Genomic DNA, 54576 nt, shown 5'->3' with positions numbered 1-54576 from the left:
AGCAGCAGCGCGCGGTACGCCGACATCGTCGCCTCGCGCAGCCAGGCATGACCGCGCCGTCCGGGCACATGCCCCGCGGCCAGCAGCACGGTCAGCGCCGCGTCGGCGAGCGGATCGACGGCGGCGCGGCCATGGGCCAGTCGCTCGCGGTCGGTCGGCGCATCGTCGTCCAGCACCAGGCAACCGGCCACCGCGCCGATCGCCCGGCACAGCCCCTCGACGAAGCGCGCCAGCGGCTCCGTCGCTGCGGTCGCCGCCACCGGCGTTTCCCCCTTCACGGGTCGTGCGACAAGATCGATGCCCAGCATCGCCACCTCCCGTTGTGCGCCCCCGCACCTGTATTCAGCACTTATCGGCCCGCCGACAGCTCAACATTAATCTGGATCAAAGTAAATGCCACGTGATTGAAATGACAACGATTGATGTGCCGTTCGGCGCCGCTTTCCTGTACTTCGCGGAGAGAGCTGTCCCGGATCGATACGGGCGGATTTGCATAATAGTCCGGTAGCCTGCTGTTTTTCGGCACGTGTCACCACTTTCCCGATCGTGGCGCCGGTCGTACACCGGCGACATGACCAGCAGGGACGCACACCGCGGCATCATCCGCACCGGCATCGGCGGCTGGACGTACGAGCCGTGGCGCGGCACCTTCTATCCCGCCGGCCTGCCACACAAGCGCGAGCTGGAACACGCGGCGGCCCAGCTGACCGCGATCGAGGTCAATGGCACCTATTATTCAGGCTTCAAGCCTGCGACCTTTGCCGGCTGGGCGGCGCAGGTGCCCGACAATTTCGTCTTCACGCTGAAGGCGTCGCGATACTGCACCAACCGCAAGGTGCTCGCCGAGGCAGGCGAGTCGGTCGCGCGCTTCGTCGGGCAGGGCATCGTCGAGCTGGGCGACCGGCTCGGCCCGATCCTGTGGCAGTTCATGGCGACCAAGAAGTTCGAGCCGGACGACTTCGCCGCCTTCCTGCAACTCCTGCCCTCGTCGCACGACGGCGTCACCCTCCGCCACGCCGTCCAGGTTCGCCACGACAGCTTCGCCGACCCGCGCTTCGTCGACCTGTGTCGTCGGGCAGGGGTGGCGATCGTGTTCGCCGACTCGGCCGACTATCCGGCGATCGCCGACGTGTCCGGCGACTTCGTCTATGCCCGTCTGGAAGCCGCGGTGGAGGAGGAACCCACCGGCTACACGCCCGCCGCTTTGGACCAGTGGACTGCCCGCGCCCGCGAATGGGCCAGCGGCGGCTCGCCCCAGGGCCTGCCCTATGCGGCCAACCCCGCGCCCGTGACCCCACGCGACACCTTCGTCTTCTTCATCAACGGTGCCAAGGTCCGCGCGCCCCACGGCGCCATGGCGATGATCGAGCGGTTGCGGGGCTGACGACCGTACCGGCGGTCAGCGTGCTGTCCTGACCCCCTCTGCGACGATCGCGCCGTTCTCCCGTACCGTTATCGTCCCTGGCCCGCCATCGGGTCCGGCGAACTCGAACAGGAGAGGGCGGTCCCGCGCACGAAACACTGTCGTGGCAACCGGCACGAGGTCCGTCGCCAGGTCGCCCGACGCCAGATGCAACCGGTCGTCGACCAGCGTGACCGCGATCGACCCCATCGCAGAGGCATAGACCCCGACATAGCGCCGCAACGTCACCGGCGGAATGTCGACGGACGGCATTACCGGCTGGTCGAGCGCTGGTCCGTGCGCGTAGCTCAGCACGCGGCGCATGACGAACCTGCCGTGCAGGTCCTGCCAGACGATCGCGAAGCGCGCCTCGCCATCCAGCCGTTCGTTCTGCCCATCGCGCCGCGCGTAGAAGCGGTGCCTTCCTGTCGAGATCGCGCCGAAGCCGGGAACCGCATCATAGGACACCGACCCTGCCACCACCTCGCGTCGGACGTGCAGGCCGGGCGTGCCGCACGGACCATCCATCAGCGACCGGACGACCGGGCCGCGAGAGATCGTCGCACCGGTCTTGTCGTGATAGAACTCGATGTCGGGCGAGAGCGCCGCGGCCATGCCTGCCTCGTCGCAGGCGTTGAACGCCGTCCAATAGGCGTCGTCCGCCGCCCTGACCTGCTGTTCGATCGATACGGGCGCCGGCGTTGCTCGCGCGGGCGTAGCATCCGCCATCATCAACGCCATCAGCAGCATAGTCTTCTCCCCCGCCGATGAATGTCGGTCAGGGGTAGGTGTATTACATCAGCGATACACTGTGGCAACCCACGTCGATGATCGATCGAGGCTCGAAGTCGGTGTGGCAGCGAAATGTCCGAGATCGTTCGCTGCCGATCGGTCCTAGGACGTCGCGCTCACCACCGGTGCCGTTGGCGTCGTCGTGATCGGCGGCGGGGTGGTCGTGCGCACCGGCTGCTGCGCACCCTGCGCCTGTCCCAGGATCGCCGCCGTCTCGATCACGTCCAGCGCCTGATGTGCCAGCGCGTAGCGTCGCGCCGCCGCCAGCCACGCCCCTGCCTGTGCCGCACCGGGCAGCCGCGCCACTTCGGCGCGTGCCGCGTCGACCTGCCCGTCGTCGAGCAGCCGCCGTGCGCGCGCCAGCCGGTCGACCGGTGCGGCGGACGGCGTGCCCTCCTCGCGCAGCACCACCAGATGGCCCAGCTCGCGCCGCATCTGGGTCAGCCAGCCGGTGTCGGCGCCGGTCTGCAGCGTCGGCGCGATCGCGTCCAGGCCCTGGCGCAGATCCTCGGTCGTCACCGGGGTGCGTGCCGCCTGGATTACCACCGCCACCGCGCGCGGCTGGGCCGCGACGAAGCGGGTGCGCAGCTGTTCTTCCAGATAGCCCAGGCCCGTGCCGCGATCGATCGCGCGCCGCGCGGCGAAGGCGACCATCAGCGCTTCCGCTCGTGTCGCCTGGGCGCCCGCGGCGGCGGCGTCCGTGGCGATGGCGGCGGCGCGGGCCTCCAGCGCGGTCAGCTGCCCGGCCAATGCCGCCTCGCGCGAGACGAGGGCGGCCGGATCGACCGCCGGTGCCTCGCCCGCCGCACCCAGCGGCTGGGCGGGGACGAAGCCCGGCGCCTCCGCCGTGCCCACCGCCTTGGTCTTGTCGCCGGTCAGGTGCAGCGTGCTGCCCCAGTCATAGCCCTCGCGGATCGCGTAGCTGGTCGCGACCCCGCCGATCACGAAGGCCAGGATCACGAGCAGCGCGATCCAGACCCAGGCGCGTCGGCGTGGCGGCTGCGTGCCATAGGGCGGGTGGCTGCTCATCGGCGGCGTTTATCCTCGCAAGCCCTCGCGCGGTCAATCGGCCAGCTGCACCGCAAGGGCGACCAGTGCTTCGTCCTCGGGCCGGTCGAGCGCTGCCACACGCTGCCAGCCCCCGCCCGCTGCCGTCAGCACCGCTGTCGACAAGGCCGCCAGCCGCACCGTGTCACGCGCGATGCCGAACTCCGCCAGCCGCGCCGCCGCCCGCGCCGAGTGGAGCAGCACGACGCTGCCCGCCAGCACGCCCGCGTCGACCGGCACGGGATCGGCGGCATAGACCGTGATGGCGTCCAGCCCCGCCAATGCCACCCGCTCGCGCCCGGCAAGATGCAATAGTCGCCCCGGCAGGCCCGCGATCAGCGAGGCCGCATCGGCTGTCCCCACCGTCGCGACTGCGAACCCCGCCGCCCGCGCCGCCGCCGCCGTCGCCGCGCCGACCGCCTGGACCGGCAGTGCGCGCAGTCGCGCCAGCTCGGCGCCGCCGTGACGGAACGCATTGGCGCTGGTCGCCACCAGCGCGTCGTAACCGGCGGGATCGGGCGCCCGCCACGTCACCGGCGTCACCGCGAACAGCGGTAGCCGGATCGCGGTGAACCCCAGCGCCTCGATCGCCGCGGCGGTACGCGCATTGCCCGGCTCGGGCCGCAGCACCGCCAGCGACCGGCTCACGCCGCGAACAGCCGCCGCACCGCCTCCGGCGCCCGCGCTAGCAGGTCTGCCGCCAGTGCCGCGCCCAGATCGTCCGTCGCCACGCCCTCGACGAACCCCTCGATCCGTGCCGACCCGTCCTCCGCCAGCAGCTCGCCGCGGAGGACCAGCGTCTCCCCCGCGAGCGCCGCCAGCGCCGCGACCGGCGAATGGCAATCGGCCTTCAGCGCCGCCAGCAGCGCCCGCTCCGCCGCCACGCAGGCATGGGTCGCCGCGTCGTCGATCGCCCCGACCCGTGCGTGGGCGGCGTCATCGTCGGCCCGCACCTCGATCCCCACCGCCCCCTGCGCCGGCGCCGGCAGCATCGCGTCGGTGGCGAGCGCATGACCCACCTCGCCACGCCCCAGCCGGTCGAGCCCCGCCGCCGCCAGCAGCGTCGCATCGACCTCGCCCGCCGCCAGCTTCGCCAGCCGCGTCTCGACATTGCCGCGCAGCAGCACGATGCGCAGGTCCGGCCGCACCGCCAGCAGCTGCGCGCGCCGCCGCGGGCTGCTCGTCCCCACCACCGCGCCGGGCGTCAGGTCGTCGAGGCTCTCGGCCCCGATCAGCCGGTCGCGCACATCGGCGCGCGGCAGCATCGCGGCGATGCGGATCGCCGTTGGCCGCACCGTCTCGACATCCTTCATCGAGTGGACCGCCGCGTCGATCTCGCCGGCCAGGAGCGCCCGGTCCAGCTCCTTGGTCCAGAGCGCCTTGCCGCCGATCTCGGCCAGCGCGCGGTCCTGTACCCGGTCGCCGGTGGTGCGGATCACCACCAGCTCCACCGCGTCCTCCGCCCAGCCATGCGCCGTGCACAGCGCCGCCCGCACCATCCGCGCCTGCGTCAACGCCAGCGGCGACCCGCGCGTGCCCAATCTGAACTCGACCATGGCCCCGCCTAGCGTGTCTTGGACAAGGGCGGCAACCGGCCTACAAGCCCGGCCATGCTGATCCTCGGCCTCGAATCCTCGTGCGACGAAACCGCGGCGGCGCTCGTCACCGGCGACCGGCAGGTCCTCGCCCACCGGCTGGCGGGGCAGGAGGCGGCGCACGCACCCTATGGCGGCGTCGTTCCCGAGATCGCCGCCCGCGCCCATGTCGAGGCGCTGGCGCCGTTGGTCGAGGCGGCGCTCGCCGACGCGAACGTCACCCCGGCCGATGTCGACGCGGTCGCCGCGACCGCCGGTCCCGGCCTGATCGGTGGCGTGATGGTCGGCCTGGTCACCGGCAAGGCGCTCGCCCATGCCGCGGACAAGCCGCTGATCGCGGTCAATCACCTGGAGGGTCACGCGCTCAGCCCGCGCCTGTGCGATCCCGACCTCGCCTTTCCCTATCTCCTGCTGCTGGTGTCGGGCGGCCATTGCCAGCTGCTGCTGGTCGAGGGGGTCGGCCGCTATCGCCGTCTCGCCACCACGATCGACGACGCCGCGGGCGAGGCGTTCGACAAGACCGCCAAGCTGCTCGGCCTCGGCTTTCCCGGCGGTCCTGCCGTCGAGCGCGCGGCGGCGGCCGGCAACCCCCAGGCTGTCGCGCTTCCCCGCCCGCTGAAGGGCGCGGCCGAGCCGCATTTCTCCTTCGCCGGCCTGAAGAGCGCCGTCGCCCGGGCGGTCGACCAGTATAGCCCGGAGGACCTGTCCGCCTCGTTCCAGCAGGCGGTGATCGACTGCCTGGTCGACCGCACCGCCCGCGCCCTCGCCGCCGCGCCGCAGGCGGAGACGCTGGTCGTCGCCGGCGGTGTCGCCGCCAACACCGCGGTCCGCACCGCGCTGCGGTCGCTGGCGGAGGCGCATGGCCGCCGCTTCGTCGCCCCGCCCCTGTGGCTGTGCACCGACAATGCCGCGATGATCGCCTGGGCGGGGGCCGAGCGCTTCGCCGCCGGCCTCACCGATCCGCTCGACACCGCCGCCCGCCCGCGCTGGCCGCTCGACCCGGCGGCAGAGGCGGTGCGCGGCGCCGGGGTGAAGGCATGAGGATAGGGGTCATCGGCGGCGGCGCATGGGGCACGGCCCTCGCGCAGGTCGCCGCGTTCGGCGGTCGCGAGGTGCTGCTCTGGGTGCGCGGGGCCACGCTGGCCGAAACGATCACGCGCGAGCGCAGCAATCCGCTCTACCTGCCCGGCATCACCCTCGCCCCCACCATCCGCGCCACCACCGACGCGGCCGATCTGGACGCGGTCGACGCGCTCCTCGTCGTCGTGCCCGCGCAGCATCTGGGCTGTGTCCTCTCCGGCTTTGCTATCGGCACCCGCCCGCTGGTCCTCTGCGCCAAGGGGATCGAGGCGGGCAGCCGCCGCCTGATGGCGGAGGTCGCCGCCGCCATCCACCCGCGGGCGCCGATCGCCGTCCTGTCCGGCCCGACCTTCGCGCACGAAGTCGCGCGCGGCCTGCCGACAGCGGTGACGCTGGCCTGCGCCGACGCGCAGGTCCGCGCCGCCTTGTCCGAGCGTCTCGCCGCCCCGCATTTCCGCCCCTATGCCTCGACCGACGTCATCGGCGCGGAGATCGGCGGCGCGGTCAAGAACGTGCTCGCCATCGCCTGCGGCGTGGTCGAGGGCGCCGGCCTCGGCCAGAACGCGCGCGCCGCGCTGATCGCGCGCGGTTTTGCCGAGATGACGCGCTTCGGCCTGGCGCGCGGGGCGCGGGCGGAGACGCTAGCCGGGCTGTCGGGGCTGGGCGACCTGGTCCTTACCTGCTCCTCGACCAGCAGCCGCAACTTCTCGCTCGGCGTCGGGCTCGGCCGCGGCGAGTCCGCCGCCAGCCTGCTCGCCGACCGCCGCACCGTCGCGGAGGGCGCCTTCACCGCCCCCGTGCTGCTTCAGACGGCGGCCGAGGCCGGCGTCGACATGCCGGTGTGCGAGGCGGTATGCCGGCTGCTCGAAGGCGCGGCGGTGGCGCAGGTGATCGGCGCGCTGCTTGCCCGGCCGCTGAGGGAGGAGGGGGTATGACCGCGATCGGGATCTATGGCAGCAGCGGGCGCATGGGCCGCGCGATCGCCGAGGCGATCGAGCTGGCCGGCGCGACGCTGGCCGGCGGCGCCGACGCGGGCGACGATCCCGCGCCCCTCGCGCAGACCGCCGACGTGCTGCTCGACTTCTCGACCGCCAGCGGGGTCGAGGCGCACCTCGCCGCCGCGGTCGCCGCCGGCACGCCGATCGTCATTGGCACCACCGGCCTCTCGGCCGCACAGCATGCCGCGATCGACGCCGCCGCGCGCGACGTCGCCGTGCTCCAGACCGGCAACACCTCGCTCGGCGTTACCCTCCTGGCGACGCTGGTGCGCGAGGCGGCGGCGCGGCTCGGCCCCGACTGGGACATCGAGATCGTCGAGATGCACCACCGCCACAAGCTCGACGCCCCGTCCGGCACCGCATTGCTGCTCGGCGAGGCGGCGGCGGGCGGCCGCGGCTCGACCCTGTCGGAACTGCGTGTCGACGAGCGCTTCGGGCTGGTCGGCGCGCGGTGCGAGGGGACGATCGGCCTGGCCGCGTTGCGCGGCGGATCGGTCGTCGGCGACCACAATGTCATCCTGGCCGGGGAGGGCGAGCGGATCGAGCTTGGCCACTATGCGCAGGACCGCTCGATCTTCGCGCGCGGCGCCGTGAAGGCGGCGCTGTGGCTCGCCGGCCGGTCCGCCGGCCGTTATCGCATGGGCGACGTGCTCGGCCTGTGAAACGGGCCGACGTCTTCGAATTCTACGGCCGGCTGGCGGAGGCGAACCCGCATCCCGAAACCGAGCTGGAATACACCAATCCCTATACGCTCCTCGTCGCCGTCGCCCTGTCGGCGCAGGCGACCGACGTCGGAGTCAACAAGGCCACCCGCGCCCTGTTCGCGGAGGTCGATACGCCGGCGAAGATGGTCGCGCTGGGCGAGGACGGGCTGAAGCAGCACATCCGCACCATCGGCCTGTTCAACAGCAAGGCCAAGAACGTGATCGCGCTCAGCGAAATGCTGCTCGCCGACCATGGCGGCGAGGTTCCCGCCGACCGCGACGCGCTCGAACGCCTGCCTGGGGTCGGCCGCAAGACCGCCAATGTCGTCCTCAACACCGCCTTCGGGCAGGAGACGTTCGCGGTCGACACCCACATCTTCCGCGTCGGCAATCGCACCGGCCTGGCGCGCGGCAAGACCCCGCTGGCAGTCGAGCTGAAGCTGGACAAGGCCACGCCCCAACCCTTCCGCCTCCACGCGCACCACTGGCTGATCCTTCACGGCCGCTACACCTGCAAGGCCCGCCGCCCCGAATGTTGGCGCTGCCCGGTCGCCGACCTGTGCGCGTACAAACCGAAGACGCCGGCGCCGACGGCCTGATCGTCATCCCCCATGTCCCCGCGAAGGCGGGGACCCAGTGCCTTCGTCCCCGAACGACAGACGGATGTTCGCGCAAAGACGCAAAGACGCGATGAGGTCCCGTGCGCGACAGCGCACCCTTCCAATCATTCTCGCAGATAGAGAGCTGCCGCCCCCTCATCCGCAACACCTTCGCGTCTTTGCGCCTTCGCGCGAAAATCATCGTTCGATGAAGGTTCACGCGGAGCCGCGGAGCCGCGGAGGGGTTGCATCCAGCCGCGCGGCCACCGCCCATCACCAGGCCGAGGCAAAGCCGGTGCGCTACCGCGCACGAGACACCCTCCGCGTCTCCGCGCCTCCGCGCGAAACCCTATCGAACCCGCCGCACCGAGGTGATCCGCACCGGCGCCGACAGGATCTGCCCGCGCATCGCCGCACCCCCCGCCGTGGGCGAGGTCGGCGCCGCGAGGATCCGCCGCACCACGTCCATGCCCGACAGGACATGCCCGAACACCGCGTAACCCAGCTTGTCCCCCGTCGCCGCGGGGTTGGCGTCCAGCGTCGGCACCGAACCCACGACGATGAAGAAATCGCCCCGCCCGCTGCCCGGCTCCGCCCGCGCCAGCGAGATCGCGCCGTCGTCATGGGTCAGCCCGGTCTTCGTCGTCGGCTCGTGCGCGATCGGCGGGAAGATCAGCTTCGTCTGGTTGCGCACCCCGCCCTGCACCAGCCCGGCACTCTCCCCCAGCTTCATCGCGCGGTAGAAGTTGGTCCCGTCGAACCGCTTCGCATCGACGTAGCGCAGGAAATTGGCGACGGTGACCGGCGCCTTGTCGCGCTCAAGCTCGACCAGGATAGGGCCCTCGGCGGTGGCGATCGTGACCCGTACCGTGCCGGCCCGCGGCGTGGCGGAAATGGTCGGGGTCGGAGTCGGGGTGGGAGAGGGAACAGGCTCCTGCGCCGCCGCTATCGCCAACAGAACCAGAGCAAGTTTCAACATGGGACCATCCTAATCAAATCCTCCCCTGCAAGGGGGAGGGGAACGCCGCGAAGCGGTGGTGGAGGGGTGTCCCCGCCAGCGGTGAAGTCCCGACCTAAACCACCGTCGACACCCCTCCGTCATGGCTGTGCCATGCCACCTCCCCTTACAGGGGAGGAATGGAGTCACCCGCGCCCCACCATGGTCACATGCCCCATCTTCCGCCCGGGCCGCGCCGTCGCTTTCCCGTACAGGTGCAGGTGCGCGCCCGGATCGCCCAGCGCGGCCAGCCCGTCATCGTCGCCGATCAGGTTGCGCATCGTCGCGCCCGTGCCCGTCAGCGCGGTCGAGCCCAGCGGCAGGCCGCAGATCGCGCGCACATGGTTCTCGAACTGCGAGGTTTCCGCCCCCTCGATCGTCCAGTGGCCGCTGTTGTGCACGCGCGGCGCCATCTCGTTGAACACCGGCCCGTCCGCGCCGACGAAGAACTCGCACGCCAGCACGCCGACATAGTCCAGCTCGGCCATGATCCGCCGTGCCAGTTCGCTCGCCGCGTCGACCTGCGCCAGCACCGCCGCCGGCGCCGGCACCGTCGAGGTGCGCAGGATCGCCTCGCGGTGGACGTTCAGCGGCGCGTCGTACAGCGCGACCGCGCCGTCCTGTCCCCGCGCCATCAGGATCGAGAATTCATGCTCGAACGCGATGAAGCCCTCGACCACCGCCGGCCCGCCGATCGCCTCCCACGCCGCCGCCACGCCGCCGGCGTCGCGGATCACCGCCTGCCCCTTGCCGTCGTAACCGAAGCGGCTGGTCTTCAGGATTGCCGGATAGCCAATCCGCGCCAGCGCCGCCTCCAGATCGGCCAGGCTGTCGACCGGCGCCCAGGGCGCGGGACGCCCGCCCAGCCCCTCGACGAAGCGCTTCTCCGCCGCCCGCTCCTGCGCCACCGCCAGCGCGCGCGGATGGGGGTGGACCGGCACCCGCTCGGCCAGCCACTCGACCGGCGCCACCGCGACATTCTCGAACTCGTAGGTGACGACGTCGCAGGCGGCGGCAAAATCGGCCAGCACGATGCGGTTGTGGTAATCGGCACGCGTCGTCACCGATGCGGTCTGCGCCGCCACGCTCTCGCGATCGGGGGCGAGGACATGGGTGCGATAGCCGAGCTGCGCCGCCGCCACGCCCAGCATCCGCCCCAGCTGCCCGCCACCGAGGATGCCGATCGTCGATCCGGGCGCCAGACCCTGCCCCGACATCAGGCGGGCTCGATCGCGACCGCGTCGGTCTGCGCCTGCCGCCATGCCTTCAGCCGCTCGGCCAGATCCGCGTCGCCCAGCGCCAGGATCGCGGCGGCAAGCAGCCCGGCGTTGATCGCCCCCGCCTTGCCGATCGCCAGCGTGCCGACCGGGATGCCGCCCGGCATCTGCACGATCGACATCAGGCTATCCATGCCCTTCAGCGCCTTGGACTCGACCGGCACGCCCAGCACCGGCAGGTGCGTCATCGCCGCCGCCATGCCGGGCAGGTGCGCCGCGCCGCCCGCGCCCGCGACGATCACCTTCAGCCCCCGATCGGCGGCGCCGGTCGCGTAATCGTACAGCCGCTGCGGCGTGCGGTGTGCGGAGACGACCCTCGTCTCGTGCGCGACGCCCAGCGCTTCCAGCGTCGCAGCGGCGTGCCGCATCGTGTCCCAGTCGGACGTCGAGCCCATGATGATGCCGACCTGCGTCATGGCCGGCGGTTAGCGGCGGCGGCGCGGCGTGGCAATATTTGATGACGGCACCAGCCCGCTCCCCCACCCCGCGTCAGCGCGGTCAAAAGAGCTTGCGCACGCCCAGCCGCACGGAGCGCCCGATCGGATCGAGGAACGCGCCCTGGAACCGGTTCGGCACCGCGCCGGTCCGGTCGCGCACATCGATGCGGTCGTTCAGCAGGTTCTCGACCGTGAACTGCACCGACATCCGCTTCGCCCAGGGGGCCTTGGCGATCCGCTCGACATCGACGTTGCTGTACAGCACCAGCCAGGTCCGCCCGGAAAAGCGCAGGTCCGCCGCCGCCAGGTCGCCCCGTACCCGTGTCGGCCCCTGCACCCGCGCGAACAGGCCGCTGCTCACCGGGCCGATGCCCAGCCCGGCATTGCCCTCCAGCTCCCAGCGCGGCCGCCCGCCGGTGCCGTCCAGCGTCGCTCCGCCGAGCAGGTCGAGCGGCGCGGTGCCGGGGCGCAGCGTCACCCGGTCGGCGAGCCGCAGCGTGCCCGTCAGGTTCATATAGAGCGTCGGCCGCGGCTTGGGCGGGGCAGGCGGCGGCGCGTCCTTCGCCTGCTGCCCCGGCGCGGCGGCGGGTGGCGGCGGGGGTGCGGGGCCTAGCCGGGTAAAGAAGTTGGCCGATAGCTGGACCTTCCGCTCGCGCTCGGCCGCTAAGTTGACCAAGCGCACGTCGACCTGGGTCAGCACGCCAGCCTCGTCGCGCAGGAACCGGTCGGGGAAGGCTGCCTGGATCGCCGGCAGCGTCCCTGCGAGGACCGTCGCCTGGTTGCGGATGCGCGTATCGACATAGTCCAGGTTCAGCCGCAGCTCCTTGCCCCGGATCGGCGACAGCGCGACGCCCAGCGTCGTGACGCTCCGCCGCTCCGGGTCGAGCGCCGGATTGCCGCCGCTGATCGTCGTGACCAGCGGGCTGGTCCCGGTCGCGAAGTCGAAGAAGGGGGTGTTGGGCGCGGTGATCGTCGGCGCGGTCAGCAGCGCGATCGCCGGCGGCGTCTGCGTGCGGTTGACCGCGCCGTTCAGCTCGAGCCCGCGCAGCGGCGCCCAGTTCAGCCCCAGGTTCGAGCTGAACAGCCGGCCATAGTCGGACACGTCCGACACCCCGATCATCCCGTTCGCGCTCAGCCGCCCAACGAACGCCAGCACGCCGCGCTCGGGCGAGGCGATCGGGACGCTGGCGTTGACGCTGGCGCCCCCCGTCGTGCGCTGCAGGTCAAGCGACGGATCGCCACTGCCGAGCAGCCGCCCACTGCTGGTCGAGCGTGCATAGTCGGCCGACACCGTCAGCTGCGCCGGCCCGGCGGGCAGCTGCACCAGCGCGCCGCTCATCACCGCCTTGCCGACCAGCGTGCCCGTCGCCGTCCGGCTGCGCGCGACCGGCCGCTGGGCTGCCGTCCCGTCCGGCACCACACCCAGTTCCGCTACAGCAGTGCCGCGCACCCGGTCGTAACTGCCGGTGACGTTCCACAGCCAGCGGCCGAGATTCCCTTGCACCGTCGTGCCGCCATGTAGCGTCAGCCCGGTGCTCCGCTGGCGCAGCGGCGATCCCGGCAGATAGGCGACGCCGTCGCTCGGCAACCCGTTCAGCCCGGTCGAACGCTGGGCCTCCATCGACAGATTGGCAGAGGCGTCGACCTTGCCCAGCACCGTCGCCAGCGTGCCTTCGCTGCGGACCTGGTCGGTCCGCCCGATCAGCGTGCGGTACGGCCCCAGGTCGATCATGCCGGGTTCGGGTACGATGTCGCGCTGGCTCTGGAAGACCGGGTTCAGTCGGAGATAGGACGCGCTGAGCGAGGCGCGTCGCGGCCCGTCGATCCGTGTCGACCCGACCTCGGTGTAATTGGTTTCGCCACCGCCCTCGGTAGTGATGCCGGGCAGCTGCTGCACCTGAAGGCTCCGGAAATGCTTCTTGGTAATCAGGTTCATCAGCCGCACCGTCGGCGGATAGCCGAAGCGCCCCGCTTCGCTCTCGGGCAGGATCTCGGTTCGCTCGATCGCCTCGGGCGGGATGCTGCGCAGGTCTTCCCAGCCGGAGATGCGCCGCCCGTTCAGCAGCAGCACCGGCTCGCCCCCGACCGCCGACCGGCCGAGCGGCTTCAGCCGGTCGAGCAGTTCCTTCATGCTGGTCGCGCCCAGCGACCGCAGTGCGTCGCCGTTCAGCACCGCGACCGGCGCCGCATCGCCGATCGCCGAGCCCTGGACCCGCTCGCCGGTGACGACGATCGCGTCGTCGTCGGCCGGGACCGGCGGCGGCGCGGCCAGCGCGAGCATGACGAATGCGATCATCGGAGGCGAGGGTGAACCAGCCTCATGTCTGGCGCAAGCGCCAGTCCATGCTTTTGTCCGTGTTAATCCCTATGGTCGTCATCCCCGCGCGGGCGGGGATCCAGACTCGCTAACGCGCGGGAATCTGACCGCAACGTCAGCGTCTATGGGTTCCCGCCTGCGCTGGAATGACGAAGCTGCGGGTATTTCCCCGCTCACCGCTCCGACAGATAGTACCGATCCGTCGCCTTCAGCGCATCGTCCAGCTCGTACACGATCGGCTGGCCGGTCGGAATCTCCAGCCCGGTAATCTCGTCGTCGGGGATCGCCGACAGGTGCTTGACCAGCGCGCGCAGCGAGTTGCCGTGCGCGGAGATCAGCACCCGCTTGCCCGCCTTCAGCTCCGGCGCGATCCGTTCCTCCCAATAGGGCAGGACGCGCGCGATCGTGTCCTTCAGGCTCTCGGTCTGTGGGATTTCGATCCCGGCATAGCGGCGGTCGGCAGACAGGTCGAACTCACCGCCCGCCTCGGCCACCGGCGGCGGCACGTCGAAGCTGCGTCGCCAGATCTTCACCTGATCCTCGCCGTGCTTGGCCGCCGTCTCCGCCTTGTCGAGCCCGGTCAGCCCGCCATAATGCCGCTCGTTCAGCCGCCAGTGCTTCTCGGTCGGCAGCCACAGCCGCCCCATCGCCTCCAGCGCCAGGTTCAGCGTCTTGATCGCGCGGGTCTGCAAGGACGTGAAGGTCAGGTCGAAGTCGAGGCCCTTGGCCGCCATCATCTCCCCCGCCGCCCGCGCCTCGGCCGCGCCCTGCGCGGTCACGTCGACGTCCCACCAGCCGGTGAAGCGATTCTCCAGGTTCCAGGCGGACTGGCCGTGGCGGATCAGGACGAGCTGCGGCATCGGGGTTCCTTTCGTGTCGCTGCCCGCATAGTCGGCGAACGGAAAGCCTTCCACCCCCTCGTTCCCCCGCGCAGGCGGGGGCCCAGTGCCTTCTGCACGGTCAAATGTTTTCACGCGAAGGCGCAAAGAGAAGAAGTTGAGGTTCACGCGGAGACGCGGAGCCGCGGAGAAGAAGAGGTTCGCGCAGATAGCGCAGATAGCGCAGCCTGCGCGCCAGCGCGCAGAAACATCACCGTCAGATAATGAAAAGCTGCCGCAGGACCGAACGCAACCCCTCCGCGTCTCCGCGCCTCCGCGTGAACCAAATCCTCTTCGCGCCTTCGCGCCTTCGCGAGAACATAACTATCTTCTCTTAGCGTCTCAGCGCGAACACCCTCCCTCTCGCGTCATCCCGGCGAACGCCGGGATGACGAGGGGACGCCCCCTCAACCCCCGTCGATCACATCCGCCAGCGTCTCCAGCATCGCATGCGCCAGCCGCTTCGACCGTTCCGATCCCCAGCCGAATTCCGGGTCCGGGTTCAGGTCATGGTCCTTGAACGGCATCTCCAGCGTCATCGCCAGCGCGCCGAACCGCTCCGCCACCTGGTTGGTCGACATCGACAGGTTCGCCGTCCCCGCCGCCGCCTTCACATAGCCCTGCTCGGTCTGGAAATCGGGCGTGTGCGCCGCCAGCCGCCGGCCATAGTCATAGAAGCGCTCGCCCCGCGCTTCGGTCCAGGACGGAATGCCCTCATACCCCGCGATGAAGTTCGCCGGGATCGCCTCGTCGCCGTGGATGTCCATTGCCACGTCGACGCCGGTCGCATCCATCGCTGCCAGCACGCACAGCACCTCGGGGCTGCGCTCGGCCGAGGGGGCGTGCCACTCGCGGTTCAGGTTCACCCCCGCCGCGTTGGTGCGCAGGTGGCCGCGGCGCGTGCCGTCCGGGTTCATGTTGGGCACGACGTGGAACGTCGCCTTGGCCAGCAGGTCGCGCGTCACCGGGTCGGCGGCGTCGCCCAGCCGCTCCAGCGCGCCTTCCATCCACCACTCGGTCATCGATTCGCCGGGGTGCTGGCGGCCATAGATCCAGACCTGCTTCGGCCCGGAACCGATGTCGAAACAGTCGATCGCCTGCCCGTCCAGGCTCTGCCCCAGCTCGCGGTGGCGCATCCCCGGCACCAGCGCGGTCCGTGCGACCAGCGCCTCGTGCTGCTCCATCGTGTACGGCGCGAAATAGGCGAACCATGCCAGCGCGGTGTCGGGCGTCCACCGCCACTCCAGCACTCCGTCGGCATAGCTCGTCCCGGTCATCCGCCACGCCAGCCGGTCGGTCGAGGCGCGCACCTTGTATCCCGGCCAGCCGAACGGATAGGCCGACTGGCCGGCGTTCAGGATGCGGAACGTCAGCGTCCGCCCCGCCGCCGCGCCCGCGACCCGGAAATAGAACCACTGGAAGAAGTCCGACTGCCGATCGGTCACGATCTCCAGGTCGACGCGGTCGCCCTCGATCGCGACCAGGCGGATGTTGCCGCTGTCGAACGCGGCGTTGATCTGAATGCTCATCGCACCTCGATAGTCCGCCCCGACTCGCCGGGGAAGCCGGTGAACAGTGCCGTGGCCAGCTTGGTCGCCTGCGCCTGCACGTCGGCATCGGGCTTGCGCGCGTCGGCGATGGCGTGGGCGCGGCCTTCCCAGACCGGCGACTGGTCGGCGCGGCGCTTGATCGTCACCGCCAGCTCCGATTCGACCAGCGCGCTGTTGCGGCTGCCCCCGATCGGGATGCCGATGCCGCCGCCCAGGCCCACGCCGCCGCCGCCGCGCCCGCCGCTGAAGCCGCCGCCGCCCAGCCCGATCGACAGGCCCGACGAGCGCGGCGGCCCCACCCGGTTGGCGCGGTTGAAGCTGACGGTGGCGACCAGCTGCGGCTGCGCACCGGCGGCGGGCAGCGCATAGCCGTTGCGCAGCAGCTGCGTCTCGACCGCGGCGGCATAGGTCTTGAACTCGATGCTGGGCGTCGCGCCCTCGGCCGCCAGCGGCTCCACGCGGATCGTGCCCCGCTCCAGCGGCTCGCCCAGGTGATAGCGGATGACGTCGGTCGGCGGCAGCGTCGGGCCGGTGGCGCAGGCGGACAGCCCGGTCAGGGCGATCAGGGGAAGGGCGAGGACGGCGATACGCTGCATGGGAACCTCGTGGCTATGATCTGCGAAGGACGTTTACAGACGTGCAACGCCCGCACCAGGCGGTCCGTTGCTTGACTTGGCGCCCCCTTGCCACTAGGCGGCGGCGCTTTCCAGACATCCAACGAAAAGCCGTCAGCCATGAAGATCCGCAATTCGCTGAAGTCGCTCAAGGACCGTCATCGCGACAATCGCGTGATCCGTCGTCGCGGCCGCACCTACGTCATCAACAAGACCAACCGCCGCTTCAAGGCCCGCCAGGGCTGAAGCCGACGGCAGGACGTCAGGCGATGTCGACTCGGCCCGAGGCCGTCATCTTCGACATCGGCCGCGTCCTCTACGACTGGGACCCACGGTTCCTGTACGAGCGCCTGATCCCCCGGGGTCCGGCGCTCGACGCGTTCCTGCGCGACGTGCTGACCCATGACTGGCATTTCCAGCACGATGCCGGCCGCGATTTCGCCGAGACCTCGGCAGAGCTGATCGCGCTCCACCCGCATCAGGCGGACCTGATCGCCGCCTGGGGGCCGCGCTTCCTCGAATCGATCCCCGGCCCGATCCCCGGCATGGTCGAACTGGTCGAGCGACTCGATGCGGCGGGCGTGCCGCTCTTCGCGATCACCAACTTCAGCCACGAATTCTGGCCGCCATTCCGCGCGCAGGAAGCCGCGCTGTTCGACCGCTTCCGCGACATCGTCGTCTCGGGCGCCGAGAAGCTGGTGAAGCCCGATGCCGCGATCTACCGCCTCGCACTCGATCGATTCGGGCTGCGTGCGGAGGAGGCAGTGTTCATCGACGACAATGCCGCCAACATCGCCGGCGCCGCAGCGATCGGCTTGCATGCGATCCACTTCACCGGTATCGATGACCTGCTGCCCCGCCTCGACGCGCTCGGCCTGCCCGCGTCAACGAACGCCGACGGTCGGCACACGATCGACGCTTAGGGCAGCGCCGCCAGCTGCGCCTGATTCGCGCGCATCTCGTCGGTGATGAGCAGTTCGCGGTCCAGCTTGCGGCCCTCGACATACGTGTCGGTCACGACCACGGTCGTGCCCAGATCCGTGATCCCGAACAGGCGCTTGGCGAACTGCGTCGGCATCCGCACGCAGCCGTGCGAAGCGGGAAAGCCCGGATTGCGCCCGGCATGCAGCGCGATCCCGTCCCAGGTCAGCCGCTGCATGAACGGCATCGGCGCGTCGTTGTAGAGGTTCGACTTGTGGATCTCGTTCTTCTGCAGGATCGGATAGATGCCGACCGGCGTCTCGTTGCCGTCTTTGCCGGTCGAGACGCTCGACGCCGCGACCAGGGCGTCACCGCGATAGACGAAGGCGCGCTGCTGGGGGATGCTGACCACGATCGTGACCGGATCGGTATTCGCCGGATCGCTCCAGACATAGGCGTTGGGCGCCAGGCTTTCCGCGGCTTCCTCGACATTTGCGGCGATCTCATTGGCAAAGGCCGGCACCGGCGCGATCGCCAGCAAGGCTGCGGTGGCAAGGATCAGCTGCTTCATCGTGGTCGTCCCTCTTTTCCGTTCCCCTTCACCTCGTTCAACGCACGGGGCGGGAGTTCGTGCCGCACTGCGGTGTCGGCCAAGCGTGACCCGTTCGGGACAGGGTGAGCCCGATCCCGTGCAACCATTTCGGATTGCAGCGGAATATTCATGCGAATCATGCTATCCGGCAGTCCACGGGGTTAACCAAGATCCGGGATGTCGATGCACGATCACGATATCGCGCGCGGTCGCCGCGCGCTTCTGAAGAATGGCCTATTGTTCGCGGGGGTTATGGCGGTGCCGGGTGCGGTGTCTTCCGCGACCCGCCGGCTGTCGACCGCCGAGTTGCAGGCTGCGGCCAAGGCGCCGGCCGCGCCGCTCGTCTCGCCCAACGTCGTCCGGCCCGAGCTGCTGCGCCAGGCGCTCGCCTCGCTCGACCGGCAGGGCAGCCGCGTCGCCCAGCGCGACCGGATGGGGATCGTCGACTTTACCGCCGGCTCGTCGCAGCCGCGCTTCCACTTCGTCGACCTTGCCAGCGGGCGCAGCACCTCGCTGCTGGTCGCGCACGGCAGCGGCTCGGACCCGGCGCACACCGGCTATCTGAAGCGCTTCTCCAACGATTTCGGCTCCAATGCCTCGTCGGAGGGCGCGTTCGTCACCGGCGATTATTATGTCGGCAAGCACGGTCGCTCGCAGCGGCTGATCGGGCTCGATCCGACCAACTGCAACGCGCTCGGCCGCGCGCTGGTGATCCACTCGGCCTGGTATGCCAACCCCGACATGATCCGCACCCACGGGATGCTCGGTCGCAGCCAGGGCTGTTTCGCGGTCGGCGAGAAGGACCTCGACCAGGTCTTCGCCCGCCTCGGCCAGGGTCGGATGATCTACGCCGCGAAGGTGTGACCGCGTCAGCCGGTGACGATCTTTCCTTCGGAAACCGTCACCGGCCACGCCGTCAGCGCCTGCCCCATGCACGGTCCGCCGACACAATTCCCTGTCTCGACCGCGAACAGCGCCGCGTGCCAGCTGCACGCGATCAGTCCGCCATCCGGCGTCAGATAATCGTCCAGCACCTGCGCCAGCGGCAGCCCGGCATGGGGACAGCGGTCGACATAGCCGTGGACCGCGTCACCCCGCCGCACGACGAAGCCGTGGAACCGCCCCGCCTTCATCTGCAGCACGAAGCTGCGTGCCCTGCCGTCGGCGATCAGGTCGAGCGGCCCCAGCGTCACCCCCGCCGGCGTGGCATGAACGCGCGTGTCGCTCACGTCCGAGCTGGCTGGATGTCCGCGCGGCACGCGCCGAAACCGATGGGCACATAGCCATCTGCCGAGGCGCGCGCGGTCAGCACGACCTCGTCGCCATCCTCCAGGAACGCCCGCGTCTCGCCGCCCGGCAGCATCACCGGCTGGCTGCCACCGCGCGAGATCTCGAGCAGGCTGCCGAAGCCGCTGTCGTCCGCCGCGGAGATGGTGCCGGTGCCGAGCAGGTCGCCCGGCATCAGGTTGCAGCCGTTCGACGCGTGGTGCGTCACGATCTGCGCGATCGTCCAGTACATGTTGCTGGCGAGCCCATGGCTGAGCCGGTGCGGAGCGGTGCCGGCCTTGCGCATCGCGGCGGTCGACAGGTGCACCTCCAGTTCGATCGCCAGCGCACCCCGCGCCTGATCGCCCTCGTCCCACAGATAGGGCAGGGGGCGGGGGTCGCCCTCCGGCCGCGGCGGCTGGGCGATGCGGAACGGCGCCAGCGCCTCGGCCGTTACCACCCAGGGGCTGACGCTGGTGTGGAAATTCTTGGCGAGGAACGGCCCCAGCGGCTGATACTCCCATGCCTGGAAATCGCGCGCCGACCAGTCGTTGAGCAGCGACAGCCCGGCGATATGCTCCCCCGCCTCGCCGATCGCGATCGGCTCGCCCAGCGCATTGCCGCGGCCGATCCACACGCCCATCTCCAGCTCGTAGTCGAGCCGGCGGCTGGGGCCGTAGTCGGGCACATCGGCCTGGGGCGGCTTGCGCTGGCCCTTGGGGCGGATCACCGGCACACCACTCGGCCGGACCGACGAGGCGCGGCCGTGATAGCCGATCGGCACCCATTTATAGTTGGGCAGCAGCGGCTGGTCGGGCCGGAACTGGCGCCCGACATTGTTGGCGTGGTGAATGCCGACATAGAAGTCGGTATAGTCGCCGATCGCCGCCGGCAGGTGCATCGTGCACTCATCGGCGCAGTGGAGCATCGGCGCGACGATCGCCTGATCGGCGTCGTCGGACAGCAGCCGCGACACCGCCCGGCGCAGCGCGACCCGATCCGCCACGGGCAGCGCGAACAGCGCATTGAGTGTCGTGCCCGTCAGCGCCGGCGCCACCGCGTCGGGCAGCAGCGCCGCGACGCCGGTCAGGTCGAGGATCATGTCGCCGATCGCGACCCCCGGTCGCGGCGTACCGCCCGAGGGCGCGAAGATGCCGAGCGGCAGGTTCTGCACGGGAAAATCGGCATGGCCGTTGGCGCTCTCGACCCAGCTGGTCAGCTCGGGCGCATGGGTGTGGTCGATCGTCATGGCAGGCGGGCTTTCGGGAAATCGGCCCAGACCGCGTCGTAATCGGGCTGGCCGTGCTCGATGGCATAGGATGTCGGACGATAGGGCCAGCAGCTTTCCAGCATGAACGCCATCGTCCCCGCGATCCGGTGCGGCTTCAGCTCGGCGGCGGACGCGCCCTGCCAGCTGGCGAGGTCCGGCCCGTGCCCGGCCATCAGGTTGTGCAGCGACAGCCCGCCCGGCGCGAACCCCTCCGCCTTGGCGTCATAGGCGCCGGTGATGAGGCCCATCGCCTCCGACATCACGTTGCGATGAAACCAGGGCGGGCGGAACGTGTCCTCCGCCACCATCCACCGTGGCGGGAAGACGACGAAGTCGGCGTTCGCGCGGCCGGGTACGTCGCTGGGGCTGGTCAGCACGGTGAAGATCGACGGATCGGGATGGTCGAACGACACGGTGTTGATCGTGTTGAAGCGGGCGAGATCGTAGCGCCATGGCGCGAGGTTGCCGTGCCACGCCACCACGTCGAGCGGCGAATGGTCGAGCGTCGTCGTCCACAGCGATCCCATGAACTTCTGGATCACCTCGGTCGGCGCGTCGCGATCCTCGTACCAGGCGACCGGCGTCTCGAAATCGCGCGGATTGGCCAGGCCGTTGGCGCCGATCGGCCCCAGGTCGGGCAGGCGGAATAGCGCGCCGTGGTTCTCGAGAGAGTAGCCGCGCGCGGCGCCGTCGGGCAGCACCGCGCGAAACCGCACGCCGCGTGGCACCAGCGCGATCTGGCCGGGGGCGACGGCCATGCGGCCAAGCTCGGTCAGCAGCTCCAGCCGCCCGTCCTGCGGCACGAACAGCAGCTCGCCGTCCGCGTTCATGAACACGCGCGACTCCATGTCGCGGTTCGCGGCGTAGAGGTGGATCGCCACGCCCTCCAGATCGGCGGGATGACGGTTGGCTAGCATCGTCGTCATGCCGTCGATCAGGTCGGTGCCGGGGGCGGAGTCGGCGACCGGGTCCCAGCGCAGCCGGTTGGGCGCGAGGGCTGCGTCGCTGGTGCCCGGCGCAAACCGCGCGGCACCGGTGTAGCGCACATAGGCAGGATGCTCCGCGGTCGGCCGCATCCGGTAGAGCCAGCTGCGCCGGTTCTCGTGGCGCGGCGCGGTGAAGGCGGTACCCGACAGCTGCTCGGCATAGAGGCCGAAGGCGGGGCGCTGCGGCGAGTTGCGCCCGACCGGCAGCGCGCCGGGCACCGCCTCGGTCGAGACGTGATTGCCGAAGCCGGGGATGTAGTGGGTCATCTCTACCTCTCAGATCCTCCCCGGAACGGGGAGGGGGACCAGCCGTAGGCTGGTGGAGGGGGCGGGCCGCGGGCGTTGCGCTGGTGGATGCCCCCCTCCACCAGCTTCGCTGGTCCCCCTCCCCGTGCCGGGGAGGATCTCAGGCGTCGACCTGGATCACACCTCTGCGAATTTGGTCGAGTTCAATCGACTCGAACAGGGCTTGGAAGTTCCCGTTCCCGAAGCCCTGATTGCCCTTCCTTTGAATGATCTCGAAGAAGATCGGGCCGACCATGTTCTCGGTGAAGATCTGGAGCAGCAACCCCTCGTCACCGACATTGCCGTCGATCAGGATGCGGTTGCGGCGCAGGCGTTCCAGGTCCTCGCCATGCCCCGGCACCCGCTTGTCGACCAGCTCGTAATAGGTATCGATCGTGTCCTGCAGCCGCACGCCGCGCGCGCGCAGCTTTTCCACGGTGTCGAAGATATCGTCGGTGGTCAGCGCCAGATGCTGGATGCCCTCGCCCTGATACTGGCGGATGAACTCCTCGATCTGGCTGTTCTCGTCCTGGCTCTCGTTCAGCGGGATGCGGATCGCGCCATCGGGGGCGATCATCGCCTGGCTGAACAGCCCGGTCGCCTTGCCCTTGATGTCGAAATATTTCTGCTCCTGGAAGCCGAACAGCCGGCCATAGAAGCTCGACCAGGTCCGCATCTCGCCGCGCCGGACATTGTGGGTCAGGTGGTCGAGCAGGTCGAGCCCGACATTATTGGCGGCCTCCGCCTCAACGGCGCCCGGCACCGGCTGCCAGTCGGCATAGAGGTCCGCACCCGCCTGGACGAGGTAAAGATAGCTGCCGCCGATCCCCTCGATCACGCGCGCCTCCGCGCCCAGCGTCCCGCGCGCGGCGTCGACCGCGGTGGCGCCCTCCTCGATCGCATGGGCGTAGGCGGCGGCGGGGTCGGCGACGCGAAACGCCATGCCGCTCGCCGACGGACCGTGCGCGGCGCGGAAGTCGGCCGCCTGCCCCTCGGCCTCGCGGTTCAGCAGCAGGTTGATGCGGCCCTGCTTGTAGCGGACCACGTCCCGGGTCGGATGGCGATGCGCGGCGACGAAGCCCATCGCCTCGAATTGCGCGGCGAGCGCGTCGGGATCGGGCGAGGTGAACTCGCAGAACTCGAACCCGTCCAGGCCCAGCGGGTTATCGGTCGCGGTCTGCTGATCGGTGGTCGACGCCATGGCATCCTCCAGAAGCGGTATCATTTGAAACCGGATCGCATGTTGCCGACATGGTGTCAAATGCTACTACTATCCCTATGAGCGACGTCCTCCGCCTCGATGCCTTCCTGCCGTTCCGGCTGTCCTTCACCTCGAACCTGGTAAGCGACACGATCGCGGGCATCTATGTCGCGCTGTTCGACCTGCGCATCCCCGAATGGCGGCTGATCGCGGTGGTGGCGGAGGAAGAGGCGTCGCCGCTCGGCGGCGCGACCCAGCAGGAGATCGGCCGGCGCACGCGGATGGACAAGGTGACGGTCAGCCGCGCGGCCATCGCGATGGTCGAGCGCGGGCTGATGGCACGCGTCGCGCATCCCGACGACAAGCGCTCGCACCTCCTGCACCTGACCGACGCCGGCCGCGACCTCTACGCGCAGGTCGCGCCCAAGGCGCTGGAGCTGGAGCGGCGCATCTTCGCCCGCTTCGACGCGGCCGAGCTTGCCGCCTTCACGGCGACGCTGCGCAAGATCGACGCGGCGATCCTGGCGGAAGAGCAGGCCGGCTGACTGCCATTCAGCGCAGGAACGGCCCCAGCACGAACGACAGCCGCGTTGCTTTCGACACGTCGAGCTTCTGGAAGATCGCCTGGGTCTGCTTGCGCACCGTGTCGCTGCTCGCCGACCGCCGCTCGGCGATCTCGCGCGCGCTCAGGCCATGGGCCAGGTCGATCGCCACCTCCGCCTCGGCGCGGGTCAGGCCGAAGGCGGAGACGAGCTGCTGCACCACCTGCCGGCCCGGCCGGTTCTCCGTTACCTGGATGATGCAGCCGATCGACATGCCGTCCTGCCGCAGCGGCGCCACGTCGAGCCGCGCCGGCAGACCGTCCGCCCCGGTCAGGGCGAGGGTGATCCGCTCCGCCTCCTCCGCTTCGGCAGTGCCGCAGCGAACGATCGCGGCGCGCAGCCGGGCATGACCCTGCGGATCGATCGCGACCAGCCGCTCGGCCGATGCCGCCAGGATCTCGCCGGCGTTGAGGATGGCAGCGGCCGGCTGCGAACAGGCCAGCACCCGTCCCGACGGGTCGCAGACGATCGCGGCGAGCCCGAGATCGTCGAGCGCAGCGATCCGGGCGTCGGCCTCGACCTGTCGCTGCCGCGCGGCCGGTACGACCCTGACCGACGGTCGGGCGACAGTGGGTTCCACGCCGTCGAATGCCGCGATGTCGGGGCGTAGCGCGGCGAAGGGGCGATCCAGCCAGATCGTCGCGCGCCGCCCCTCGATACCCGACAGCGGCCGCGACCGTCCGGTATTCCCGCCCGTGCTGATCGACCGTTCCATGCTGCCCCGCCTCCCGTTCCGCGTCGTCCCGGTATCGCGCCGATGGGTCGGAAGAGAGGTGTGGCAAATTGCGCCATTCGGCGGTTTTGTGCCGTAGCGCAGGATTTTACGCTACGTCACCGGCGCGTAGAGGCGGCCGATCAGCTGCTGGATCTTCGCATCGTTCGCCCAGCGCGCGGCGATGCGGCGGCGGACGCTGTTGCCGTACCAGTGCTCGCCGGCCGCGACCGCTTCGGTCATCAGGGCCTCGGTGCTGTCCCGGTCGCCCATCGAAGAGGCGAACAGCGCCGGCGCCTGCCGGGTCGTACTGGCCGCCCGATCGGCCTCGTCACGGCGCTGCCGGATCAGCAGCGCCAGCGCGGCGGCGGGATCGCGGGCATAGGCGGCGGTCAGCGCTGCGGCCTCGGCGATCGCGCGTGGCTCGTTGCGATACTTGGCGACCAGCGCATTCTCCCGCACGAACGCACCCAGGTCGCCCATCGCGATATAGACCCAGGACAGGCAGAGATGCAGGTTCGGGTTGTGCGGATATCGCTTCGCCAGCGCGGTCAGCGTCTCCAGCGCCTGCCGATCGCGCCCGGCAAGCCAGTGCGAATAGCCGTGCTCGATCTCGATTGCGGTCGACCCAGGCAACAGCAGCCGGGCGCGCGCATATTCCAGCTGCGCCTGCTCGTCGTAACCGGCATCGGCCAGCACGTTGGCGAACCAGAAATGCGTCTGGCCGTCGCGGTCGTCGAGCGCGATCGCCCGCCGGAACGAGGCCATGCCCTGATCCTTCCGGTTCTCTCCCCAATAGGCGATGAAGCCGAGCGCGCGGTGGGCGGCGGCCAGCTGCGGATCGAGGGCCACCGCGCGTTGCGCCGCGACCTTGGCCGCCCCGAACGCGGCCTGTCCGTCGGCGCTGCCATATTCGCGCTCCAGCAGCCAGACATCGGCAAGCGCGGCGTGCGCGGGCGCGAAGTCCGGCGCGCGCCCGATCACCCGGCGGAGCAGGCGGATCGCCTCGCGCAGGTCGGTATCGGTGCGCAGCGCCCAGTGGTCGCGCGCTGCGACGAAGTCCGCGGCCGCCTGCGGATCGGCGGGCAGCGAGACGGCGGCGGCGACCGGCCGGGCGAGCGGCGTGGGATCGCGCCATGCCAGCACCGCCGCGCCGGTCGCACCGAGGCCGCCGATCACCAAAACCGTGGGCAACCAGCGCCCGCGGCGACGCGAGGGAGCAGCGGGCGGTGCGGCGGGTGAGGGCGCGCCGGCCGGTTCATCCTCGTCGGCGTGGCGTAGCGCCCAAGCGGCCAGCTCATGCTCCAGCGCGAAGACCGAACCCTGCTTGCCGCCCGGCAGGCGTCGCACCGGCAGCTCGCGATCGCGGGCCCAGCGCATCACGGTGGAGCGATCGCGCTTGAAATAGCCCGCTATCGCCTTCCATCCGTCCAGTCGCTTGGTCGTGTCGACGTCCCGCTGCATCGATTCGGCGCATCCTGCAAACTGATGATGGCCGCCCGACACGAGCCGGGACCCGCGTGCGTGTCAACCGGTCGACGTCGAAATCGATGCAATCGCAGCGGATTTCAGCTCAGCGATGTGTAAAGGGACACCGGAATGGTGCCCGAGGGCGGATTCGAACCACCGACACTGCGATTTTCAGTCGCATGCTCTACCAACTGAGCTACTCGGGCATTGCCGATCCGGAGAATCGGGAAGCGCGTCCCTAGTCGGGCGCGTGCGCCTTGTCCACCCCGTCTGCATCCTCCGCATCGGCAGGGCCGGCGGGCAGGCGATATCCCTCGCCCAGCCATTGCAGCAGGTCGCGGTCGCGATGCCGGGCGGAGCAGAAGGGGGCGTGGGTTGGGTCGGCGGGATCGCCGCAGATCGGGCAGCCGGAGCGGGCCATTACATGCTCTCCAGTAAGTGGACGACACCGGTACGCCGCGCGAGTTCCGTCAGCCACTCCGGGCGCGCAGTGAGCGCCCGGAACGCCGATGCGGGCAGGCGGTGGTGAAGCGACGCGCCGGCCGGGCTGCGCTCGATCAGCCGCAGCGCGGCGCGCGCTGCCGCTGCCGCCGGATCGGCCCGCAGGCGCTCGGGCAGGGAGGGGCGGGGGCGGGGGCGAACAATCTGGAGAAAGCCGAAACCGTTCACCGCGGTCCGCTCGAACGGCTGCGGCAGCCCCGCGTCGAGCGCGGCGGCGATCGCCTGCCGAATAGCCTTGCCCTGGACGGTCGGGAAGTCGATGCCGATCGAGCCGCCGATGTCGTGGCGGACGATCGCCGCCGCCACCGCATCGGCCGCCGCCAGCGCCAGCGCGTCGACCGGCGGCGCGCCGTCGACGTCGAACAGCGTCATCGCCGGCGTCGGGCAGAGCAGCAGCGTGCCGCCCGAAAACGCGATCTCGCCACCGCTCGCCTCCTCCAGCACCTCGCTCCAGCCCGCCTGTTCGAGACGGTCGGGTTCGTGCGGGCGCAGGGTTCGAACCGGATGGCCGGTGGCGACGATGCGCGCGAGCAGGTCGGGCCCGGGCGCCGGTGCGGCATCGGCAGCGACGCAGCGCGCGGGCTTCGCGCGGCCGGGCTCGACGATCGGCTCGCGCGTGATCGCGACGGTCAGCGCAGATCCTTGCGTCATACCCGGCGGCACCGTGTCGAGCATCGCCTCGCCACCGTCGGCGAGCGTCACCCGCCCGCGCCGCGCCGGCAGCAGTTCGATCAGCCGTGCCGCGCAGACCGTGCCGACCAGCGGCCCGGCATCGTCGGGCTCGATCGCGGCGACCAGGATGCGGTCGTCGGCATCGACCAGCGCGGCCCGCTGTTCGCCGATGCCCGCCTCGTACAGCCACTCAGCCATGGGGAAATGCGGCCCGACATCTCTCGACCACATGATGTCCGAGGGTTCGGGGATGAGTCGCCCTCACCCCCATCGTCGGCCCGGCGTACGGCGGGATGACGGAAGGGGCGGACCCGTCAGCCAAGATCCAGCCCGGCCGCCTTCAGCAGCGCGCGCGTCTCGAACAGCGGCAGTCCGACGACGCCCGAATGGCTGCCCGACAGGAACCGCACGAACGCCTCGGCCCGGCCCTGAATGGCATAGCCGCCCGCCTTGCCCAGCCCCTCGCCGCACGCGACATAGGCGTCGATCTCGGCAGCGGAGAGCGGCTTGAACGCGACGATCGTGTCGGCGATCCGGGTCCGGACCTTCCCGCCCGCATCGATGACGCACACCGCCGACAGCGCGTGATGGCGCCGGCCGGAGAGCAGCGCGATCAGCTCGCGCTGCACCGCCTCGGTGGTCGCCGGCGGCAGGATGCGGCGGCCGACCGCGATCGTCGTGTCGCCGGCAACGACGATCTCGCCCGGCGCGCGCGCCACCGCCTGCGCCTTTTCCACCGCGAGCCGCAGCGCATAGGCGCGCGGCAGCTCGCCGGGACGCGGACTCTCGTCGATGTCGGGGGACGCCACGCGCGTGGGCACGGCGCCGATCCGCGCGAGCAGGTCGCGCCGGCGCGGCGAGGACGAGGCGAGGACGAGCGTCATCACAAGGCTATCGCCCGCAACGCTGCCCGTCACTTGAAGCGATAGGTGATCCGACCCTTGGTCAGGTCGTACGGGGTCAGCTCGACCAGCACCTCGTCCCCCACCAGCACGCGGATGCGGTTCTTGCGCATCTTGCCGGCGGTGTGGCCGAGAATCTCGTGATCGTTCTCGAGCTGGACGCGGAACATCGCGTTGGGGAGCAACTCCACCACGCGACCGCGCATCTCGAGCAGTTCTTCCTTGGCCAAACAAAATCCTCGGGTTGTCGTGAAGGCGCGTCGCCTTAGCGAAAACTGCGCATGAAATAAAGGTAGGGTTCGCGTCACCGGGCGGCAAGGTCTGTGGCGGCATTGCCACGCCTGCTGCACCACCAGCTTGCCCACCCCCGCGCCGCCTGCCATGGCGCGGCAAACCCTATCAGGAGTTCCCGCGCATGTGCGGCATCGTCGCCTTTGTCTCCGGCCAGCCGGTTCAGGACCGTACGGTCCACGCGCTCGAGAAGCTCGAATATCGCGGCTATGACTCCTACGGTTTCTCCTTTGCCCAGTCCGACGGGGTGAAGGCGTCCGATTTCGCGATCGTGCGCGGCGTCGGGCCGCTATCGGAACAGGCGCAGGCGCTGGTCGCCGGCGGCCTGCCGCAGGTCAATGCCGCGATCGGTCACACCCGCTGGGCGACCCACGGCGGCGTCACTGTCCCCAACGCGCACCCGCACCGCTCGTTCGACGGCAAGTTCGCAGTCGTCCATAATGGCGTGATCGAGAATTTCCTCGAGCTGAAGCGCGACCTGATCGCCGGTGGCGTGGAGTTCTCCTCCGAAACCGATACCGAGGTGATCGCCCATCTGCTCGCGCGCCATTATGCGACCTCGGGCGACCTCGATGCCGCGCTGCACGCCACGCTGGCGCAGCTGTCGGGCGAGTTCGGGCTGGCGATCACCTGCGCCGACCGGCCCGAGCTGCTGATCGGCGTGCGCCGGCTGAGCCCGATCGCGGTCGGCATTGCCGACGGCGCTGGCTTCATCTGCTCCGATCCGGTCGCGGTCGCCGGACAGGATGGCTGGATCGCCTATCTGGAAGAGGACCAGATCGCCTTCGTGACCCGGGATGCGGTGCGGGTCGCCTCGTTCCTGACCCCCGACTTCCCGGCGGTGGAGCTGGAGCGCATCCCGCTGACCACGGTCGCCGAGGTCGCCGAGCTGGGCCACTATCCGCATTTCATGATAAAGGAGATCACCGAGACATCGGAGGCGGTGCGTACCGTCGCGGCGATGCCGGGCTCGGTCTTCGCGCCGGCGGCAGAGCGGCTGGCGACGGCCGACATCGCCTTTTGCGGGGCGGGCAGCTCGCACTATGTCTGCATGCTCGGCCAGTATTTCTTCCACCAGATCGCCGGTCGCCGCGCGATGTGCCACTCGGCCGACGAGTTCATGAACCTTGCCTCGCTGGGCGACAACGGCGCGCTGATCGCGGTCTCGCAGTCGGGCGAGACCTATGACACCCTGCGCGTCATGGAGCAGGCCCAGGCCGATGGCGCCGCGCTGGTCGCGGTCAACAACGTCGCCGGCTCAACCGCACAGCGCATGTCGGACTTCCCGATCCTCCAGCGGGCCGGGCGCGAGGTCTGCGTGCTGTCGACCAAGTCGGTCATCAGCCAGACCGCGATCGTCTGGCGCCTGGCCGCCGAGGTCGCAGCGCGTGCCGGCGGGGCGGAGGGCGCCGACATGGCCGACCTGAACGCGCTGGCCGCCCAGCTTGACGTGCTGGTCCAGTCGCTGTCGCCCGAGATCAAGGCGGTGGCCGAACGCTATCGCTGGATCGAGCATTGGTTCTTCCTGGGCCGCGGCATCCACTGGCCGGTGGCGGCCGAATCGGCGCTGAAGTTCAAGGAAGTGTCGTACATCCATGCCGAGGCGATGCCGGCCGGCTTCCTGAAGCACGGCACCATCTCGCTGATCGACGAGAAGTTCTTCACCGTCGCCTTCATCCCCAATGCGGCGCACGACCCGGAGAGCTTCGCCCATGTCGTCTCCAGCCTGCACGAGATCCGCGCGCGGGGCGGCAACATCATCGGTTTCGGCCACGACCTGCCCAGCGTCTTCGCGGACGGCTTCTTCGAAGCCTATGTCGAGCTGCCGAGCGTGTCGAAGTTCATGGATCCAATGATCCAGCTCGTCGCGGGCGAGCTGTTCGCCTATCACTGCGCGGTGAAGCTCGGCCGCAACATCGACCGCCCGCGCGCGCTGGCCAAGGCGGTAACCGTGCGGTGAGGACCGGTTCGGGAGCGCGCTTCGGCGCGGTCCCGAACGCCTTCCCTCGCTACTGTGCCGCCGCGCCCCGGCGCACCGGCGGCATCGCGTTGCAGATGTCCGCCCCGCCCGCCGGCACGACGAAGAAGGGCGGCTGCCGGTTCTCGCGACCCGCGATCCAGGCGGTGAAGCGCGGATTGTCGGTCCGGCGATACTCGTAGCGCGGCCGGCTGGCGGCGGGGATCTCGCTCGCCAGCCGTACCGTCGCGATCGGCACCCGCTCGCCCTCGGTCTTGTAGAAGCCCAGGTCGCCCGTGCCGCGCGGCAGGACCGAGACGCGCTCGATCCCCTCCACCACCCGCCCGACCAGCGCGACGTTGCGGTCGAGCGCCCGCGGCCCGTGGCCGATCGCGACGTAGAGCTCGGCGCCGCTGCCGGTATCCGGCGCCATGTCGCGCCCGACGCCCACCATGCCGTAGCAGTGGGGCATCCACTCCGACTGGAAATTGCCCGCCAGCGGCCAGCCGTCGCGGCTATAGCCCGCCCAGTCGGCATAGGGGTCCCGCCGTCCCAGCCGGGCCACCGCGCTGGTACCCGGCCGGTCATATTCCGCCGGCGGCCGCAGCGTGATGCCGGGCGGCAGCGGCTTCTTCTCGGTCGCGTCGCCCCACTGCGCGACATAATTGTCCTGCACGCGGTAGATGCTGGTCGCGTCCCACCAGTGCGCCCCGACCAGCGCGCGGATGTTGGCGACATGCACCGGCGCCATCGCCGGCGCGAGCCGTACCGAAACCGTGCCGCCGTTCGCCAGCGTGATGACCATCACCTCGTCGTCGGGGATCGCCACCCAATCCTCCGGCAACGGATCGGCGGGCGTCGCCGCCGGGGCGGGCGGGACGGCGGGAGCGGCGCTCTGGAGCAGCGCGGCGACGAGCAGACTCAGCATGGCACCAGCCTGCCCGAGCAGATGGCACTGCGCAACCGCTTGCGCCGCGCGCCGCTCCCGCCTAGTGCGCGAGGCCCAGGTATGCGGAGCGGTGGCCGAGTGGTCGAAGGCGCTCGCCTGGAAAGTGAGTATACGCCAAAAGCGTATCGAGGGTTCGAATCCCTCCCGCTCCGCCATCAGGTCTCAAGCTATTGTTTTTGCACGGAAAATCCTGAGTTTCCGGCGCGTTTCCGCGCCTGTTCGGCATGGTTCGGTAGTGCGGAGAGTCAGCTGCAAACTGGGAATACGAAAATCACTCGGATTTTCTCCGCCGAGTTCCCGACTGGTACGGAATGGCTTTGATGGATTTGATATCGAACGTTCGAATGCATCTTCGGTCCGCCAATCAGTCTTCTCGATCAGCGTTTCGCACCGCAAGGCCGCAGATATCGGCGCAGAACTGCGGCTTTGCGGGCCGGCAACGGTAATGAAGAGAAAGTCGGTCGAGGAGAAAGCCGGCAGTTCTCGCCCGCGTTCTCCGCGCGCTCAGCCGGCAGTACGGTTTCCCTGAATTGGCGAATTTGCCTGTTATCCGTCGATCTACAGGGATTTGGTGATGCTAGCGGCTGAGAAGCGACGTTATCGCTCGGGTAGGTGACTGTGAATTCACGCGAATTTAGAGAAATTCCCTGCGCCAGCTAACAGGGAATCAGTAGGGACGCCGCGCCGGCAAACAGCCAAGCAGCAGCCACCCTGCACAGAGTCGGAGCCGGCCGAAATCGCCCATGTCAAGTTTTTTCTTGAAATGGCTTGTAGAACAGGGAACCAACACCGAAATCCCGCCTAAGCCGTTCCGGCCCGCGGGCAGCACAGACTTCGGTCAGAGCAATTCCGGAAAACTCAACCATTCTCCCGAGGCAGCGGGACTCGTCTTTGTGCACCCGCTAGTCTTCGGCGGATTGGAGAGGCGCGTCCCCATGACAGCCACGCGGGAGCTATCCCGGAGATGCGACATGTCGCGACCTAAGGCTACCAGAAGTACCAAGTCGAACAGCGATGCACTGTTTGCTCGCTTAGGTGAAATTTCGTACCGCCAGCCAGGCGAGCTCCTCGCTTACAAGCGCAACCCGCGCCAGCACCCCGAGCGTCAGCTGGTCGCGCTCACGGCATCGATCCGTGAGTTCGGGTTCATTATCCCCGTCCTGCTCGATAGTGACAGCACCATCATCGCAGGGCACGCACGCGTTGAGGCGGCCAAGCGAGCAGGGCTAGCCGAGGTGCCGACGATTTCGGCCGTGCACCTGACGCCTGCGCAGGTGAAGGCCTACCGCTTGGCTGACAATCGGCTTCCATCCCTCGCGACTTGGGATATGGATATCCTCGCGGTCGAGATCGACGAGATCCTGTCGTTGGGCGAGATCGAGATGGAAGGGCTGGGCTGGTCGACGGCCGAGCTTGACGTCCTGCTCGATGCTGCCGATCCGGTCAGCGATGCTGATCCCGCCGACGATGTTCCTGAGCCGCCGGTTGTGCCGGTCGCTCGACCCGGTGACCTCTGGCAGCTCGGCGCCCACCGACTGCTCTGCGGATCAGCAACGGAGCCGGCATCTTGGGAGCGTCTCCTAGACGGCAAGATGGCGCGCATGATCTTCTCGGACCCCCCGTTCAACACGAAAGTGAATGGCCATGTCAGTGGTCTGGGCAAGGTCAAGCACCAGGAGTTCCACGAAGCTTCCGGCGAAATGACGAAGGCAGAGTTCACCGACTTTCTCACTCGCTTCTTGGCTGCCATGCTCCCCGTGGTAGCTGACGGCAGCGTGGTCGACGTCTGCATGGACTGGCGCCACCTAGGTGAGCTGCTGGGGGCTTTAGAAAAAAACAAGCTAGCGTTGCTCAACCTGTGCTGTTGGTCGAAGTCCAATGCAGGCATGGGCAGCTTGTATAGGTCAAAACACGAAATGGTGCTGATCGCCAAGAAGGGCAAGGCGCCCCACACCAACAACGTCGAGCTCGGTAAGCACGGTCGCTACCGGACTAACGTGTGGGAATATGCTGGGGCAAATAGTTTCGGCGCCAGCCGTGATCAAGATCTGGCGGATCATCCGACCGTCAAACCTATCGCGCTTGTTGCCGACGCTATCCGCGACGTGACCCAGCAGGGCGACATCGTGCTTGATGCCTTTATGGGCTCGGGCACCACGCTGTTGGCGGCCGAGCGCACCAAGCGGATTGGCTACGGCACCGAGATCGAGCCGCGCTACATCGACGTGGCGGTGCGACGCTGGCGGACAATGACGGGTGGCGAGCCAATCCTGGTGGGTGATGGCCGCACCTGGACGGAGATTGCCGCCGAACGTCGCGCCGCAGCCGAGATCGCTGTTGCGACCGATAGCGCCGCCGAGCGCCAGCAGGGGGAGATGGTCAATGTCGCTGCCTGATCGCCTCCCGCCTGCGCGTCATCGTGCCCGCCCTGTGCCGCTGTCGCAGGCGGCGGTACCACCGCCGATGGTGGTAGCGCCGTCCGCACCTGTTCACTCCGTCCAGCCAGCCTCGAGCGAGGCCGCCTACGAGGTCGGCTATGGCAAGCCGCCCGTCGCCCGCCGCTTCAAGCCCGGCCAGTCGGGCAACCCACGTGGTCGCCCCAAAGGGTCCAAGAACCTGGACACCATGGTGCGCGAGATCCTGGATGAGCGGATCACGGTCAACACCCCCACTGGCCCCAAGCGCGTGCCGCGCATCGAGGTGCTACTCCGCAAGTCCATCGAGGTAGCGGCGAAAGGCAACCCGCGGATGGTCGAACAGGTCTTGCGCCAATATGCGGCGGCTTATGCCGCGCAAGCGTCGGCGCAGGCGGTCGCGACGGAGGCTGCTGTGGAGGTCAGCGAGGCTGATGTGCTCGCAATGGCGCAGTACCGTGACATGGTGGCTGCCGACATCCTTGCTGGCTTGGGGCTAGCGGGAGATGCGTCATGACGGCCTATGATCCGAGGGTACTCGCGGCAGCCCGCCGCGAGTACTTACCCTTGTTCCTGAGCAAGGCGTTTGAGACGCTGCATCCAGGCGAGCCGCCGCTGGCACGCGCCTGGTACCTGGATGCAATGTGCCACGCGCTCCAGGAGGTGGAACGGGGTGACGAGCGACGGCTCGTCATCACCGTGCCGCCGCGGCACCTGAAGTCGGTGACTGCCTCAGTGGCGTTCGTCGCCTGGGCGCTTGGCCGTGATCCAACGCTGAAAGTGATGGTGGCCAGCTACAGCCAGGACCTGTCCAGGCTCCATGCCGGCCAGTTCCGCACCCTTCTGGAGGCGCGCTGGTATCAGGAGCTCTTTCCCAACACCCGCATCGCCGATGGCGGCAACCGTGCGCTGGAGATCGAGACCACCCGTGGCGGGGTGCGCAAGGCCGTGTCAGTGGCAGGCTCGGTCACCGGCTTTGGTGCCGACCTCATCATCGTCGATGATTGCATGAAGGCCGACGAGGTGCGCAGCCAGGCTGCCCGTGAGGAGGTGAAGGGCTGGTTCGGCAACACCCTCTTCACCCGCCTGAACAACAAGCAGACTGGGCGCATCATCTCCATCCAGCAGCGGCTCCACGAAGACGATCTGCCGGCCATGCTCCTGGAGCGCGGCTATCGGCACCTGAACCTGCCCTCGATTGCCGAACGCGAGGAGAAGGTGCCGATTGGCCCCAATCGGTTCCACACCCGTACCATCGGCGACCTCCTGAACCCAGAGCGGGAAAGCCGCCAGCTACTGGAGCAGATCCGCCGCGAACTCGGGCCAGCGGTGTTTTCGGCGCAGTACCAGCAAAACCCCGTCACCCCCGACGGCAATGCCATCCGCATGGAGTGGTTCAAGACCTACACCGAGGCACCAGCACGGACCGATTTCACCAAGGTCGTCCAGAGCTGGGATACGGGCATGAGTGCGGCGCCCACCAGCGACTATTCGGTATGCACGACCTGGGGCTTTCGCGACCACAAATGGTACTTGGTCGATGTCTACCGTAACCGGCTGGACTATCCCGACCTGAAGCGAGAGGTCATCCGGCTTGGCAAACGCTGGAAAGTCGACCGTGTGCTGATCGAGGATGCCGGTGCCGGTAAGTCGCTCGCCCAGGATCTGCGACTGCAAGGGATCTTTCAGCTGCGCCTGTGCAAGGCGGTGATCGACAAAGAGGCGCGGTTCACCGGCTGCTTCGGTGAGATCGAAGAGGGCAACATTCTGCTACCCTCTGCGGCACCGTGGCTGGACGACTTCTGCAAGGAGCTGCGTGGGTTTCCGCTCGGAAAACACGACGATCAGGTCGACAGCGTTAGCCAATTCATCAACCATCAGCGCAAGCAGTGGGCGTGGGTGCTATCGACCTACGACGAGCGTACCGGGCGGCCGAACCGGCCTGTCCACCATCAGCGCCGACCCTGGTAACGGCATACAACCCCCATCTCGTCATCATGTCCGGACTACATTTCAGACGAAATCAAGGCGGCGCGCTCAAACAGAGCATGCCGCTTTTCATGGTCCGCCATCAAGCGTGTCACTCGGCGGCAGTAGGTGACGCCGTCGTTGCCGCCGCCAGCTCGGCTTTCGCGCTCGGCTTCAGGTCGCTTCCGCAATGCCGGCATCGAACAGCCAATTTCCGGACCGACTCAGCGCAGAAGGGGCAGCGTACCAAGTCGCCATATGCGCCTGTACGCGCCGCTGCCTCGGCGCCCGTGGGCATCGCTATCGCCGCAAGGAAACCGCCCAGCGGCGGCAAAAAGGCTGTAATGGCCATGACCGTACCGCTACCCTGACTGCCGAGCGATGCGAGAATAATGAGGGGTAAGACGGGCACGATGGATGCGGCGAATATCGCCCCACCGGAACGCCCGCGCTTACTGGCGATCAGCGCGTTCATGCTGCTCCAGAGCACGATCACGATAAATCCAACGAGTTCCATACTTCCCCCGTGTCCGTTCACATCCAAGCGTCGATCGCCGGAGCAGCTTCGCGCCTTGTCGACAATCAGTGACACCGCACATGCCGGAAGCACGTTGGAAATCAACCGGAATGTCACTCATCGTCTGTAGATCGATGAGCGACATGGCGGTCTTTCTGGGCACGTGGACGTCCGTCAGCGCCTCTCTGCCAATCTGCGTCGCCTGCGTTCAGAACATGGCTGGAGCCAGGAGGATTATGCCGACCGGGCAGGCATCCACCGCACCTATGTGAGCGACCTGGAACGCGGCGCGCGCAATCCAACGATCATGATGGTGGAGAAGCTGGCTGTGCCGTTTGCGCTCACCGCCAGTGACCTCATAGCCTGACTAGGCAAAGGCAAAAGCTGCATATCGACTTCTAACGTCATCACGGCATGTGTCGCGTCCAGGAGCGTGACGATGAGCGATGATGAAATGATCCGCGTGTATATGACAGCGGCTGGCATGATCATGGAGGACTTGTCGCCGAAGGTGATATTAGGGCCTTACAGCCCCGAACTCTTCGGTGAGCTGCGGCAGGCCGCCAGGACATTGGAAAAGATCGCCGATGTTGCTGAGGCAATCGAACGAGTCAAGGCGTCGCGCGGCCGCTGAAAATCACCACAAGGGTGGCGCTAACAGCGGAACTCGCCCGAGCGTACCCACGCTTGCGAACGATTGGGATGCGTGGGAGAGCCCCTTGCACCATGCAGTCTGAAGCGCTCGTTGATCTGGTCCAAAAGGTCCTTGCCCGTGCACCGGAGTGGGTGCGGTCTGACCTGTCAGCACGCGATCCGTCGATCCGGCAACGGGCAGAGGAGACGCTCGCTGCGATGATTTCGGCGGCGCTGGCCATCAAGTGAGCCAGGCCACTAGGCTGGCAAGGTCCGGGGACGGCTAGCCGGCTTTGTCCGACCGCGTAGCCTTGTTTGTTGTCCATCTCGGAAAGCCATTGGCGGAGCGGAAGAGTTGAGCATAGCATGGGCTATGCCTCCGGTCGCCGCCGCCATCTGTGTTGCCCTGTCCCGTGTTGCCGCGGAGGAAGGGGAGCCGCCGAGCCTTCGTCCGAGCAAGCCGCCGCTGGCGGCATCAGCCGCAACCGCCGCGGGTTTCGTACCGCCCGGGTGGGCGCTCGAGCGATCGGTGCAAGGCGATCTGAACCGCGACGGCAAACCGGACATTGCCGCGGTCCTGAAGGGTGCCGATCCGAATTGCATCGTCCACATCGAGGGCATCTCCACGCCACTGGACACCAACCCACGCGTGCTGCTGGTCGCCTTCGGCCAGGCTGGCGGGTACCGCCTGCAGCTGGCCAACGCCGCCGTCATTCCGCGCATCGATGATCGGTACATGGACGATCCCTTTGCCCCCGACGCGCTCACCATCCGCGGCGACGTGCTGCGTCTTGGTCTCAGCTACTGGCGCAGCATGGGCGGGTGGACGACCTATACCTCGACCCTCGCGTTCCGCTGGGATGGTGCGCGCTTCCGCCTGATCGGGTTCGACAAGGAGGCGCTGCAGCGGAACAGTGGTGAAACCGAGACGCTCAGTGCCAACTTCGTCACGGCCCGCGTGAAGATCGTCACCGGATCGATGGAGGACGATGTCGCCAGCAAGACGCGCTGGCAGCGGACTAAACAGGTGCCGGCCAGCCTGGAGACGATCGGCGATGGTTTGGCCTTCGAGCTGCAGCGATCCGATCGTTAGCGGCGTGTCGCTGCGGTCAGCCCTGTAGCATCGTACAGCCCACGGTATTAGACGACCGCGATTACCGGATCTTCGCTAGGGTGTCGGTCGCCAGCCACATCTCGGCCGGCAGTTGCGACTGAAAGGCGGACACATCGATGTGGCGGAGCAGGTGGCGCAGATGCACCTGCGCGTCAGCGTCGGCGGTGAGAATGGCGATGCGGTCGCCAGCAGCGTAGGTCCGCTGCATCTCGCGCAGGATCTGCTCCTCGATCTCTGCTGTTTGACGTTCGGCCTGGCGCACGTCGGATAGGATGCGCACGATCTCCCCTGCGTCCCGGATCGGCTGGATCAACATTCGGAGCGCAGAATAATGGGCCTCGACATCGGCTGCGCTCCACCGACCGCGAGCAGTGATGACGATAATACCAGACTCGCCCTCGATCGAACGCGTGATCACGCGATCCACCCTCGCATTGTTCGTCCCTTTGTCGAGATGGTAACCAACGCCATTTGTCTGATCAACAATGCTTGCGTGCCAAATGTAAGATCGACAACTTGGAGATGGTGCAGGGATCTTCGCTGCACCCGCGAGCCTGGGTCAGGCAAAGAGAGCCTCACCTTTGGCTTAGACTGCGCGGCGCGGGGGTCTCGCGCTACTGGCGGCACAGCCGATCCTATCGAAAGCGGCTGATGCGCTGGCTATTCGACCTTGGTCGAAGCGGCAACAATATGGCAAGAAATCAGCGGGATGAAGGGGCCATGCAGTCTTCCTTCTCCCTTGCGGTCGATGTCGAGCACAGCTTCATCCGAGTCACGCTGGCAGGCTTCTTCACACCGACCGACATCGCACGCTTCGATGCCGCGCGCGCCGAGGCACATCAGCGGCTCAAATGCCGGCAGGGCGATCATGTGACCCTCGTCGACATGCGCGAGATGAAGATCCAGTCGCAGGAGAGCGTCGGCGCCTTTCAGGCGCTCATTGCCAACCCGCGCTACCATGGTCGCCGCATCGCCATCGTTGTCGCATCGTCGCTCGCCCGCTCCCAGATCAAGCGGGCGGCGACCGGGCGAGGCGCCGCTTACTTCCACTCCATCGAGTCGGCCGAGGCTTGGTTGCAGGAGAGCGACTGCAAGGCGGCGGCCTGATCGGCCCGCGCGGTCGCACCCACACCCTTCGTTCACACCTGTCTGGCAATCACGCCGGGCGTCGGGGAGGGCGTTCGGTGTGGAGCAGATGTACACGGTAACGATCGAACCTGCGCTTCACCTGCTGCGCATCCGCGTTGCGGGCTTTTGGTCGGCAGCGGTGATGAAGGCCTATGTTGCCGAACTTGTGCGGCAGGCCGAGGCGCTCGGGCGAACCGGTGGTTGCCGACGCATCCTGGTGAACATGTCGGATTATCCGATCCAGGCACAGGCGATCGCAGACGGGCACGCCAGGATCATCGCGCACGGCAAGACCGTCATGAAGGCGCACACGGCTGTCGTGATGAAGAGCGCATTGTCACGGCTGCAGGCGATGCGCGTGGCGGACCTTGCCGGACATGAGCTGTTCGATGATGAGGTGAGCGCCAGACGCTGGCTCATGTCGATGCCCGCCGGCGCAGCCGCCGGCAACGACATGAACGCCGCGCTGCCAAAGAGGGAAGCTGCGGTCAGGTAGAACGCCGCACCGCGTCGGCCGGCCGCCGACCAGCCCGCACCCCGTTCAGGACGCCGGGTCGGCAAAGCCGCCCGGCGCAATCTCTCACTCGGTGGCTTCGGTCGCTTTGCGCTTGCGCGGCGTCTTGGCAGGGGCGTCAGCAGGCGCCTCCTCCGGCGTCGCAGCTTTAGGCTTGCGGCCGAGGCCGATCTTCACCGCCATCGCACGTCGCGCTTCGCCGTAGGCTGGTGCCACCATGGGGTAATCCGCCTTCAGCCCGTAGCGCTCGCGATACTCGTCCGGAGTCAGGCCGTTGGTAGAGAGATGGCGCTTCAGCGTCTTGTACTTCTTGCCATCAATCATCGAGATGATGTGGTCTGGCGAGGCGAGAGACTTCCGAACGGACACCGCCGGCGTGTATCCCGGGGCGCTGGGCGGCTCCGCGGCGGCTTGACTGGTCCCCGACAGCTGCTGGACGGTCACGTGCATCTTGGTGAGAAAGGCCGGCACGTCCTCGCTGTTGACGCGGTTGTTCGGGTTGGAAAGCCAGGCAGCAGTAAGCTCGGCAGCCAACATCACCAGATCGGACTTATTGTCGGTATCGGTCAATTCAAAGCTCCTGTGTCGATGTAGAGACAGCCATCTGGATACAGCAACACAGTCTCAGATCAATCGTCGGCCAGCAGTTTTTCGACTATTGGCAGCAGCGCATCTACAACTGCGCTGATTGCGGCGCCATTTGGATGCATCTGGTCGGCCAACACCATTGCCGGATGGCCCAGTACGCCGTCCGGAAAGAACGGTGCGGTCACAGCGCCATGAAGCGTCGCAAGCTCCTGGTGGATGCCGATATAGGCAGCGGCCCGGTCGCGCAGCAGCGCTGGCGGCTCGACCGTCGTCAGCAGCACCGGTATTCCGCAGCGGCCGAGCTCGAGCAGGATCGCCTCCAGACTGGCGCGCACAACCGAGGGCGGCACCTGTCGCAGCACGTCGTTCGGGCCGACCTGAACGATGGCGAGCGCAGGACGAGCGGGGAGGCGCGACAGCAGGGCCGGTAGCCGCTTCAGCACGCCGGCAGCCGTATCGCCCGAGACGCCGGCGTTCATCACCCGAGCGTCGGGGAACGTCGCTTGGAGACGGCGCTCTAGCTGAGCGGTGAAGCTTTCCGCCTGGCTAAGGCCGTAGCCTGCGATCAGGCTGTCGCCGATCGCGAGGATCAAAGGATGAGGAATGGTCATGGTTGGCTGAAAGATAGGTGATGGTGTCGCGTGCAGAAGGATGGAAGGCTCCTCCACGGCGGCACACTGGCACGCCGCTGCCGAGGTATCAGGTTAGATCCGCTGGTTGGCGAGTACCGCATCGAGCAGGCCGGGGAAGCGCTGGTCGAAGTCGGCGCGGCGCAGCGCGTTGATCATCTCGCGTCCAGCCTGAACCGTCTCGATCAGCCCGGCGGCGCGCAGCAGCTTCAGGTGGTTGGAGAGCGTGCTCTTCGGGATCGTCTCGCACGGCGCGGCACCCGAGCAGCTCAGCCGCTCGGTAGCCGCAAGCCGCGCAACCATCGCCAGCCGATTGGGATCGGCAAGCGCGTGCAGCGCCATCTCGAGGGGCACGTCCTCCAGTCGGGGATGAGTGAAGCGGGGCATGGAGCAAATATAGGCATGCTTCAGCAATTTAATAGTTCGGCATTATTGAAATGATGAACTAACCCACCATCTGACCGTCAGCCGGCAGCGCACGATGACGTGATCGCGGGCCAAACTTTCGGAGAACTCCCATGTCACTCGAGGGCAAGACGGCGCTCGTCACCGGTGGATCACGCGGCATCGGCGCTGCGATCGCCAAACGGCTGGCGAAGGATGGTGCCAAGGTTGCGATCACCTATGCTGGTAACGAGGCGGCGGCGGATGCCACCGTGCAGGCGATCCAGAGCGCGGGCGGTACCGCGTTTGCGTTTCAGGCGAACGCCGGTGATCCTGCCTCGCAGCGCGCCGGGGTCGAGCAGGCCGCAGCCGCGCTGGGTAGTGTCGACATCCTCGTCCACAATGCCGGGGTCGCCGAGTTCTCTGCCATCGCCGACGATACCGACGAGATCTACGACCGCCAGTTCGGCGTCAATGTGAAGGGGCTGCATGTCGGCACCCGCGCAGCGTTGCCTCATCTGAACGATGGTGGCCGGATCATCCTGATCGGCAGCGTCTCTGGCGAACTCGCCTTTCCAGCGACCGCCGTCTACAGCGCGACCAAGGCCGCAGTGGCCGCGCTGGCCCGTGGCTGGGCAAAGGACCTCGCCTCGCGCAACATCCTGGTCAACACCGTCCAGCCTGGGCCGATCGACACCGACATGAACCCTGCCGATGGTGACTTTGCGAAGCAGATGACCGCATTTGTGCCGCTCGGGCGTTACGGCACGGTCGAGGAGATTGCGGGCGCGGTATCGTTCCTGGCTGGACCGGATGCGAGCTATATTACCGGCACGACGCTCAACATCGATGGTGGTGCCGCCGCTTGATGGCTATCGGACAGCCCCTTTGCGCAAGCGGAGGGGCTGCTGGATCATGTCTGCCTCGCAGGAGAAGATGCGGCGAGAGCTGGCCGTTTTGTTGAAGCAGAAGGTCTGGAATTGGCTGAAGCTGGTGGAGAGCGGCCTTTCCGCTTTCGGGCGTCGATCACGACAAAGCGGACGCTCGTTCAGGCGGGAGGGCATGGGGCGTGAACGGGTCGTCCCCTCGAATCGTGAGCGGACTTGTAATCAGCCCCTTTGACACTTTGAAACCGGCACGAACCCATGGGTCAACGGGCAGGATCACAACCGTCCGGGTGTGACACTTGATCGTCCTTTCAAAAACGATGATTCTAACGCAGCGTTGATCGAGGCGGACGGCCGCCCTTCCTAGTCGCAAGCAGATCAGATAGCGTTCGACCGAAAGGGTAGCGCTTGGCAGACATTCCGACGGCCGCAGAAATAACGAAACTCACGGGATTGCTAGCACCGGGCATAGTAATCTTATGGGTCCGATCACGTTTCCGCGATACCGTGCCACCCACGCTTTCCGATAAACTGACGAGCTATGCAGTTGTGTCAATCGCGTATAGCGCTGCGTCTTATCCGGTGTTTCATGCTGATATAGGACCAGCGCTGCCCTCATGGCTTTGGCAGCTTCTCCTTTATTTCGCGATTCCGCTAATTGTCGGAGTGGCCTTAGTGTTCTTCGACCAATCAGAACGCTTTTATGCGCTCACGGAGCGGATGGGGCTTATGCCGGTCCACCACACACCAACTGCCTGGGATTATACTTTCCGCAAGCGGGAACCATCATTTGCGTTGGTTCACCTTAACGACGGGTCGGAAATAGCAGGCGCGTGGATTGATGGTTCGTTCGCGTCGTCAACGTCCGGTGATCGGGATGTGTATCTAGCGCAAATGTTTCAGGTCGGGGATGATGGTAATTGGAACGAGGTTGTTCCGCCTCGCTCTATCCTTATCTGTGGCGGAAGCATCCGTATGGTTGAGTTCATCAAGGGAGGCTCGGATGAGTGACAAAGAACGCAAGCAGTTCAACGATGGCTGGACCGTGGGTCAAAAGGGTTACACGCCCTCGAAGAACCCGGACACGTTTGGCTACAAGCCCGCATCAGGTAGCCCCGGAAGTCCACCTACCAGCGGATCGGCTGTGTCTAAGCCCGCGCCTGACAAGAAAGGGTGATGGCCACTATAGATAACCCGGAAGGATTCTTTGATGAATGACGATGATTTCATCTCGTTAGAGGGATGGGGAATGGGGAAGTTCCCGATCCGCGGTGGTATGGGCAAGGTGCAGGGTGGCTACATCGGGCCTAATGGAGGGCTTGGAGCACTTCCTACCGTGGGCAGTTTAGTATCAAAGCCTAAGCAGCCTCAACCGCCGAAGGATGAGAAAAAGGGCTGACCGTTAAAGCGATCACGCCACTTACATCCTGAGTCTTTCTGCTTCCCAGCGAACGATCGGGAAACCGTCAGTGTGATCCTCTCGCTTCGTAGAGATAGGGAGTGGGCGGGCGAGCGGGTCGACGTACCCGGTCGCATATGCTGGCAACAAAGTTGCGTCCTTGAAAGGTGCGCTGTTCTACCTATGTCTCTACCAAATCAAGGTTGAGGAAGGGAAGGATATGGCGAAGACCTACCACTTCAAGGTGGGCAACGGCGACATGGCTTTGGTCGAACTCGAGAACGGTCGACGTATCCTTATCGACATCAACATCCGCAGCGCGGCTGATAATTCGAATGACGACACCCCAGATGTGGCCGCACAGTTGCGCGAAATCCTTGATCGGGATGACGATGATCGGCTGTTCGTCGATGCGTTCTTGCTGACGCATCCCGACGCCGATCATGTACGCGGATTGCAGAACCACTTCCATCTCGGACCGCTCTCGTCGCACAAGGCAGCGGACGACAAGATCGTGATCCGCACGATGTGGTCGTCGCCGCTGGTCTTCCGCCGTCGCCGCAAAGACGATCTGCTGTCGGCCGACGCCGAGGCGTGGAAGGATGAAGCGCGCCGGCGTGTCGCGTTGTTCCGCAAGAACAAGACGCTCGGCGATGGGGATCGCATCCTCGTGTTGGGCGAGGACGTCGATGCCAAGACCGATGATCTGGAGGGCATCCTTGTCCGTGCCGGTGAGCGGTTCGCGAATGTGGACGGCATTGAGGATGAACTCTTCGATGCGCTGCTGCTGGCACCGCGGCTCGCCGAAACCGAAGACGAAGCCAATATTCTTACCAAGAACAACTCGAGCGTCATTATTCAGATGCGGATCGGAGCCGCCGGCAAAGAAGATGCCGCCTATCTTCTATTCGGAGGCGACGCCGAAGTTGTGATCTGGGAGAAGCTGTGGAATCGCTGGCAGGACGAACCAGTCAATCTAGCGTATGATCTTCTGGTTGCTCCGCATCATTGCTCTTGGCATAGCCTGTCGTGCGATAGTTGGTCGGAAAAGGGCGAAGACGCCGTGGTTTCGCCAGATGCACGGAGCGCGCTCGCGCAAGGCCGCCCCGGTGCGATGATCGTCGCCAGCTCCTGCCCGATCAGCGACGATGACAAGGACCCGCCGTGCATCCGCGCAAAGCGCGAATATGAGGACATGGCCGGCGGTTTCAGCGGCGAGTTCAAATGCGTCGGTGAGATGGAAGGCGACGATCCGGTTATGTTCGAGATCGGCCGGAACGGTCCGAAGCTGAAGCGCGTGGCGCTGGCTGCCACCACGGCAGCGGCGACGGGTGTCGGCAGCGAGGCACTGGCGCACGGGTGAGCGAGGACTCCGCAGTACCGCCCGAGCTGCCGATCGCCGTCGCACGGGCGCTTCGACAGGCTGAAGCGCACCCGTCGGTCCGCAGCGTCTCTGTGACCGGCAGGATGGGGGATTGGACGTTTTGTCGGGTCGTCATTCACACCGAACTACCGGCGGCCTGGCGCGCGGCGGGGCACAGCCCATTCGGCGTCCAGATGGATGAAGCGGTCACGATCGCACTGCATGATCGTTTTCCGTTGGTGTCGCCGTGGATCAGGCTACGTGACGACTTCCCGCGCATCCACCCGCATATCCAGCCCGGCAAGGCTGGCTCGTTGGTCGAGCCGTGTCTGGTCCTAGGCAGCCCCCGTGAGGTTGTTCAGGCGCGCGGGTTTGTTGGCTTGGTAGAGCAGCTCGTCGAGTGGCTGGATCGGGCCGCGGAACTCGATCTCAACGATCCTGCGCACGGCTGGGAGCCGGTGCGGCGCGACACGATCTCCGACATCATCGCGTGTGATGCTGATCGGGTACGAAGCCACGTCACCCTGGCCAGCGGTACGGCGCTCTTCACGACGACCTACATCCACTACCCCAAATCCGACATGTTCAAGCTGCTGCTCGGCTCGAGCTGTATCTTGCCGCCTGCGCTGATCGGCCCGATCCTGACGCGCGACGACGATATCGGTAGCGGTCTGACGTTGCTGGCTTGGCCCGGCTCGGGACCACAGGGGCCAATCGTTGCCGACTTCTACCTGCCTGAGACGGTTGCCACCGTTGGCGATCTCTTCGACCGCGCGAACCTTTATGGCTGCCGGGATGATCTGGTGGCTGGGTTGGTTGCCGTTCGGGATGGTCTGATCGCCAATCCCCCACCGCAGGCCATCCCGCTCGCGATACTGTTGCTCCCCCGTCGACCCTATCCGTTGGTGGGGTCGGACAGCACGATCGAGATTTGCCCGTATCTGATCGAGGTGGCGCCGGGGCAGGACTTCCTCGATACCACGACGCCGGTACGGCTGGCTGCGCAACGGGAGACTATCAACGCGGGATTGCTGCGAAGGACGTCCGGTGACGGTTCCAGTGCGGCGACGTTGCCTTGGACCATGCTTGGCGCTGGTAGCGTCGGGTCGAAGATAGCGCTCCACGCGGCCCGCGCCGGTCGGGCACCGTCGATCGTCGTCGATCGTGGCCACATGAGCGCCCATAACTACGCGCGTCACACCGCAATGCCGATCGGCATCGCGGAAAGGCTCTTTCTGCGCGCCAAGGCCGATCTCGTCGTCGACCAGATCAATAAGCTCGACCAGAAGGCTGCGGCCGTGTCGGATGATGCCGTCTCGCTGATCGGCTCTGCCGAAGGGCGAGCGCAGCTCGTCCAGGAGGGGTGCGCGATGTTGGTCGATACCACGGCGAGCCTCGTCACGCGTGAGGCGTTGGCGCACGCCCCTTGGCCCAATCGCCCGCGGATCGTCGAGGCGTGCCTGCTGGGCGCCGGCCGCATGGCGTATGTCGCGTGCGAGGGACCGGACGCGAACCCGAGCATCAGCGACCTTGCTGCGGAAGCGTATCGAACGCTGGCACTCGACGCCAACGATGCGGCGATCGCGTTCGGTGCCCGAGCGGAGGAAGTGATCATCGGGCAGGGCTGTTCGGCCGTTACCTTCCCGATGCCGGATAGCGATCTGTCGATGCTAGCCGCATCCATGGCGCGACCGATTACGGGGTGGGCGCGCAATGGCCTGCCGGCGAGGGGGCAGGTACGTATCGGCCGAACCGATGCCGACGGCGGCTTGGCTTGGTCGGTGGCGAACGAGGATGCGTGGATCGATGTTGACCGATCGGCCCCTGACGAGCCCGGCATCCGGATCCATCCCCGTGTTCACGCAGCGATCGAAGCGGATATCGCGCTCTACCCGGGCGTCGAGACCGGCGGGGTTCTGGTGGGTCGTTTCTCTCAGATCGGCAATCTATTCCAGGTGGTCGATCTGATCGCTGCCCCGCCCGACAGCACCCGCAGCGCTGCCGAGTTCGTCCTTGGCACGCAGGGTTTGAGGGCCGCGGTTCTCGGCATTGCGCGGCGTACCGGCGGTGCGCTGCAAGTGATTGGGACATGGCACAACCATCTGATGACCAGCGGTCCCTCGATGACCGACGCCATCGCTGGCAGTATTCTTGCCATGCGCCAGTTCGGCCCCGCTTTGCTTCTCATCCATATCCCAGGGGGCTACGCTAAGCTGATTGCGGAGCGGGTATACTCGCAACCCGCGATTGAAGTTGGAGGGGGCGGAGAGCCATGAAGGACTGGTTTCCGCTCGCTAGCTATGAGTTTTATGCATTCCTGACGACCGGTATGGTCGCACTTGCGGCATATGATCGTGTGTTCATGGGGTCCGCTCTCGCGCACGAGCAGCATTGGACGATCGTGTCCGGAGTATTTTGGGCCGTTGTAGCGTACCTTGTGGGGCAGATCATTGCCATGCCGTCGGCAGCGTTGCTGGAGCATGTGGTGGCCCGGCGCATATTGCGGCCGCCTTCGGAGATCGTGCTTGGCATCCATCCGCCGCGTCGCCGAGAACGCTGGCTTGCGGCGTTATCGGGCGCACGGGAGTATCAACCGTTTCCCGTCCCCAACCAGACGCGGATCATGGGGAAGCTCGCGACAGGGCTAAACGTCGCATCTACCGCGATGGATGGCGAGGCTGCGTTCGTCGCAGCCTTTCCTCATGCGCGCAGTGTGTCCGATACTGCGACTCGCCTCGATAACTTCATTAACCAATATGGCATGTGCCGCAATGTCTCGATGGCCGCGATCATAGCGACCGCCATGCTGGCTTATGCGTCGTGGCAGACACATGATCGCATGACCGTCACGTTGATGATCGGTGCAGCAGTCTTGGCGATCGGCTTGTTCCTTCGCTTCATCAAGTTCTATGCCGCGTACACGCGAGAAGTATTCAGGACGTATGATAAGGTCGTATCCTGATGGGATCGGCGTCAAAGCGCATCATGCTGAAATTAGATCGCAATTGGGACGGCCGCGCTTAACGTACGATCCCGAATATCCTCTAGCCCGCCCCCAAATAACGCTTCCCTTAGCTGGGAGCGTCGTGCAGATCGCGTGCGGCCTGCACCAGCTCGACGATGTTCTGATGCTGAAAATACTAGCCGCGATCCACGACGCCAGACCTTGGTGTAAAAACCGAGCGGTTGTGACACCAGGAAGCAGCGCCAACGTGAGATGAGCGAACGGCAGAAACTGCGCCTGTGAAAATGGGGCTGCCAACGTCTGCACTTGGTCGCCGGTAATGAAGTGAAAAGCGGCAGCTCCCGACCAGAATGCGTCGTTCGCCGATCGCGTTTCGGCCGGCGGCTCCTGCCAGAACCTGCCGTTCGTCTAGCGCGAAGCCGCCAAACAGCAATGCGCCCCAATATCGGTCATAGCTGATCGCCTCTTGATCATCTGAAAGTGGATTAGATCGACACCGCCAACCTATCGAGTGACTTCAAACGTGACATTCTGCTACCCTGCGGAATGCTGCTACTGCATCCGACCGTGACGAGGCTTTGATGACACCGATCATTCGGGGCGAAGGGCTGACGCCTTCGGAGCAGCGGCTGGCGCAACTCGCCGACCGCGCTTTCCTGCGACTTTGGTCGTATCCCAACACGTTCAACGACCGCACCAAGACCGCGTGCGGCGGCGGGCAGGAGATCGCCGATCTACTCGCGGTGTTTGGGAAACATGTTGTGCTGTTCAGCGACAAGGCGATCAGCTGGCAGGGGGACAAGCCGATCAAACTCGCCTGGTCGCGCTGGTATCGGCGGGCGATCGAGGGCGCGGTGGCGCAACTCAATGGTGCCGAACGCTGGCTCGACCTTCATCCTGACCGGGTGTTCACCGACAAGCATTGCACCCAGAAGCTCCCAGTGCCGCTGCCGGCCAAGAACGACCGGATCACTCATCTGGTCGCGGTGGTCAGCGGCGCCGAAGCAGCGGCCCGCCGCTATTTTTCGGACCCGCGTGGTTCGCTGATGATCATTCCTTCGATTGTCGGCGCGGCGCATGTCGATACCATGCGCGACGATTTCCAACCGTTCATGGTCGGCGACGTCAATCCCGGCGGCACCTTCGTCCATGTCTTCGATCAGATCGGGCTCGAAGTCGTCTTGAGCGAGCTCGACACCGTCGCCGACCTTACCACCTATCTCACGGCCCGCGCAGAGATCCTGCGCTCGGGCAAGATCAGCCTCGCCGCCGGCGAAGAACATTTGCTGGCGGCCTATATGATGAACGGCCTCAAGGACGGCCGGCCAATATTCGTGCCCGAGAAGATGCGCAAGCGCACGCGGCGTGTGCAGCTCGCCATCCCCGAGGGCGAATATGAGACATATGTTTCTTCACAGCTCTACGCCGAGCTCGCCGCGCTCAAGAAAAAGTCGCTGCTGTGGGATGAGGTGATCGAGCTGATCGCCGACGATGTGCTCAAGGGCACGTCGATCTCGATCCTCAACTATCAGCCTAGCGTCGCGCTGTCCGAAGCGGCGCTGCGCGTAATTGCCGCCGAGCCCAGAATGAACCGCGTCAGCCTCGCCCATGCACTATAGGGCGCGATGGAGCGTTGTGTCAGCGAGGACATGGCGCGGTTCGTTAGACGAACGTTCGTGACGCGCCGCTTCCCGATGCAGCGCATCGGCTATCTGTTCCTGATCCTGCCGCAGGACAAAGGCGCTGGCACCTATGACGAATATCGCGCCTATCGCGGCAGCATGCTCCAGACCTATTGCCATTCGCTGTTTCGTGAGCAGCCCAAACTTGACACGGTGGTCGGCATGGCGTTCGACATCTATCTGAAGGACGGCGAGATCCGCACGCGCTCGGAGGATGTCATGGCCATGGCGCCGCCAGATTGGACGCCCGAGGAGATCGAGTTCCTTGAAACAAATCGCACCCTGTTCGAAATGCAGGACCCGCGCGACCTAGCGGGGACCAAAATGCGCCACCTCATCCGCAATCCGTTCCGCGCCAGCCTGCGCTCGCCCTGACGCGAGCGGCCGGACCGCCGCCCGCCAGCGCGATTAGCCGGGCTCCGCCGTCAACAAGCCGATCGTTAACAGAAACTCCGCCAGCGCGCCCTCGACGGTGCGGATCTGCGCGAGGCTCGCCACGTCGATCCGCTGCGCGAGCCGCGCTGCCGGCATCGGCTTGCGATAGTCCGGCCAGCGCTGAACCAGCTGCTGGCAGGCAACCCGCGTCTGCGGCGGACGCAATTGCGCGCAGCCCGGCAGATGCCGCAGCAATAGCGCTTCATGGCAGGGTTGCTGCCAGATCAGCGCGATCGCCTCGCCGGCGGCAATTGCCGCTGCGCGGTCGTCACGCTGCGGCGATTGCCCAAGCTTGTCGGCATCCAGCAGAATGGCGCGGTGGGCATAGGGTGCGCCGGACTGGCGCTCGCGCTGCGTCAAGCGCCGCACGGCGAGTTCGACGATCGCACAAGGATCGCCGCCGCCCGGTTGCAGCACCACCGTGTCGAGATGGAGGGGCAGGCCCGCCGCATCGGCGAGCCGCTGAAGCAAGGCAACATAGCCTTGTTCGCTCTCGCCTTCGCATCCGACGAAGATACGGACACGCTGGGGGCGCGCCGCACGGCGCCGGCCAACCGGCGGTCTCATCCGATGCGCGGAACGGCGCCGTAAATGCCGCTCAGATATTTGCGATAATAATTGTCGTCGCGGCGCACGCCTTGGACGTCGCTCAGGGCATAGACTTCCGAGCGTCCGTCGCCGGTCTTGCTGGTGAAAAGGATTTCCTCCTTCACCAGATCCTCGAGCAGCGACGCATTGTGGCAGGTCATCCAGAGCTGCGCGTTGTTGGGATTGCGCTTGGGATCGTAGAACCAGCGCAAGATCTCAGGCAGCAGCAGCGGATGGATCGCGGTGTCGAGTTCGTCGAGCAAGGCGATCCCGCCAGTATCGAGCGCGCGCTGCAGGAACGGGTAGATCCAAACAAAGGCGCGGGTGCCTTCGCTCTCCCAATGGAGCGGCACAGGGCCGTCCAGCCCTTCATGCGAGAAGAGAAGCAAAGGCCCGTTCGGCCCCTGCTCTATACGCATCGCCTGGATGCCAAGATCCACCCGCTCGATCTCGCGGTTGAGCGCTTCGACCAGCGGTGGGTTCGAAGCGTAGAACTGCACCATCTCCTGCTCGACCGTCTGTGTGCGCTCGATCAGCATATTGGTAAAGACGTGCTGGGCGGCTTCCCGCAAGGTCGTCGCGAACCCGTGCTGCAGCTGGGCGAGCGTCGAGATCACGCTGGCATTGGGGCGCAGAACCTTGCCCAGCGCCTGCGTAAAGCCAGTCATTCCGAATTCGGGACCGGTCTTGACCTTGCCCTGGGCATCGCGCTCGAACAGCCGGACCTTGCGGCCGCTATCGTGCGCCCAATAATGCATGACCTCACGCAGCACCTGATCGTGCCCGTCGGGCGAGCGTCCTAGGACGACCTCGTAGCCGTAGCGAACTTCACCCAACAGCCAGTCGACCGGGTTCACGCCGGCAAGCTGGATCGCCAGTCGCGTCCGCTTCTGAATGGCGTCGCTGCGGTTGAAGCGGAGAAACGGCAGCGGCGCGCCCGGCGCGAGACTGAAGCTGTCGCGCGCGAACCAAGCGATGAACGAGAGCGCGCGCAGCACGGTCGACTTGCCCGACGCATTCGCGCCGAACAGTCCGACTACCTTGGGTGCACGCTCACTCGATCTCTCCCAAAGCGGCGCGAAGCGGCCGGGCGTATCGGGCACGTTCGAGGCAACCCGCAGGTCGATCACCTGAGGGTCGAGGATCGCATAGAAATTTTCGATCTCGAGTTGGTGCAGCATAACTTCCCTTGCACGAAGATACCCACTTTGGAGCATAGTTCAACGATTTTTCGTTAAAATGCGTCTAAAAGTTCGCTTTGCCAGCCACAACGCTGCATGCTGAGGTGGTGATGGATACCGTCCCGGTGGCCCGTCATTCCGCGAGTGGGAAGAATCTGGCGGGGTTGCCATTTACGGTTCGGCTAGCGAATGATTATATCTAATCGACTGCTAATTCGGCCCTTGGCTCGATAGAAGTTCAGCTTTTCCACTCGCTTAATTAAAAGCAAGAGACCGATGACGGCCCAGCGTCAGCCGGAACGCCACGCCGCGCGGACAGCTGTCGAACGTCGGCTTGTGAAAAGAGCAGACGTTTGACCTGTGTGGTGGGAATGACGGGTTTGTCCCAAATCTTGCCGTGTCAGTATCGGGAGCGGCTTGGGCCTTCGAACCCGATTCAGAACATGAATGAATGGCAGGAGTTGGGGAACGGGGATGGCTGTCTGAACGGCCGAGTTTGGGTCGGCCTTGCCAGATAACGGACTACGAAGATGCTTTCCGCTTCATATCCAGCGTCCTTATGCCGGCAGCTAGAGCATCGTCGGTAGGAGAGACAAGGACATCAGGCTCAAGAAGTGAGCGTGCGCGATCATGCACGTCGTAAACCGGTTCTGCCGAGTATTGCAGTTGGATGCCCGTACGATCCAGGTGTAGCGGGAATACTCCTGCACCAAGGCGCATCATCGGCGTGCCAACAATGGAGGCACGCCCGATCCCGCGCATACCCATCGGAAAACCCTCAGCCATGCTGGCGCTCCAGCGGGTCGTGATAACGACGACGGGCGCAGTGTAGGTGAAGGGACCGCGGGGGTCGACGATTTCGGTCCACAGCTGACTCAAATGGTCGCCATCGCGCCGGCGCATTCGCGCGTACGGCTTTTCCTTCGCGATGAAGCGTCCCATGATAGGCCGCGCGACCGCGGTATCACCGCCGCCATTCTGGCGCACGTCGATGATCAACCCCGGCGCTTCACGGAACCGAAGCAGCGCGGCGTCGAATGCGTCGACCACCGCTTGGTCGGAGAAGCTGCGAATGACGATGTAGCCATAACCGTCCTGAAGCAGCCGGCTCTCAACGTCCGGCAGCCTGGGTGTGATCTTCAATGGCAGGAATACCGCTCGTTTGCCGCCCTTGGCGCTGCGCAGCGTGATCCGACGTGGTTGGCCGCGTCTTCCGGCGACCGCGATGTTGAGCGTAAAAGCAGTGGCGGCGGGATCGGGGTGGCTCAGACAGCGCGGCATCGATGCTGCGGCTCGCGCGGCGGCAGGTATGCCATCAACGCCGATGATCGTATCACGGGCCACAATTCCTGCGTCTGCCGCAGCCGACCCGTCCCGAACGCTGGTCACGAGCGCGTTCCCGGCGGCGGGCTCTACCCAGAGGTCGTGGTAGGGCAGGCGGGCGGTGCCGTCGGCCGCGTCGCCCCGATGCGCGTGCGCGTCGTACAATTCGCCGAGCACGCGTTCGACGACGGTGGCGAACTCCCATCCGGGCCAGCAGCTTAAGCTGCATTACAGGCCGGACAGATGGCAGCATCCGACCGTGTGTCAGAACTCCCAAATACCGCTTGCAACCGAAGGGGCATCCACAGATGGGTCTAGATTGCCTCAATCTGCCGGCGTTGGCTCCGCCGATTGAACGGGGAGGTCAGGACACTGGCCAAGCAGGAGTCGCAGTCACCGCGCTCGGTATTAACGCGGTCGAGTAGGTAGACAGGGTTTGCCAGCCAAGAGTGCGATACAATGAACGGCCCTCTTCCGTGGCAACGAGCAGCCCGCGTAAAGTGGAGTTGCGGCAGCTCTCCCTAAGCGCCGTCATCACGGTCTTGCCCAGCCCCCTCCTGCGATGGCCCGGAGCTGTTACGATCCTGTCGTAGATAAACGCTTCCGCGGTTTCGGCTCCAAAGCCGCTTGCCGCAACCTCACCAACCTGTGCTCGGAGCTGCACCCGGGTCAACGCCGCTCCAGGCTCCACTTCTAACTTATAGCCGGTCGGCAGCTTCGCGCGCTCCCAGCCAACCAAGGCGGTCATGAAGTAGCCAGTAGGCTCGACCTGCCATCGCTCCGGTAGCGCCGCTCGCAGCTCCTCGGCGGAGCAGCAGACCTTTAGCAGGCAACCTGGTTGGCTCACTTCTTCTGCAAGCTCGAGGAGCCCCGGCGTCGCCCGAGGGAAGATCCAGCGGCAAATCTCGGCAGCCGAGTTCGTATCCACCCGAAGTCCACCTCGTTCGGGTACCGGTCGCGGGAGCCCGCGCGCTATGGAGCGTCCAGCAACCCAGCTTCCAAACATCCCTGAGTCAATCGCCGAGTCCATCATTACCGCGCTTATATGAACGTGAGTCCGATCTTGGGGAGCCGCGAACAGGTCGGGAACGTCTGCCATTGGGTCATTTCAACAATGGGCGATGACCGCTGCGGCGATCAGCTCGCCTAGCGGAGTTGTTCCGCGCATCGGTGATCGCGGTTTGTCGAAATCCTGGTCCAAGCTGACCGCGGTCATTTTGGCATAGGCTCGTGCGGCCTCGGGGGAAAAGCCGGCGTCCTGGTAGACCGTTTCCCATTGCTCGCGCGGCGCAACCTGTACGACCACGTCTCGGCCCAGTGCCGAGGCGAATGCGTCGGCAACATCCTGCGGGGTGTAGCGCTCTGGACCTTCGACATAACGAACCGCGGTGTCGCTGACCGACGCCAACAGCCGTTCGGCGGCCGCGCGACCCAGATCGGCAGGCGCGACCATCGGCATGCACGTGTCGGCCGGGAACATGCTCGGCAGCGTTCCGGACCTCCGGACCATATCGCCGAAGCCGAGCCAGTTCGTCATGTAGTATGCTCCGCGGTTGATCGCAGCCGGGATCGACTGGCGCGTCAGGCCCTCCTCTAGAAGCCACAGCGTCGATAAATCGCCGATCGCATCGCCTGGTTGTGCGCCATAGGTCGAGGCAGCAACCACCTTTTCCAACCCGGAGCCCTCCAGGGCCTCGAGGATGTTCGCAATCGTGCGTCGCTCAACTTCGTCGGTGTTCCCGCTAGGGTTAGCCGGCGGGTTCAGGAGAAAGGCGCGATCGGCCTTCCGGAACGCGTAGCGCAAGGATGCCGGATCTTCTGCATCGACATTTGCAACGCTCGCGCCCTTGTCACGCCAAGCCGTGGCGTGTTCAGGGTCACGGGTCAGGATCAGGACGTCTTCGCCCCTGGCCAGCAGGGTGTCAGCGACTGTTCCGCCAATGTGTCCCGTTGCACCCATCACCACGAACATCGCCCACGCTCCTGAACCTGCTCATAGG

The 54576-nt window shown here is 66.7% G+C and carries 61 protein-coding genes and 2 tRNA genes (1 of these 63 cut by a window edge); 28 read left to right on the top strand and 35 right to left on the bottom strand.

The annotated features are described in order from the left end of the window. A protein-coding gene (locus Q5H91_RS07930) for a helix-turn-helix transcriptional regulator (protein WP_305172831.1) crosses the window boundary here: on the bottom strand, positions 1-308 show its start. Its footprint begins 790 nt before the window's first position; the window shows 308 of its 1098 coding nt (coding positions 1-308); the start codon lies at positions 306-308; its stop codon lies beyond the left edge, outside the window. A gap of 263 nt (positions 309-571) precedes the next feature. Here Q5H91_RS07930 and Q5H91_RS07925 point away from each other — a divergent pair, with 263 nt between their 5' ends. Beyond that, entirely contained in the window at positions 572-1384 is an 813-nt protein-coding gene (locus Q5H91_RS07925) for a DUF72 domain-containing protein (RefSeq protein ID WP_305172830.1), read from the top strand. A gap of 15 nt (positions 1385-1399) precedes the next feature. Here the strand turns inward: Q5H91_RS07925 and Q5H91_RS07920 are convergent, their stop codons facing one another. The 4 genes from Q5H91_RS07920 to hemC all read right to left on the bottom strand — a co-directional run bounded on the left by Q5H91_RS07920 (position 1400) and on the right by hemC (position 4797). Then, positions 1400-2152 carry a nuclear transport factor 2 family protein gene (locus Q5H91_RS07920; protein ID WP_305172829.1) on the bottom strand — a complete coding sequence of 251 codons (753 nt, stop codon included), beginning with the start codon at positions 2150-2152 and terminating at the stop codon, positions 1400-1402. A gap of 144 nt (positions 2153-2296) precedes the next feature. Beyond that, positions 2297-3223 (bottom strand): hypothetical protein, encoded by a 927-nt coding sequence (locus Q5H91_RS07915; protein ID WP_305172828.1) that lies wholly within the window; start codon positions 3221-3223, stop codon positions 2297-2299. Between the two features lie 33 nt (positions 3224-3256). Next, a complete protein-coding gene (locus tag Q5H91_RS07910) occupies positions 3257-3889 on the bottom strand; it encodes a uroporphyrinogen-III synthase (RefSeq protein WP_305172827.1) in 633 nt (210 codons plus the stop codon). Beyond that, positions 3886-4797 carry a hydroxymethylbilane synthase gene (gene hemC / locus Q5H91_RS07905; protein WP_305172826.1) on the bottom strand — a complete coding sequence of 304 codons (912 nt, stop codon included), beginning with the start codon at positions 4795-4797 and terminating at the stop codon, positions 3886-3888. The genes Q5H91_RS07910 and hemC overlap by 4 nt, the downstream gene beginning before the upstream one ends. A 54-nt stretch (positions 4798-4851) precedes the next feature. Between hemC and tsaD the strand changes: the two genes are divergently transcribed. From tsaD to nth, 4 genes are read left to right on the top strand one after another with little or no spacing between them, the layout of a single operon-like run. Further along, complete coding sequence (gene tsaD / locus Q5H91_RS07900) at positions 4852-5877, top strand: tRNA (adenosine(37)-N6)-threonylcarbamoyltransferase complex transferase subunit TsaD (RefSeq protein WP_305172825.1); 1026 nt, start codon at positions 4852-4854, stop codon at positions 5875-5877. Further along, positions 5874-6851 carry an NAD(P)H-dependent glycerol-3-phosphate dehydrogenase gene (locus tag Q5H91_RS07895; protein ID WP_305172824.1) on the top strand — a complete coding sequence of 326 codons (978 nt, stop codon included), beginning with the start codon at positions 5874-5876 and terminating at the stop codon, positions 6849-6851. Before tsaD ends, Q5H91_RS07895 begins: the two co-directional genes overlap by 4 nt. Beyond that, on the top strand, positions 6848-7576 hold the full coding sequence (gene dapB / locus Q5H91_RS07890; RefSeq protein WP_305172823.1) for a 4-hydroxy-tetrahydrodipicolinate reductase: 729 nt from the start codon (positions 6848-6850) through the stop codon (positions 7574-7576). The genes Q5H91_RS07895 and dapB overlap by 4 nt, the downstream gene beginning before the upstream one ends. Continuing rightward, positions 7573-8217, top strand: coding sequence for an endonuclease III (nth, locus tag Q5H91_RS07885; RefSeq protein ID WP_305172822.1), 645 nt, complete (start codon positions 7573-7575; stop codon positions 8215-8217). The genes dapB and nth overlap by 4 nt, the downstream gene beginning before the upstream one ends. A gap of 349 nt (positions 8218-8566) precedes the next feature. Here the strand turns inward: nth and Q5H91_RS07880 are convergent, their stop codons facing one another. From Q5H91_RS07880 to Q5H91_RS07850, 7 genes are all read right to left on the bottom strand, one after another. Further along, the gene (locus Q5H91_RS07880; protein ID WP_305172821.1) at positions 8567-9196 is read right to left on the bottom strand and encodes a peptidylprolyl isomerase; all 630 of its coding nucleotides are present in this window, start codon (positions 9194-9196) and stop codon (positions 8567-8569) included. A 164-nt stretch (positions 9197-9360) separates the two neighbouring features. Next, positions 9361-10431, bottom strand: coding sequence for a 5-(carboxyamino)imidazole ribonucleotide synthase (locus Q5H91_RS07875; RefSeq protein ID WP_305172820.1), 1071 nt, complete (start codon positions 10429-10431; stop codon positions 9361-9363). After that, entirely contained in the window at positions 10431-10907 is a 477-nt protein-coding gene (gene purE / locus Q5H91_RS07870) for a 5-(carboxyamino)imidazole ribonucleotide mutase (RefSeq protein ID WP_305172819.1), read from the bottom strand. Before purE ends, Q5H91_RS07875 begins: the two co-directional genes overlap by 1 nt. Before the next feature lie 82 nt (positions 10908-10989). Next, positions 10990-13224: a TonB-dependent receptor domain-containing protein gene (locus tag Q5H91_RS07865; RefSeq protein WP_305172818.1), complete on the bottom strand. Its 2235-nt coding sequence runs from the start codon at positions 13222-13224 to the stop codon at positions 10990-10992. A gap of 194 nt (positions 13225-13418) precedes the next feature. Next, on the bottom strand, positions 13419-14105 hold the full coding sequence (gene gpmA, locus Q5H91_RS07860) for a 2,3-diphosphoglycerate-dependent phosphoglycerate mutase (protein ID WP_305172817.1): 687 nt from the start codon (positions 14103-14105) through the stop codon (positions 13419-13421). A gap of 425 nt (positions 14106-14530) precedes the next feature. Then, positions 14531-15652 (bottom strand): M14 family metallopeptidase, encoded by a 1122-nt coding sequence (locus Q5H91_RS07855; protein WP_305172816.1) that lies wholly within the window; start codon positions 15650-15652, stop codon positions 14531-14533. Next, a complete protein-coding gene (locus Q5H91_RS07850; protein ID WP_305172815.1) occupies positions 15649-16269 on the bottom strand; it encodes a DUF4136 domain-containing protein in 621 nt (206 codons plus the stop codon). The genes Q5H91_RS07855 and Q5H91_RS07850 overlap by 4 nt, the downstream gene beginning before the upstream one ends. Before the next feature lie 138 nt (positions 16270-16407). On the opposite strand from Q5H91_RS07850, the gene ykgO reads away from it, so the two are divergent. Next, the gene (gene ykgO, locus Q5H91_RS07845; protein WP_003046794.1) at positions 16408-16533 is read left to right on the top strand and encodes a type B 50S ribosomal protein L36; all 126 of its coding nucleotides are present in this window, start codon (positions 16408-16410) and stop codon (positions 16531-16533) included. 23 nt (positions 16534-16556) lie between these two features. Then, complete coding sequence (locus Q5H91_RS07840) at positions 16557-17210, top strand: HAD-IA family hydrolase (protein ID WP_305172814.1); 654 nt, start codon at positions 16557-16559, stop codon at positions 17208-17210. On the opposite strand, the gene Q5H91_RS07835 is transcribed toward Q5H91_RS07840, so the two are convergent. Continuing rightward, positions 17207-17779, bottom strand: coding sequence for a L,D-transpeptidase family protein (locus tag Q5H91_RS07835; RefSeq protein WP_305172813.1), 573 nt, complete (start codon positions 17777-17779; stop codon positions 17207-17209). The two genes, Q5H91_RS07840 and Q5H91_RS07835, sit on opposite strands and share 4 nt — an antisense overlap. Before the next feature lie 204 nt (positions 17780-17983). Here Q5H91_RS07835 and Q5H91_RS07830 point away from each other — a divergent pair, with 204 nt between their 5' ends. Beyond that, positions 17984-18664, top strand: a complete 681-nt coding sequence (locus Q5H91_RS07830) for a murein L,D-transpeptidase catalytic domain family protein (protein ID WP_305172812.1) — start codon at positions 17984-17986, stop codon at positions 18662-18664. Between the two features lie 5 nt (positions 18665-18669). Here the strand turns inward: Q5H91_RS07830 and Q5H91_RS07825 are convergent, their stop codons facing one another. From Q5H91_RS07825 to hppD, 4 genes are all read right to left on the bottom strand, one after another. Then, positions 18670-19029 carry a Rieske (2Fe-2S) protein gene (locus Q5H91_RS07825; protein ID WP_305172811.1) on the bottom strand — a complete coding sequence of 120 codons (360 nt, stop codon included), beginning with the start codon at positions 19027-19029 and terminating at the stop codon, positions 18670-18672. Further along, positions 19026-20315 carry a fumarylacetoacetase gene (gene fahA, locus Q5H91_RS07820; protein WP_305172810.1) on the bottom strand — a complete coding sequence of 430 codons (1290 nt, stop codon included), beginning with the start codon at positions 20313-20315 and terminating at the stop codon, positions 19026-19028. Before fahA ends, Q5H91_RS07825 begins: the two co-directional genes overlap by 4 nt. Beyond that, positions 20312-21589: a homogentisate 1,2-dioxygenase gene (gene hmgA, locus Q5H91_RS07815; protein ID WP_305172809.1), complete on the bottom strand. Its 1278-nt coding sequence runs from the start codon at positions 21587-21589 to the stop codon at positions 20312-20314. Before hmgA ends, fahA begins: the two co-directional genes overlap by 4 nt. Positions 21590-21728: 139 nt before the next feature. Next, entirely contained in the window at positions 21729-22832 is a 1104-nt protein-coding gene (hppD, locus tag Q5H91_RS07810) for a 4-hydroxyphenylpyruvate dioxygenase (RefSeq protein ID WP_305172808.1), read from the bottom strand. A 53-nt stretch (positions 22833-22885) separates the two neighbouring features. On the opposite strand from hppD, the gene Q5H91_RS07805 reads away from it, so the two are divergent. Beyond that, positions 22886-23353 carry a MarR family winged helix-turn-helix transcriptional regulator gene (locus Q5H91_RS07805; RefSeq protein WP_305172807.1) on the top strand — a complete coding sequence of 156 codons (468 nt, stop codon included), beginning with the start codon at positions 22886-22888 and terminating at the stop codon, positions 23351-23353. Between the two features lie 7 nt (positions 23354-23360). Here Q5H91_RS07805 and Q5H91_RS07800 read toward each other — a convergent pair whose 3' ends face one another. The 7 genes from Q5H91_RS07800 to infA all read right to left on the bottom strand — a co-directional run bounded on the left by Q5H91_RS07800 (position 23361) and on the right by infA (position 27897). After that, positions 23361-24125 carry a helix-turn-helix transcriptional regulator gene (locus Q5H91_RS07800; RefSeq protein ID WP_305172806.1) on the bottom strand — a complete coding sequence of 255 codons (765 nt, stop codon included), beginning with the start codon at positions 24123-24125 and terminating at the stop codon, positions 23361-23363. A gap of 111 nt (positions 24126-24236) precedes the next feature. Continuing rightward, entirely contained in the window at positions 24237-25586 is a 1350-nt protein-coding gene (locus Q5H91_RS07795; protein ID WP_305172805.1) for a tetratricopeptide repeat protein, read from the bottom strand. Between the two features lie 136 nt (positions 25587-25722). Continuing rightward, positions 25723-25798, bottom strand: a tRNA-Phe gene (locus Q5H91_RS07790). Positions 25799-25830: 32 nt separating this feature from the next. After that, the gene (gene yacG / locus Q5H91_RS07785; protein WP_305172804.1) at positions 25831-26013 is read right to left on the bottom strand and encodes a DNA gyrase inhibitor YacG; all 183 of its coding nucleotides are present in this window, start codon (positions 26011-26013) and stop codon (positions 25831-25833) included. After that, positions 26013-26963, bottom strand: coding sequence for a ribonuclease (locus tag Q5H91_RS07780; RefSeq protein WP_305172803.1), 951 nt, complete (start codon positions 26961-26963; stop codon positions 26013-26015). The genes yacG and Q5H91_RS07780 overlap by 1 nt, the downstream gene beginning before the upstream one ends. A 116-nt stretch (positions 26964-27079) precedes the next feature. Continuing rightward, entirely contained in the window at positions 27080-27649 is a 570-nt protein-coding gene (locus Q5H91_RS07775; RefSeq protein ID WP_305172802.1) for a Maf family protein, read from the bottom strand. 29 nt (positions 27650-27678) lie between these two features. Next, on the bottom strand, positions 27679-27897 hold the full coding sequence (gene infA / locus Q5H91_RS07770; RefSeq protein ID WP_007403889.1) for a translation initiation factor IF-1: 219 nt from the start codon (positions 27895-27897) through the stop codon (positions 27679-27681). A gap of 185 nt (positions 27898-28082) precedes the next feature. Here infA and glmS point away from each other — a divergent pair, with 185 nt between their 5' ends. Next, positions 28083-29918: a glutamine--fructose-6-phosphate transaminase (isomerizing) gene (glmS, locus tag Q5H91_RS07765; RefSeq protein WP_305172801.1), complete on the top strand. Its 1836-nt coding sequence runs from the start codon at positions 28083-28085 to the stop codon at positions 29916-29918. A 49-nt stretch (positions 29919-29967) separates the two neighbouring features. On the opposite strand, the gene Q5H91_RS07760 is transcribed toward glmS, so the two are convergent. Further along, positions 29968-30843, bottom strand: a complete 876-nt coding sequence (locus Q5H91_RS07760; protein WP_305172800.1) for a peptidylprolyl isomerase — start codon at positions 30841-30843, stop codon at positions 29968-29970. 85 nt (positions 30844-30928) lie between these two features. On the opposite strand from Q5H91_RS07760, the gene Q5H91_RS07755 reads away from it, so the two are divergent. From Q5H91_RS07755 to terL, 4 genes are all read left to right on the top strand, one after another. Beyond that, positions 30929-31019, top strand: a tRNA-Ser gene (locus Q5H91_RS07755). A gap of 816 nt (positions 31020-31835) precedes the next feature. After that, a complete protein-coding gene (locus Q5H91_RS07750; RefSeq protein WP_305172799.1) occupies positions 31836-33260 on the top strand; it encodes a site-specific DNA-methyltransferase in 1425 nt (474 codons plus the stop codon). A 34-nt stretch (positions 33261-33294) separates the two neighbouring features. Continuing rightward, a complete protein-coding gene (locus Q5H91_RS07745; RefSeq protein WP_305172798.1) occupies positions 33295-33795 on the top strand; it encodes a DUF5681 domain-containing protein in 501 nt (166 codons plus the stop codon). Then, positions 33792-35249, top strand: a complete 1458-nt coding sequence (gene terL, locus Q5H91_RS07740) for a phage terminase large subunit (RefSeq protein ID WP_305172797.1) — start codon at positions 33792-33794, stop codon at positions 35247-35249. The genes Q5H91_RS07745 and terL overlap by 4 nt, the downstream gene beginning before the upstream one ends. Before the next feature lie 109 nt (positions 35250-35358). Here the strand turns inward: terL and Q5H91_RS07735 are convergent, their stop codons facing one another. Further along, positions 35359-35880, bottom strand: a complete 522-nt coding sequence (locus Q5H91_RS07735) for a hypothetical protein (protein WP_305172796.1) — start codon at positions 35878-35880, stop codon at positions 35359-35361. 46 nt (positions 35881-35926) lie between these two features. On the opposite strand from Q5H91_RS07735, the gene Q5H91_RS07730 reads away from it, so the two are divergent. The 4 genes from Q5H91_RS07730 to Q5H91_RS07715 all read left to right on the top strand — a co-directional run bounded on the left by Q5H91_RS07730 (position 35927) and on the right by Q5H91_RS07715 (position 37489). Then, positions 35927-36130 (top strand): helix-turn-helix domain-containing protein, encoded by a 204-nt coding sequence (locus Q5H91_RS07730; protein WP_305172795.1) that lies wholly within the window; start codon positions 35927-35929, stop codon positions 36128-36130. Between the two features lie 72 nt (positions 36131-36202). Next, positions 36203-36397 carry a hypothetical protein gene (locus tag Q5H91_RS07725; protein ID WP_305172794.1) on the top strand — a complete coding sequence of 65 codons (195 nt, stop codon included), beginning with the start codon at positions 36203-36205 and terminating at the stop codon, positions 36395-36397. 92 nt (positions 36398-36489) lie between these two features. After that, on the top strand, positions 36490-36645 hold the full coding sequence (locus tag Q5H91_RS07720) for a DUF6771 family protein (protein ID WP_305172793.1): 156 nt from the start codon (positions 36490-36492) through the stop codon (positions 36643-36645). 280 nt (positions 36646-36925) lie between these two features. Then, positions 36926-37489 carry a hypothetical protein gene (locus Q5H91_RS07715; RefSeq protein WP_305172792.1) on the top strand — a complete coding sequence of 188 codons (564 nt, stop codon included), beginning with the start codon at positions 36926-36928 and terminating at the stop codon, positions 37487-37489. Positions 37490-37550: 61 nt separating this feature from the next. On the opposite strand, the gene Q5H91_RS07710 is transcribed toward Q5H91_RS07715, so the two are convergent. After that, the gene (locus tag Q5H91_RS07710) at positions 37551-37937 is read right to left on the bottom strand and encodes a hypothetical protein (RefSeq protein ID WP_305172791.1); all 387 of its coding nucleotides are present in this window, start codon (positions 37935-37937) and stop codon (positions 37551-37553) included. A 224-nt stretch (positions 37938-38161) separates the two neighbouring features. Here Q5H91_RS07710 and Q5H91_RS07705 point away from each other — a divergent pair, with 224 nt between their 5' ends. Both Q5H91_RS07705 and Q5H91_RS07700 read left to right on the top strand, forming a co-directional pair. Next, entirely contained in the window at positions 38162-38617 is a 456-nt protein-coding gene (locus tag Q5H91_RS07705; protein WP_305172790.1) for a hypothetical protein, read from the top strand. Between the two features lie 79 nt (positions 38618-38696). Next, entirely contained in the window at positions 38697-39134 is a 438-nt protein-coding gene (locus tag Q5H91_RS07700; RefSeq protein WP_305172789.1) for a hypothetical protein, read from the top strand. Between the two features lie 84 nt (positions 39135-39218). Here the strand turns inward: Q5H91_RS07700 and Q5H91_RS07695 are convergent, their stop codons facing one another. The 3 genes from Q5H91_RS07695 to Q5H91_RS07685 form a co-directional block, all read right to left on the bottom strand. Then, positions 39219-39722 (bottom strand): Ros/MucR family transcriptional regulator, encoded by a 504-nt coding sequence (locus tag Q5H91_RS07695; protein WP_305172788.1) that lies wholly within the window; start codon positions 39720-39722, stop codon positions 39219-39221. Positions 39723-39781: 59 nt separating this feature from the next. Beyond that, entirely contained in the window at positions 39782-40351 is a 570-nt protein-coding gene (locus tag Q5H91_RS07690) for a GDSL-type esterase/lipase family protein (protein WP_305172787.1), read from the bottom strand. A gap of 93 nt (positions 40352-40444) precedes the next feature. Beyond that, positions 40445-40756, bottom strand: coding sequence for an ArsR/SmtB family transcription factor (locus Q5H91_RS07685; protein WP_305172786.1), 312 nt, complete (start codon positions 40754-40756; stop codon positions 40445-40447). A gap of 131 nt (positions 40757-40887) precedes the next feature. Here Q5H91_RS07685 and Q5H91_RS07680 point away from each other — a divergent pair, with 131 nt between their 5' ends. From Q5H91_RS07680 to Q5H91_RS07645, 8 genes are all read left to right on the top strand, one after another. Further along, positions 40888-41622 carry a 3-oxoacyl-ACP reductase family protein gene (locus Q5H91_RS07680; protein ID WP_305172785.1) on the top strand — a complete coding sequence of 245 codons (735 nt, stop codon included), beginning with the start codon at positions 40888-40890 and terminating at the stop codon, positions 41620-41622. Between the two features lie 426 nt (positions 41623-42048). Next, entirely contained in the window at positions 42049-42651 is a 603-nt protein-coding gene (locus Q5H91_RS07675) for a DUF6338 family protein (RefSeq protein WP_305172784.1), read from the top strand. A 199-nt stretch (positions 42652-42850) separates the two neighbouring features. Then, positions 42851-43039, top strand: coding sequence for a hypothetical protein (locus tag Q5H91_RS07670; RefSeq protein WP_305172783.1), 189 nt, complete (start codon positions 42851-42853; stop codon positions 43037-43039). A 220-nt stretch (positions 43040-43259) separates the two neighbouring features. Then, entirely contained in the window at positions 43260-44402 is a 1143-nt protein-coding gene (mblB, locus tag Q5H91_RS07665; RefSeq protein WP_305172781.1) for an anti-phage 6A-MBL system MBL-fold protein, read from the top strand. Further along, on the top strand, positions 44399-46678 hold the full coding sequence (gene cap2-3, locus Q5H91_RS07660) for an anti-phage 6A-MBL system cap2_3 protein (protein ID WP_305172780.1): 2280 nt from the start codon (positions 44399-44401) through the stop codon (positions 46676-46678). Before mblB ends, cap2-3 begins: the two co-directional genes overlap by 4 nt. After that, a complete protein-coding gene (locus Q5H91_RS07655; RefSeq protein ID WP_305172779.1) occupies positions 46675-47364 on the top strand; it encodes a hypothetical protein in 690 nt (229 codons plus the stop codon). Before cap2-3 ends, Q5H91_RS07655 begins: the two co-directional genes overlap by 4 nt. A gap of 584 nt (positions 47365-47948) precedes the next feature. After that, positions 47949-48986 carry a hypothetical protein gene (locus Q5H91_RS07650; RefSeq protein ID WP_305172778.1) on the top strand — a complete coding sequence of 346 codons (1038 nt, stop codon included), beginning with the start codon at positions 47949-47951 and terminating at the stop codon, positions 48984-48986. Between the two features lie 6 nt (positions 48987-48992). Further along, on the top strand, positions 48993-49424 hold the full coding sequence (locus Q5H91_RS07645; RefSeq protein ID WP_305172777.1) for a hypothetical protein: 432 nt from the start codon (positions 48993-48995) through the stop codon (positions 49422-49424). Between the two features lie 33 nt (positions 49425-49457). On the opposite strand, the gene Q5H91_RS07640 is transcribed toward Q5H91_RS07645, so the two are convergent. The 5 genes from Q5H91_RS07640 to Q5H91_RS07620 form a co-directional block, all read right to left on the bottom strand. Continuing rightward, positions 49458-50051 carry an RloB domain-containing protein gene (locus tag Q5H91_RS07640; protein WP_441347524.1) on the bottom strand — a complete coding sequence of 198 codons (594 nt, stop codon included), beginning with the start codon at positions 50049-50051 and terminating at the stop codon, positions 49458-49460. Continuing rightward, positions 50048-51253 carry an AAA family ATPase gene (locus Q5H91_RS07635; protein WP_305172775.1) on the bottom strand — a complete coding sequence of 402 codons (1206 nt, stop codon included), beginning with the start codon at positions 51251-51253 and terminating at the stop codon, positions 50048-50050. The genes Q5H91_RS07640 and Q5H91_RS07635 overlap by 4 nt, the downstream gene beginning before the upstream one ends. Positions 51254-51775: 522 nt before the next feature. Next, complete coding sequence (locus tag Q5H91_RS07630; RefSeq protein ID WP_305172774.1) at positions 51776-52753, bottom strand: S41 family peptidase; 978 nt, start codon at positions 52751-52753, stop codon at positions 51776-51778. Between the two features lie 187 nt (positions 52754-52940). Then, the gene (locus Q5H91_RS07625) at positions 52941-53504 is read right to left on the bottom strand and encodes a GNAT family N-acetyltransferase (protein WP_305172773.1); all 564 of its coding nucleotides are present in this window, start codon (positions 53502-53504) and stop codon (positions 52941-52943) included. Positions 53505-53684: 180 nt separating this feature from the next. After that, positions 53685-54548 (bottom strand): NmrA family NAD(P)-binding protein, encoded by an 864-nt coding sequence (locus Q5H91_RS07620; RefSeq protein ID WP_305172772.1) that lies wholly within the window; start codon positions 54546-54548, stop codon positions 53685-53687. Positions 54549-54576: the final 28 nt, after the last annotated feature.

The sequence above is a fragment of the Sphingomonas aurea genome (assembly GCF_030678875.1).
In the GTDB taxonomy this organism is placed as follows: Bacteria; Pseudomonadota; Alphaproteobacteria; order Sphingomonadales; family Sphingomonadaceae; genus Sphingomonas; species Sphingomonas aurea.
The sequence above is the reverse complement of the archived record's forward strand: the minus strand, read 5'-3'. Positions and strand labels throughout refer to the sequence as shown.

Bases quoted from the DNA above. Each gene is read 5' to 3' on its own strand.
- Q5H91_RS07760 (WP_305172800.1), bottom strand. From the start codon at position 30,843: ATGCTGAGTCTGCTCGTCGCCGCGCTGCTCCAGAGCGCCGCTCCCGCC.
- ykgO (WP_003046794.1), top strand. From the start codon at position 16,408: ATGAAGATCCGCAATTCGCTGAAGTCGCTCAAGGACCGTCATCGCGAC.
- Q5H91_RS07865 (WP_305172818.1), bottom strand. From the start codon at position 13,224: ATGATCGCATTCGTCATGCTCGCGCTGGCCGCGCCGCCGCCGGTCCCG.
- Q5H91_RS07835 (WP_305172813.1), bottom strand. From the start codon at position 17,779: ATGAAGCAGCTGATCCTTGCCACCGCAGCCTTGCTGGCGATCGCGCCG.
- hmgA (WP_305172809.1), bottom strand. From the start codon at position 21,589: ATGACCCACTACATCCCCGGCTTCGGCAATCACGTCTCGACCGAGGCG.
- Q5H91_RS07635 (WP_305172775.1), bottom strand. From the start codon at position 51,253: ATGCTGCACCAACTCGAGATCGAAAATTTCTATGCGATCCTCGACCCT.
- mblB (WP_305172781.1), top strand. From the start codon at position 43,260: ATGGCGAAGACCTACCACTTCAAGGTGGGCAACGGCGACATGGCTTTG.
- Q5H91_RS07850 (WP_305172815.1), bottom strand. From the start codon at position 16,269: ATGCAGCGTATCGCCGTCCTCGCCCTTCCCCTGATCGCCCTGACCGGG.
- Q5H91_RS07855 (WP_305172816.1), bottom strand. From the start codon at position 15,652: ATGAGCATTCAGATCAACGCCGCGTTCGACAGCGGCAACATCCGCCTG.
- hemC (WP_305172826.1), bottom strand. From the start codon at position 4,797: ATGGTCGAGTTCAGATTGGGCACGCGCGGGTCGCCGCTGGCGTTGACG.
- Q5H91_RS07800 (WP_305172806.1), bottom strand. From the start codon at position 24,125: ATGGAACGGTCGATCAGCACGGGCGGGAATACCGGACGGTCGCGGCCG.
- glmS (WP_305172801.1), top strand. From the start codon at position 28,083: ATGTGCGGCATCGTCGCCTTTGTCTCCGGCCAGCCGGTTCAGGACCGT.
- Q5H91_RS07680 (WP_305172785.1), top strand. From the start codon at position 40,888: ATGTCACTCGAGGGCAAGACGGCGCTCGTCACCGGTGGATCACGCGGC.
- fahA (WP_305172810.1), bottom strand. From the start codon at position 20,315: ATGACGATCGACCACACCCATGCGCCCGAGCTGACCAGCTGGGTCGAG.
- gpmA (WP_305172817.1), bottom strand. From the start codon at position 14,105: ATGCCGCAGCTCGTCCTGATCCGCCACGGCCAGTCCGCCTGGAACCTG.
- Q5H91_RS07925 (WP_305172830.1), top strand. From the start codon at position 572: ATGACCAGCAGGGACGCACACCGCGGCATCATCCGCACCGGCATCGGC.
- dapB (WP_305172823.1), top strand. From the start codon at position 6,848: ATGACCGCGATCGGGATCTATGGCAGCAGCGGGCGCATGGGCCGCGCG.
- Q5H91_RS07690 (WP_305172787.1), bottom strand. From the start codon at position 40,351: ATGACCATTCCTCATCCTTTGATCCTCGCGATCGGCGACAGCCTGATC.
- Q5H91_RS07640 (WP_441347524.1), bottom strand. From the start codon at position 50,051: ATGAGACCGCCGGTTGGCCGGCGCCGTGCGGCGCGCCCCCAGCGTGTC.
- Q5H91_RS07705 (WP_305172790.1), top strand. From the start codon at position 38,162: ATGCGCTGGCTATTCGACCTTGGTCGAAGCGGCAACAATATGGCAAGA.
- Q5H91_RS07650 (WP_305172778.1), top strand. From the start codon at position 47,949: ATGACACCGATCATTCGGGGCGAAGGGCTGACGCCTTCGGAGCAGCGG.
- Q5H91_RS07655 (WP_305172779.1), top strand. From the start codon at position 46,675: ATGAAGGACTGGTTTCCGCTCGCTAGCTATGAGTTTTATGCATTCCTG.
- hppD (WP_305172808.1), bottom strand. From the start codon at position 22,832: ATGATACCGCTTCTGGAGGATGCCATGGCGTCGACCACCGATCAGCAG.
- terL (WP_305172797.1), top strand. From the start codon at position 33,792: ATGACGGCCTATGATCCGAGGGTACTCGCGGCAGCCCGCCGCGAGTAC.
- Q5H91_RS07645 (WP_305172777.1), top strand. From the start codon at position 48,993: ATGGAGCGTTGTGTCAGCGAGGACATGGCGCGGTTCGTTAGACGAACG.
- Q5H91_RS07895 (WP_305172824.1), top strand. From the start codon at position 5,874: ATGAGGATAGGGGTCATCGGCGGCGGCGCATGGGGCACGGCCCTCGCG.
- Q5H91_RS07920 (WP_305172829.1), bottom strand. From the start codon at position 2,152: ATGCTGCTGATGGCGTTGATGATGGCGGATGCTACGCCCGCGCGAGCA.
- Q5H91_RS07720 (WP_305172793.1), top strand. From the start codon at position 36,490: ATGCAGTCTGAAGCGCTCGTTGATCTGGTCCAAAAGGTCCTTGCCCGT.
- Q5H91_RS07780 (WP_305172803.1), bottom strand. From the start codon at position 26,963: ATGGCTGAGTGGCTGTACGAGGCGGGCATCGGCGAACAGCGGGCCGCG.
- Q5H91_RS07830 (WP_305172812.1), top strand. From the start codon at position 17,984: ATGCACGATCACGATATCGCGCGCGGTCGCCGCGCGCTTCTGAAGAAT.
- tsaD (WP_305172825.1), top strand. From the start codon at position 4,852: ATGCTGATCCTCGGCCTCGAATCCTCGTGCGACGAAACCGCGGCGGCG.
- Q5H91_RS07795 (WP_305172805.1), bottom strand. From the start codon at position 25,586: ATGCAGCGGGACGTCGACACGACCAAGCGACTGGACGGATGGAAGGCG.
- Q5H91_RS07805 (WP_305172807.1), top strand. From the start codon at position 22,886: ATGAGCGACGTCCTCCGCCTCGATGCCTTCCTGCCGTTCCGGCTGTCC.
- purE (WP_305172819.1), bottom strand. From the start codon at position 10,907: ATGACGCAGGTCGGCATCATCATGGGCTCGACGTCCGACTGGGACACG.
- Q5H91_RS07775 (WP_305172802.1), bottom strand. From the start codon at position 27,649: ATGACGCTCGTCCTCGCCTCGTCCTCGCCGCGCCGGCGCGACCTGCTC.
- Q5H91_RS07685 (WP_305172786.1), bottom strand. From the start codon at position 40,756: ATGCCCCGCTTCACTCATCCCCGACTGGAGGACGTGCCCCTCGAGATG.
- Q5H91_RS07915 (WP_305172828.1), bottom strand. From the start codon at position 3,223: ATGAGCAGCCACCCGCCCTATGGCACGCAGCCGCCACGCCGACGCGCC.
- yacG (WP_305172804.1), bottom strand. From the start codon at position 26,013: ATGGCCCGCTCCGGCTGCCCGATCTGCGGCGATCCCGCCGACCCAACC.
- Q5H91_RS07620 (WP_305172772.1), bottom strand. From the start codon at position 54,548: ATGTTCGTGGTGATGGGTGCAACGGGACACATTGGCGGAACAGTCGCT.
- Q5H91_RS07750 (WP_305172799.1), top strand. From the start codon at position 31,836: ATGTCGCGACCTAAGGCTACCAGAAGTACCAAGTCGAACAGCGATGCA.
- Q5H91_RS07670 (WP_305172783.1), top strand. From the start codon at position 42,851: ATGAATGACGATGATTTCATCTCGTTAGAGGGATGGGGAATGGGGAAG.
- Q5H91_RS07725 (WP_305172794.1), top strand. From the start codon at position 36,203: ATGAGCGATGATGAAATGATCCGCGTGTATATGACAGCGGCTGGCATG.
- Q5H91_RS07880 (WP_305172821.1), bottom strand. From the start codon at position 9,196: ATGTTGAAACTTGCTCTGGTTCTGTTGGCGATAGCGGCGGCGCAGGAG.
- Q5H91_RS07875 (WP_305172820.1), bottom strand. From the start codon at position 10,431: ATGTCGGGGCAGGGTCTGGCGCCCGGATCGACGATCGGCATCCTCGGT.
- Q5H91_RS07840 (WP_305172814.1), top strand. From the start codon at position 16,557: ATGTCGACTCGGCCCGAGGCCGTCATCTTCGACATCGGCCGCGTCCTC.